Raw genomic sequence first — 57,671 nt, 5'->3', positions numbered from 1 at the left:
TCAATATACCGTTAATGATTACATTTATAGTATTGCTTTGCATCATTGTTTATAAGACGAGAAAACAGAGCAAGACGCCGTCGCAATAGCCTAGAGCAATACATATAAATTTGCAGACATATGAAAAAATAAAGGGTTGCCCTGCTTACGCCTATTATCAGGCATGAGCAGGGCAACCCTTTTTGAAATTATAAATATTTTTTTAACTATCGGTAGTTAAATTATTGACGGACCGACTTCCTATCGCCTATAATCATTTTCAGCAGAGTGAAATAAGGAGTTGAGCAGGTTGAAGAAAAAAGAGCTTACAACGAATCAAATTATTGAGGCGGCATTTGAGCTTTTTGCCGAGCATGGGATCGAACGAACGAGCCTGAGCATGATTGCAGGCAAAGTCGGCATTACGAAGCCGTCGATTTATTATCATTTTTCGACGAAGGAAGAGCTGGTCAGCCGGACGTATGAATATATTTTTCAAAATCATCATTTCAGTAAATATTTTCAAGAGGAGCCCGTTACGAGCGCAAGCTTTCGGGAAACGTTGTATCAGGGCGGACTACAGATGCTTCCGGATGGCAGCAAGGAGCATTTAGCCTCGCTCAGGGTGTTGAGTGAATTTATGATGCTTGCAGAGCGAGATGAGCTGTACCGAGCGCGCCTGACTGATATGCAGCAGGAGTTTTTGAACGGATTTCATGATCTGCTATTGAAAGGCGTGGAATTAGGGACGGTAGCTTCGCGGAATGTAGCGTACAAAGCCCATATGCTCGCCTTGGTCATCGATAATTTATCCCGCTGCATGATGATGAAGGTGGTCATGGACTATCAGGGAGTCTGGGGAGAAACAGTCGATAGCGTCCTGCTGGAAGCGGCGAAAGAGGAGCATTAGAAAAGCGAAATGGGGAGGAAATGCCAAATGAAAATCTTTTTTATTACAGGCACGTCTAGAGGGATTGGGGAAGCATTGGCGGAGCAATTGATGGCAGAGGAGCATCATTTATTTTGCCTATCGCGGGCGGAAAATGAACAGCTGATTGAGCGATCAATTCGCAGCAAGACGAGTATGACTTATTATCCTTTTGATTTGAATCAGCTGCTGCAAATTGAACCTATGTTCACGGCGTTATTCAGCATGATTCCGCAGGACACAGAAATAACAGGCTTCTATTTAATTAATAATGCAGGGATGCTGGCTCCAGTGGCACCAATCGAACAGAACCCAGCTCAAAGCATGATTGAAAATGTGAACATTAATTTGCTCGCTCCAATGATTATTACTGCGAATTTCCTCAAGCGTACAAAAGACTATAAAGGGGATAAGCGGATTATGAATATATCCTCCGGTTCTGCCCGCTATTTACTGCCTTCGCAAAGCTGTTACAGCACTTCGAAAGCGGGTTTGGACTCTTTTTCCAAAAGCGTGAGCTTGGAGCAGTCGAACCAACCGTATCCGGCCAAGGTGGTATCCGTCTATCCGGGGATGATTGATACCCAGCTGCAAGCAGAGATCCGTTCGGCATCTAAAGCGGACTTCCCCTACGTTGATCAATTCATTCAAATCGCGGAAGAGGGCAAGCTGCAGACCCCTGAATATACGGCGGCAAAATTAATTGAGCTGCTGTTTAGCGAAGATTTTGGCAGCAACGTCGTGGTTGAAAACTTATAATCTATGAGAGAGAATCATTATCATTTATAATAGAGGGAGTTGTTGCGACAGTTATCTCATAGAGCGATCCAGCATACGGGAAACTGAGGAGAGGAATTGAAACGGTGCGATGAGTATAGAAGATCATATATTGTTATGGAACCACGCGTTCGTTCGGATGATGGATGTTCGCCATATCATGATGGAATTTAATGAGAAGCTGCCGGCTTATGACTTGCCCGCAAGTGCATACTTGTTGACAGCGCGAGGCAGTGCAAAGGTTTCGTTGGATGGCAATGTGAGCATGGTTCGGCGGTTGCATGTGCTGCATGGCGGCAAAGGAACCCGGCTGGAGATCGAAGCAGAGGATGTATTCGAATTTTATTTAATTTTGTATAAAGCGTCACTCGTTCCACCTTTCCGGCGCGAGCTGCAGCTTCTTATGGAACGGGAAAATCCGTTTCAACAGCAATATGATTTTACACCGCAATATCCGGTTGAATTGCTGGAGAAGGTGAAGCGGATGCATCATGAATGGAGCAGGCTGAATACGCTGGAAAAGCTGCATGCCAAATCGCTGTTCTATCAATTTGTTTATGAATTGCTGTGGCAAATACAACAGCAGGGCTTTGAGACGGACAGTCCAGATTTATCGGAGCAAGCCATTCGTTATATGACGGAAAACTATCAGCACAATATTACGATTGAATCGCTGGCGCAGCTGCTAAATTATAGTCCGCAATATATATCCAGAAAGTTTAAGGAGCAGACGGGAAACAGTCCAATCAACTTTCTTATTATGCTAAGAATGGATAAGGCGCAGGAACTGCTGCTGACGTCGGATGCTACCTTGCAGGAGGTTGCCGCTTCCGTAGGCTATCCTGATATGTTTTATTTCAATCGTATGTTTAAAAAGCATGTGGGCGTAGCTCCCGGCCAGTACAAAAAACGCAAGCTTGTCGGCGGCAAGCTACAATATTCTGCAAAAAAATCGTTAACATCCTCCATTGTGAAACGGGTCGCTCAACGATATATTGGTGATGAAGATGAAAATCATTATCAGTATAAATCAGAGGGGGATTTTACGTTGTACAGAGGTACGAAAACATCGATGACAGCAACCTTATTGCTTTGTCTCATGCTGCTGCTAAGCGCTTGCGGCACAGGAGGCACGAATACGACGACGGCGACAGCAAACGGGGGAAGCCCGTCTGCGAACGTACAGCCAGCAGATGCTGCTCAAGGAGGAGCCGCTACCAGCCAGCAAGACAGCACGAATCCAGCGAGCTCAGCACCAGCTGAAACTACTAAAACGGTATCCACCGTGTTCGGGGATGTTACGATACCAGTAAATCCTAAGCGAATCGTAGCGATAGATTATCTGGGTTCTCTCGTCGCTTTAGGTGCGAATCCGATCGGTTCATCAGAGTGGCTGATGCAAAACCCGTATTTAAAGGATAAGATCGATGGCGTTGAAAATGTGGGTGATTCCATTGAAAAGGTCATGGAAATGGAGCCCGATCTGATTATCACCTTGACAAGTGATCAAGAGAAATATGAATTGCTTAGTAAAATAGCCCCGACAGTGAGTGTTCCCTTTAATAAATTCAAAAATGTTCATGAGGAAATAAACTATTTCGGCGAGCTGCTGGGTGTTCAGGAAAAAGCAGCCGCATGGCTGACCGATTATGATGCTCGCATAGCTGCTGCTAAAGCGAAGGTGAAGCAGGCGCTTCCTGAGGATGCGACGGTCAGCGTGCTTGAAGATCAGGATAAATCGATTTACGTCTTCGGTATTATCTCCGGCCGGGGCGGACGTGCAATCTATGAGGCACTGGGTCTCAATCCGCCAGTAGGACTTACTGAAGAAATTATGAAGGAGAAATATTACCCGATTTCGCTGGAAAAGCTGGGCGATTTCGCGGGTGATTATGTTGTCCTGACAAGCCCGAAAGCAATGGAAGAATACAAAGCTAATCCGTTATGGAGCCAATTGGATGCGATAAAAAATGATCGTGTGTTTCTCTGGACGGAGGATCAATCCTGGTTCCAAGATCCGATTGCGATGCTGTCTCAGGTTGAAGAGCTGGCAAATTGGCTGATCGAGAAATCGAAGTCCTAGATTGGAGGAAGCAGAGTGAAACAATCCAAAGAGTTATACGATGTAACGATAATCGGTGGGGGCCCGGCGGGCATGTACGCGGCCTTCTATAGCGGTATGCGAGATATGAAGACGAAGCTGATTGAAGCCAAGGAAGAGCTTGGTGGAACGATGCTGATTTATCCGGAAAAAATGATTTGGGATGTTGGCGGCGTGACGCCAATCCTATGTAGGCAATTGATTGCGCAGCTTTCACAGCAAGCGCGAACTTTTGACCCGACCCTTGTATTTGGACAGCAGATTGTCGGTCTGGATCACTTGGAGGACGGCACCTTACTTCTTACAGCAGAATCGGGAGAGACGCATTGGACGAAAACGGTCATTCTGACGATCGGCTACGGCGTTCTGACAACGTCGAAGCTCGATATTGAAGGTGCTGATCGGTATGAGGTGAGCAATCTCCACTACACGGTGCAGGAGCTTGAACCGTTTCACGGCAAGCATGTTCTAATATCCGGCGGCGGGGATTCAGCGGTAGACTGGGCTAACGAGCTGGAGCCGTTGGCGGCCAGCGTTACGATTGTACATCGCCGCGAACAATTTGGCGGACATGAGAAAAATGTTGTACGGATGAGACAGTCCACGGTTAATGTTAAAACGCCATATGCGGTTACTCAGCTGCATAGCAAGGATGGTAAAGCAATCAATCAGGTGACGATCAGTCAGGTGGAGAGCGGAGAGACAGAAACGCTGGAGGTAGATGCCGTAATCGTAAATCATGGCTTGAAGAGCGATTGTGGAGCTATTCGTGAATGGGGCTTGGATATTGGCGTTCGTAGAGTAAAGGTAAGCAGCAAGCTGGCTACGAATATACCAGGTGTTTTTGCTGCCGGAGATTTTGTAGATTACGAATCAAAGCTTTATTTAATTGCCGGAGCGTTTACCGATGCGGCCTTTGCCGTGAACAGCGCCAAGCTGTATATGGAGCCAAAAGCCGACGAGGTTGCTTATGTATCCTCGCATAACAGCAAGTTCAGAGAAAAAAATCTGGCGCTTGGTGTTCGGGAAGAAGACGCATAAGAAGTGGGAGCTAACCTTTTAGGGTTAGCTTTCTTTTTTTCTTATTCTATTCATGTGATTTAGGAAGGGAGAGTGCTCGGTTGGGTACAGTGAGTGGGCAGAAGCCGAAGCTGAAGCATCGGCTTTGCCTACACAAATGGCCGAGGCTACTGCTTTGCTACCATCGCCTTGAGCTCAGACAACAACTGGTCCAGCTGACCGTACTCCTGCACCATCGTATGTATCTTCACATCCTGCGTCTCCATGCTAGCATGAACCTCTTCAACGGAAGCCATGTTCTGTTCAGTCGTAGCAGCAATATTGACCATCTCATCGGCCATGCTTGCATAACGCTCATGCAGATCACCCGCAGAACTGCCTACTGTATCAGAGTGCTGCCTCACGAGCTCCATATTTTCGCTGATGCGATCAATAAGCTGCTGTAACTGAAGTGAAACATCCCTGCTGGTTGTCACTGCTGCTTGTCCACTTGTTACCTGCACGTGAACAGCGCTGATTTGCGAACGAATACCAGCTAAAATCGTAGTAATTTCGTGTGCTGCAGCTCTTGAGTTATCGGCAAGCTTACGTACCTCATCGGATACGACTGCAAAGCCTTTGCCATGCTCGCCTGCTCGTGCTGCTTCAATAGCAGCATTAAGCGACAGCAGATTCGTTTGCTCTGCAATCTCGCTGATCGTTCCGACAATCGAGCTTACACGATCATTTTGCTCATTAAGCTGGTTCATCATTTCGACTGTATGCATGATGATCGCTCTAACGCGCTCAATCTCGTCTGATAATGCAGCCATTTGATCCCGATTCTCCACGGTCAACGCGGCATTGTCCGCTGAATATTGTTGCAGCAGTTCCGTTCCATTAAGCAAGCGCTTGACAGCTGTGTCTATTATCTGGGTCGTATCGCTAATATTCATAATGGTTCCCGTCTGTGTCTCAATGGCAGCCGACATGGCCGAGAAGGTCATCGTCACCTCTTTGGAGATTTCTCCTGTTGAACGGACAGTTGCTTGTTGGCTGCTGCTGAACTCGGTAAGCACAAGAATCGAGGATTTCAGCTTGGTAAGCAGCTCCTCCGCCATATCCTTGGAGGCTTCTGCCTCGCGCTGCTTGTCTGTGACCTGCTTCTGCAGCCGCTGGGTGAAGTTGGCCGAGAAAGCCAGCGCCCCTGTTGCAAACATTAAATACAAATACAAATAGACGAGTGATTCTCCTGGGAATAGCTTAGGCTGAAGCACGGGGTTCATAAATAAATAAGTGCTCAGTGCAGTTCCCAGTATGCCTGTGAAAATAATAGGCCGATAATCAGCGTACAGGGTGATGATTGCGAGATTAACATAAACTAAAAAATAGGTGCTTACGATGGGGTTCGGATCGGAAATGATAAGAAAGGAGACAATTATCGTTAAAATGCATGGAACCATATACTTAATATAGTCTGTAAGGATACCCCTATAAGTCATAAAAGTGACTATAGCACTCGTTCCGCCTCCAACGAAGGCGAGAAAAAGAATCATATTTTTATCCAGACCGATGACAATATCTGTGGCTATTCCTAGAGCGAGCACGCCCCAAAGTATTTTTATTAACAATCGGTTCCGCTTATCAAGCTCCGTTAGTACTCTCTTCATCCTCAAATCCACCTTTTTATAATTTATACAGCTAAGCCGATTCAGTTCTAGACTCCTGCGTTGCTAGCGTGTGCAGTGAAAACGGCCTGCTGCGAATAGGAAAGCCAAGCATATTTTTGTTTATTTGAATACATTTGCTCCACATTAATTACCATTGGAACCACATAATCGCCTTTATAAAATACCTTCTCGCCAAGCTTCTCCAACGGTACCTTGAAGGTAACCCGCAATGCCCTAAAAAATACAGGCTCAAGCAACGAAACAAAATATTTGATCTGCCGTTCCTCCGCCGTATAGATAAGGGAGGAAAGCAGCTCAGATATGTATTGCTGCCCTCGATACGGCTTTAATAAGGCTATTTTGTCAATTTCCGCAATTTCTCCCTGTGCGCGCATCAGCTCCGGGTGCTCCTGAAACAATCCGGCTTCGTTGATCGTGCTTGCAGCACTATACGGCTTAAGCTCAGCCGTGCCTACATAATGGCCCTCCGCCGTGACAATCATAAGTCGCTCCAGTGCTTGAGCGGAAAACTCAAGATCAAATCCTTTTTCCCTCCAGACGGTTGTCCAAACACCATTAAACATCGCTAGCTCCAGCTCATTCTCCACCCGCTTAAACATACGTATGCTCTCCTTTGGTTTTTCTCTTTCTCCCAAGTGAATGATCTATATAGTATATTTATCGGGATAATTCACTTAATAATGTACATGCATCAAATAAATATTTACTTTACGTTTAGTTGTAAAATTTATCAGCTTTATATCTATCATTTCTTTACAAACCGATGGTTTCAATATGGAGCAGTCTGCTAAATTCTCAAATCAAATGAAGCATCGAATCCATATTAAGTTATTGAAAAACCGATCGGCAAAAAGAAAAGCAATAGGACTGACGTACTTGCTGCTTGGAGGTTATCCTTTATAATAAAGGAAGCAGGTTCAGCATTCATTTTCGTTTCGAGGTGTTTTTATGGAATGGCAGAATACGATCCAATTATGGAACCAAAGGCCTGTTCAAGTGCTGGATATTCGCCATCTTACGATGAATCCGGGAGAGGAGCGGTTAGCCTATCGTCTTCCTGCAAACGCTTTTGTATATGCCAATCAAGGCAGTGCCAGGCTGGAAATGGAGGAGCTGGAAGCTCCTTGCGATAATGGTTATTTGCTGCATAGTGGAAAAGGAGCTAACCTGAGCATATGGTGCGGGGATGAGCCGTTTGACTATTATTTAGTTTTGTATAAACCGCTGGTCATGATAGGCAATCAAGTAAGGCATGGTGATTTAGAGCAGCAGGATGTGTTCGGGAGGCGCTATGCCTTTGAGGTGATGCATGCTTTGTCTCTGCTGTCGCTGCTGGAGCAGATGTCCCAGCTGTGGGAAAGCAGCGAGGAGCTGGATCGTCTGCAGGTAACGGGATTTTTCTATCAATTCGTGGTTGAACAGTTTCGCCAACTGCAAATGGTGAAGGCCGAAGCAGCGGTACCAGATTTACCAGAGCAAATCGCTGAGTACATTCACGAGTATTTTCAAAAAACGGTAACGATGGAAACGATGGCTGCGAAGTTTCATTACAGCACGCATTATTTGGCAAGGGTGTTTAAGCGCAAATTCGGCTGCAGCCCCATGGAATATTTGTTGCAAGCTCGGATTAATCGAGCCAAATATTTGCTTACGGAGACGGATACGCCTATTCGCAGCCTTGCTGAAAAGGTGGGCTATACCGATATTTATTATTTCAGCCGTCTGTTCAAGAAGCTGACAGGAGTCACTCCTACACAGTTTAAAAAGCTTAATCTCAGCTCAATAGGTTCAATTCGTCCAAAAATGATGCCCGAATCGTTCATTGCTCCGCAGGCTGGACAAGGCTATATTGATAATAACGAGAATCATTATCAACATAACGCTTGGAGAGTGAATGAAATGAAGTGGGGTTTTAAGCCATCTTTTGCCGTAACGTTATTATTTAGCTTGTCGCTGCTGCTTGCTGCATGTGGCGGTACAGCTGCAGAGCCGCAGCAGAGCGCTCAAGGGAGCAATGCTCAGCCAAATGCAACCGCCACGGCTGATGCAGCGTCGGAGTCACCAGAAGCAACGACAAGAATGTATAAGGATGCACTCGGACGTGAGGTGGAAATTCCATCGAACCCTAGCAAAGTGGTTGTTATCACTTATGGCGGTTATTTGCTGCCTTTGGGCTTGCAGCCGGTTGGCGTGGATCAGGCGGTGCTTGATCATTATCCGGAGGAGCTGGCAGGCGTTGCTAGCATTGGTGAAGGGCTTGGCAATGTCGAGGCTGTTTCTGCGCTCGAGCCGGATTTGATTATTTTGCCAGAATACCATGATGCATCGGCCTACACCCAGTTTGAAAAGATCGCGCCAACCGTTGCTGTCTCATGGGGCGGCGATCCCGATGTCATCAATACGCTGCGGGACATGGGCGATATTATGAACCGCAAGCAAGAGGCGGAAGCGTGGATTACTAAATTTGAAGCGAAGCTTCAAAGCGTCCGCGACCAGCTTGAAGTAAAAGTGACGCCGGGCGAAACGGCTATCACCTTTATTCTTTACCAAGGAGAGCTGTTTCTTGGAGGCGAAGGCGGCACGCTTGGCAAATTGATTTATGAGGATTTCGGCTACCAAATGCCGGAGCAGTTCAAGCAATATGCGGATGGCGGAGCCGCACTATCCATGGAATCGCTAGCCGATCGCCCAGCCGACTATTTTTTCACGCAAATGACCGACGAGGAATTAGTGGAAATGAATAAGCTGTTCCAAGAGCCGCTGTACCAATCGATCCCTGCGATCAAAAATAATCGGATTATCAACGTAACCCGCGATAAATGGAACTACGGTCCTTATTTAGCGGAGCAAGCGGTTGATGAGATGATTGAGAAGGTAGCGAATGCTCAAAAATAAGCAGGTGTCTGTCAGGGGCCCTATGCTTGAAAAAAAGACTGAAAGTTCGGGAGCTTGTCTCCCGGACTTTTTTTTGAAATATAGGAAAAGATATGATTTTCCCATCCTTTCTCTATATTTCTACGCGAAACAGCAGCTTTGCCGCCAGAGGACGGCGACAGCCGTTTACGCTTGCATCCTTCCGCTTGTATGGGGCACAGCTATAGCCACGTCAATGCCACAGCCGCCCTGCGGCCTTTCTGCTAAAATAGAAGATAACCGTGGTTAAAGGACATCATCATCTAAAATACGCATACAAGGTGAAGCATATGGAACAGGGCAGGGAAATGACGCTGGCACTCATTGCGGCAAATGTACGAATCAAGCACATTCATTACGAACGCTTGGAAGGGGATGAGCATATTCAGCTGAGTCATAGAGCTGGAGGGAGACTTCTGCTCGTTGCAAGCGGTGAAGGTGTATTGGATTACGGGGACCGAGAAGCTAAACGAACGATACGACGGGGCAGCTTTTGCATCAGCATACAGGGAATAGATATTGCTGTTCATGCAGCTGATGAAGAACCAATTGGTTTTTATGAGCTTATTTTTCAGCATGATTTGCTGCAGGGCAATTCAGCTGCCTTTTGTTATTATGCAGAATTGTCCAAGCGTGCTGCTGGGCAGCTTATTGACCGCATGAAGGAGCTGTATGTGAATCGCCTTGATCAAGGCGAGCTGGAGCGATTCCGTCTGCACATTGATTTTCAGGAGCTGCTGTATCGAATGTTAAAGGATGTGGAGGAGAAGCGGGAGCTGAGCCAACGGGAATCGCTGCTGCTGACTGCCAGATACATGGAGCGAAACTTTCATGAACCGTTATCGCGGGATAAAATGGCGGAAATGGCTGGCATGAGCGCCCCGTATTATTCTCGTGCCTTCAAGAAGGCGCTGGGCAAAACGCCTCAGGAATATTGGACAGGAGTCCGGCTCAATCATGCGAAAAAAGCGCTCATTCAAGGCAGCGACAAAATGAGCGAGATTGCCGAATTTACCGGCTTTGGAGAGCCTTATTATTTTAGCCGTGTATTCAAAAATGTGCTCGGCATTTCGCCGACAGTCTATCAGAAGCAGCCACGCCAGCGTGTCGTCTGTCTTTATCCGCCGTTTATCGACTGCATGCTGGCGCTGGGCGTGATGCCATCCGCAGTCATGATCGATTCGGCCCATCCGCTGAGCGGACGGCTGGAGAGGTCGCTTCACTTAGGAAGCGCGGAGGCGGCGTTCGGAGAACGTGAGGCGAGCCTGCTGGAGGAGCAGCAGCCGGAATTGATTTTGTGCAGCGACTATATTCATCCTGATCAGGAGCAGCAGCTAAGTCGTATTGCACCAACGGTACCTGTTACTTGGAGAAGAGACCGGCGAACCGATTTGCTGGAAATTGCAAGGCTGCTGGGAAGGCGCGAGACAGCCGTGTTGCTGCTTGAAAGCTTCGATAAACAGCTGGAGCATGCCCGTGAGCAATTAAGCCGAAGGATAGGGCGCGCCAGTGTCGCGATGCTGCGATTTCATGCACAGCAAATGCGCCTATATGGCGGCCCTAAGCATGGCTTCGTCGGTCCTATACTCTATCGCGATTTGAATTTGCAGCCGCCAAGGCTTGTTCAGCAACTGACATGGGATAAATGGTGGGCTGCACTGACGCCTTCTCAGCTGCCTTTGCTGGATGCCGAGCATTTGCTAATCGTTATAGATCCTGGTATGGAGCAAGAAGCGGAGCGTATTATGGCAGGAGAGCTGTGGGCCAAGCTTGCTTCTGTCCGAAAGGGACAAGTCTATATGGCCGACTATTTTACGTGGATGAGCAGCGGCATGGAGTTGGATAAGCTAAAAATAGCAGAAGCGCTGCAATTGTTTGCTACTCAACCTCAGGACACAAAAATCCTATGAAAAAGTTCGATTTGTCCTTGGGAAACTAATGAAAAAGGAATATAGTGATAACGATTATCATTATATTCGTGGGAGTGGTTGGAAAGATGTTTAAGGCAGGCTTATTGCCCAGCATGATGCTGGTGCTGATTATTTTGATTACGGGATGTGGGGCATCAGAAATTGGCTCCGGCTCCGCAGAGGCTGTAACGGAAAGTGCGCCCATATCAACGGAAACGAGCACGGCAGCAGAACGCGTTGTTACAGATGAGCTTGGGCATGAAATTACGATTCCGGCTGAGCCGAGCAAAATTATCGGCATTTATTTAGAGGATGAATTAACGGCACTGGGCGTTACGCCGATCCGCAAATCAAGAATTGGCACATGGAGCGGACAAGACTATTTGGGGCTTACGGTAGAGGACATTGATATTGAAGGCGATGTCGAGGCTTTTGTGAAGGCGGAGCCGGATTTGATTTTGACGAATGTGTACGAGGAAAAGCAATATGGACATTTATCCAAGGTTGCTCCGATGTACGCTTTTACGGATGCACGCGCGGACTGGCGTTCCACGATTCGGACTCTAGGGGACTTGCTTGGCAAGAAGGATAAGGCGGAAGAGGTTATTGCTTCGTATGATAAAAAAGCGGAGGAAGCCGCAGCTGTCCTTAAAGCTTCCATTGGTGAGGAGACGGTCGCGATACTGCGTGTGCATGCCAAGTCGCTTAGACTTTACGGAGGACCGGGTTATGCAGGACCTGTCGTGTACAACGAGTTGAAGCTGAAGCCAAGCAAGCTGGTGCAGGAGCTCGTGCTCGACAAGGAGGAGAAGGTGGTCAACTTGTCAATGGAGATGATTCCGCAATTGGATGCTGATCATATTTTTCTGACGGTAGATACGGGTGCGGAGGAACAAGCGAAGGAACTGCTCGAAAGCTCGCTGTGGAAAAACCTTCCTGCTGTTAAGAATGCCAACGTCCATGAAGTAAATTTCGAGACGTGGATGAAGAGCGGCCCAATTGCTGACAGCAGCAAAATCGATGATGTGCTCGCGGTATTGGCACCATAATTTCCATATTTTTAAAATGAAGCTGCTTTCGGCATTGTGCTGGAGGCAGCTTCTTTTATTATGCGGTTATTGTTGAACTCTCTAATAAGCACTGTTTCATGCCGATAATTACAATAGTATACGGATATACGGAGGGATAAACAGATGGAGAGAAAGCAAGCAGCTAAAGGCAGCTTATTACTGCTACTAGCTTTAGTATTAATTATGATGTCTATATCATCAGTATCGGCAGCAGCTGTCCCAGTCGAGAAGCCGATAAAATTTTATGTACAGGGTAAAGAAATTAAGCCCGTTAACGCCCCCATTATTCGTGGAGGACGGGTGTATGTTGAGTTTCGCAGCGCCGTGAAGGCTTTAGGCTTTACTTTTAACTATGATAAGTCGAGGAAGATCATTACGGCCAGATCAGAGGATGCCTTTTTTAAAATTGATTTGAATAGTGGAACGGCTTATGTTAACGGAAGAATGTTCAGGTATGATTGGGCGACGCCTGCCATTATTGATTCTGGGGCAAATACATTAGTACTGGGGCATTTATTTCATGCTACTGATTATTTATATGCAGATTATTATTCAGACAAAAATATCGCGGAGGTATACGAAAGTGCGTGGGGAAAGCCAAAGAAAGCCGATCTAAGAATGATTCGCTCCATCCTTGAAACGCATTATTATACCGTTTTTGAGGCTGCTGAGCTAAGAAGTTTTGAGTTGAAATCATGGGGAAGTTTCGTGACCATACACGTAGATGTGTTTATACCTAAGATCGGGGACGAGCTGCTGGATCGAATGCTTCATGCGGATATTGAAATGAAACGTGTAGATGACATGGGATGGGCAATACATAAAATTATGCCAAATATTGAGTTTTTAGATTACGAGTCGCTTCCAGAAAGGGAAGTGGAGGTGCTGCCTGACGATAAGACTGAAATTTATGCCTTAGTAGAAGCTTACATAAAGGCATTGAATGACAAAGATGCCGCAGCTCTAATTGCGCTGCTACCTCCTGACTACTGGCTGGAGGAGAAGAGTCTAAGCAAGGAGCAGTTAGAGGAGTATTATAGTCGTAATCTATTTAGCTATAATTTCGAGTATAAGTTAAATCAAGCTGCGATAGTATCTTATGAGGCTAATAAAGCTAAAGTATATATTTTCTCAACAACGATAGATAAAGATAATCCGCTGGAGGAATATCCAAGCCATTACCTACAGGATGTGGTCCAAGCTTCTGACGGCAAATGGTATATGAACTTCCATAAATTCGTGCTATTAAACTCAGAAATATGGGAATAAGTCAAAACAAGCAGTGATAGGCGCTTACGCCCGTCGCTGCTTGTTTTTTATGGAGCTAATCATTGACCTCATTAATCTATTTCATTAGCTCCATTAATTTATCATTTCGTACTCACAAGCCAGTCAGCCAGCTCTTCCGTTTGGGTCAGGATGGCGATCGGGTCCCAGTACCAGGAACGTTCTTTGCCCCAAATAAATACCCGGTCGTTTTTGACAGCGTCGAGCGTGGACCAGATCGGGTCTGCTTTGAGATCGTCAATGGACAGCCTATCGGTCGTGAGTACAATATAATCCCCGGCGTATTGAGGCAATACCTCATTCGAAAGGGTTGCCCAGCCTGGATCGCTTATCTCAGCAGCTACTGCAGCAGGAGGCTTAAAGCCAAATACATTGTAAATGGGCTGCCCGCCTTTGCCATAGTTGGCGCCAACCGCCGAAACGTCTTTACCAATCCATTCCAAGACGGAAAACGTGCTGTCTGCGGGAATGACCTCAAGTACTTTTTCTTTTGCAGTTGCTATGCGCTTATCGTAGTCGGCAAGCCATGCAGTTGCTTCCTGCTCCTTGCCCAGCAGCTCGCCAAAATAGGAAACTTCCTCATGTACCGATTTAAGTGAAGCATAAGGAATAATAATAGTTGGTGCGATTTTGCTGAGCTGATCATTCATTTCAGTGTACATGTCATCCATAATGATCAGGTCAGGCTCCATGGAAACAATTTTCTCTAGACTGCCGTTTCCGTCTCCTAAATCCTCTACATCCTTTAAAGCTTCGCTTAAATAAGGATTGGAAAGATGGTGGGTGGAAGTTCCAACCGGAATCACACCGAGTGCCAGCAGGCTGCCTAAATATTCTCCAGCCACTACGCGTTTTGGATGCAGCGGAACCTCAACATCGCCCATAATAGTTGATACGGTTTTAGTTCCCTCTTGCTCAGGCGCGACGGTTGCTGTTGCTTGCGGTGAACTGCTTGGTTCGGTAGAGCTTGCTGCACCGGTCCCAGCATTATTGCTGGACGCTTGCGTTCCGCAGGCGCTGAGAAGAAGCATAAAGCTGAGTAATAATACCGCCGCCATGGACGGTTTTGATTCACTAAACATGTCAGACTCTCCCTCTTCGCTACGTTGATAATCGTTATCAGCTACATCAGTATAGCGGAGCGTTTTTGGAGGGGCAATGGAGAATCTCATGATTGTAGCAGGACAATCTTCTAAGCTTTGTTTAGTGGAATGCTCCGCTCTGAATAGAGAGGGAGAGACGCCTTTATATTTTTTGAACAGTCTGCCTAAATAATAAGGGTCACGGTAGCCAACACCTGTCGCTATTTCGCTTAACGTGGCATCCGTTTCAAGCAGCAGAGCCGCGGCCCTGTCAATACGGACCTTGATTAAATAATCAATAGGGCTAACGCCCGTCCGGCTTTTAAAATAGGAGGATAAGTGAGGAACGCTGTAATTTAGGCTTTCCGATAAGGATTCAAGTGTGATGGGTTCGGCATACTGCTTATGAATGATCGCAATGATTTGCGCCGCCAAATCACGCTTTTCTGCACGAGTGCCCTGCAGCTTCAGTTGATTTAATAGTTCGTGGACGAACTGGGAAAGCAGGTTTTTGGCGCGCAGCTGTCCAAGTGCCTCCGCCTTGTTCCATTCCTTGTGCATGTCCGTCAAGCAGCGGAATAAAACGACGGGGTGGGCAGGCGCAAATTCATATAGTGTGTGAAAAGGGCGCAGCCGTTCAGCAAGCTGAATAATGGGCTGCGGCGCAGGCTCCGGAATTGTCGCTTTATAATAGACGCTATAATATTCAAAGCCGTCCTCGCCAGCTTGGAAATCAAGCGAGGCTCCTTTACCCGTATGCAAAATCTTAAAACGGCTTAAAGGATGCCATTCTCCGTTAACCTGCACCTGTGCACTTCCACGTATACACATAATAAACAGGCTGGCAGGTGCTCTATATGGACGAGTGGATTCACCCGGTTTCAAACTAACACGGCGAACATCCAGCAGCCGGCAATAGGTGTAATTCCATATCGCGATATGATCATGTATGTCCATCCTCTGAAACCTGCTTTCTCAATAAATGCCGGGCTGCTTCGTGCTTATACGACCTATTATAATGGACAGCTCTTATGATCAACAACCAGCGGCGCCGCCAACTGTGGCTGTTGTTTTTTTATGATGAAGAGGGTGTGCTGAAAAATAGAAAGGGGCTGCCCCTCAGCCATATTAGATGACTTGGAGGGCAACCCCTTTGCTATTTGTCTAATTTTAATTATTGAATCAGGCTCGATTGTTGCAGCAGTCTTTGCATAATGGCAGCGACCTCGGCTCTTGTGATAAAAGCTTTAGGAGCCAGCTCGGTGCTGGTTCTTCCTGATACGATGCCTGCAAGCACGCTGTCAGCAATGCCATTTTTCGCCCATTCAGCAGCATCCGCTGCATCTTTATAAGGAAGCAGAGTTTGCTCTGCCGCCTCATTGGCTAGTTGAGCTTTCAAATTCGTAAGCGTCATCGCCTTGGCGATAATGAGCATGGCTTGCTCCCGTGTTATTTTATCGTTAGGACGGAACGAACCATCTTCAAACCCATTGATTAGTTCATAGGCATGAGCGGTATGAATAGCGGAGCTATACCAGTCCGAGACGGATACATCTGAAAAGGAGGCAACACCGTTTTCCAGTCGCAAGCCTAGTCCACGGACGATTACAGCCGCAAACTCTGCGCGTGTAATATCGCGATTGGGATTAAAGAGACCTTGTGTATCGCCCTCAATAATCATACGGGAGCCCATATCGTTGACTGCATTTTTCGACCAATGCGAAGCGACATCGCTAAACTCAAAGGGATGCCAGACAATCGCATACGTACTGTTGGTTAAGCTATTTATTTGCGCAAAATAGTCTCCATCTTCCTGGACGATCTTTGTCGGAACATGACGTACAGTTCCATCCGGTTCAACGACGATTCCCGTTGTAATCTTGCTTGGATCTATGCCAGTTGGAATGGCAATTGAGCGCTGCACATAACGGTTGAATTTCGTGATTTCAAAGGTTTTATCGCCGTAGACACCTTTGACAGTAAAATCAATGGCAGGAACGACAAGTGTGAGACCTTCTTTTGCTACAGCATTATTCACCAAATTTTTCACATCAGCAGTTGGTGTGGCTATTGTAATTTGGATTTTAATGTCCTGCAAAGCTAACGCAGTGCCAAGCTGGGCGGAAATAACGCTGCTATTGATTAGCAAAGCGGGAATTCTGTAAGTCGCACGATCTGTTTTGATCTCTAGAATTGCTTGATAATCTTCCATCGTTTTCAGCATTTGCCCATTTATTTCACCAATAATGACATCAGATTGGCTGCTTACCGGAATTGTGACGACGGCAAACTTGCCTTCATCCGCAAGCCTTTGCTCCAGCATTTTTTGATCCACCATAATGGTTGTTGTGGAACGGTTGTTGCTGACCGTGGTGATAGAAGTGCCGATATTTTCAACCTTTCCGTTGATCCATACTTCAACACCATTACGGGTAGTTGTCGAGTCTGCCGGCTGGACAGCAGGCGAAGAAGATCCACCTCCACCACTGTTGTTGGTTGCCGTAACTGGTGTAACAGCATTAGAGACAGTGGAAGCCTCGCTCTCGCCTACGGCATTAATGGCCTTGACCGTAAAGGTATAGCTCGTACCATTTGTTAAGCCTGTAATAGTGATCGGGCTTGTTGCTCCAGAGACCGTTGCATTTCCTGGAGAAACGGTTATTTGATACCCCGTTACTAAGCTTCCGCCGTTGTCTGCTGGGGCAGTGAAAGAAACGGTTGCCTGCCCATCACCAGCTACTGCGGTAATGTTCGTTGGAGCTGTGGCAACGGTAGCCGGAGTTGTGCTGGCTTCATTGGAATCGGGGCTCAAGCCGCCTGCGCCGCCTGCTTTTACAATGAAGTAATAAGCTGTGCCGTTGTTTAGATTTTGTACAATTGTGCTAGTGTCTGTGACTGTTGCGTCAGGTGTATCACTGTACTGCCCAGAAGCATCCGCTATAAAAATATCGTAATAGGTAGCTCCAACTGAAGAGCTCCAATTCAGGGTGACTTGTCGATTACCACCAAGGGCAACAAGGTTTTGTGGTTGATCAGGTGCGATTAGTGCATTAACGGTTACGGTTGTAACATCGCTGGTGCTCGTAGCGGTCTGATTGCCGGTTGCGGCGCTGTCTGTGTTAGTGATGACAACGTAGTAGTAAGTCGTGCCTGCACTGGATGTAGGAGCTGAATAGGAAGCGCTAGTTGCGCCGCCGATAGGCGTGCCGCCAACTGTGCTATTCGTTGAATTACTATACCATTGGTAGCTCAGCGTAGCATCGCCGCTAGCTGCAACACTCAGATTAGCACTATCGCCCACGTTCACGGTTTTATCCGTTGGCTCTGTATCGATAGTCGGCGTAGAAGCGTTGGTCAAAGCATTCACGGTTACAGTAACCGCGTTGCTAGTAGCCGTAGCAGTCTGGTTTCCTGTAGCACTGCTGTCTGTATTGGTTACGACAACGTAGTAATAGGCCGTGCCCGCACTGGAAGTAGGGGCTGAATACGAAGCATTAGTCGCACCGCCGATAAGCGACCCGCCCACATTACTATTCGTCGAATTGCTATACCATTGGTAGCTCAGCGTAGCGTCTCCGCTAGCTGCAACACTCAGGTTCGCACTTCCACCTACGTTCACGGTTTTATCCGTTGGCTCTGTATTGATAGAAGGACTAGATGCGTTGGTCAACGTATTCACAGTTACAGTAACCGCGTTGCTAGTAGCCGTAGCAGTCTGGTTTCCTGTAGCACTGCTGTCTGTATTGGTTACGACAACGTAGTAGTAGGCCGTGCCCGCACTGGAAGTAGGGGCTGAATACGAAGCATTAGTAGCCCCGCCGATAAGCGCCCCGCCCACATTGCTATTCGTCGAATTGCTATACCATTGGTAGCTCAGCGTAGCATCGCCGCTAGCTGCAACACTCAGGTTAGCGCTATCGCCGACGTTCACGGTTTTATCCGTTGGCTCTGTATTGATAGAGGGGCTAGATGCGTTGGTCAAAGCATTCACGGTTACAGTAACTGCGTTGCTAGTAGCCGTAGCAGTCTGGTTTCCTGTAGCACTGCTGTCTGTATTGGTTACGACAACGTAGTAGTAAGCCGTACCTGCACTGGAAGTAGGTGCTGAATACGAAGCATTAGTCGCGCCGCCAATAAGCGCCCCGCCCACATTGCTATTCGTCGAATTGCTATACCATTGATAGCTCAGCGTCGCGCTACCGCTAGCCGCGACACTCAGGCTAGCACTACCGCCTACGTTCACGGTTTTATCCGTTGGCTCTGTATTGATAGAGGGGCTAGATGCGTTGGTCAAAGCATTTACGGTTACAGTAACCGCGTTGCTAGTAGCCGTTGCAGTCTGATTACCTGTAGCACTGCTGTCTGTATTGGTTACGACAACGTAGTAGTAAGCCGTACCCGCACTGGAAGTAGGTGCTGAATACGAAGCATTAGTCGCGCCGCCAATAAGCGAACCGCCCACATTGCTATTCGTCGAATTGCTATACCATTGATAGCTCAGCGTAGCACTGCCGCTAGCCGCTACACTCAGGCTAGTACTACTGCCCACGTTCACGGTTTTGTCCGTTGGCTGAGTGCCAATAGTTGGAGCAGCTGCATGAGTCAGAGCATTCACGGTTACACTAGCTGCATTACTAGTAGCCGTAGCAGTTTGATTTCCTGAAGCACTGCTGTCTGTATTAGTCACGACTGCGTAATAGTACGTCGTGCCTGCACTGGAGGTCGGAGCTGCATATGAAGCGCTAGTCGCACCGCCGATAAGCGACCCGCCCACATTGCTATTCGTCGAATTGCTATACCATTGATAGCTCAGCGTAGCGCTACCGCTAGCCGCGACGCTCAGGCTAGCACTACCGCCTACGTTCACGGTTTTATCCGTTGGCTGAGTGCCAATAGTTGGCGCAGTAGCATGAGTAATGATTGGTTCATTGATTTGAATATCATTGATACCATGCCAGCTTGGACCTGCCGAATATAGAAGCACCTTATCAACATTGTAGAAAGCTGATCCTAATATGACCGTTTTCGAATCGTAATTATTCACTAATACATCTGTAGTAAATGAAGTGCTTCCTACTTCATTTCCGTCGCGATAGCCTTTTACAGTAATGGAAGTAGATTCTCCCCAGTTAGTATAAAAAAATTCCTTCAACCGAAACTCGGCTCCGTCAGAGGATTGTATGCCCATGCCTTTCCAACCGCTAGCTATATTAGAAGCGTAACTAGTCAAAGCATGGAAAGAGTCACCTTGTTGAGTATCACCATGTATCAGCTTCTCTGTAATAATCGTGCCATTGGTATCGCTGATATTGTAAAACTGCATATTAATACCTGGGATTTTGGAAGAACCTCCCTCGCCATCTACGGCAATGCCGTCATTCCAAGCAGTTGCTTCATTCGTGGTAAATGTAACAGTTGTGGGGGTGATGGCAGCGGCAGCGACGTCTATAAATCGATTCATAGAAAAACTGCTAGAAAGAACGACCGTTAAGCTTAATAAAATCATAAAAGCCTTCTTGAGATGTTTAACCGAGCGTATAATATGGATCACTCCCTCAGATGTAGGTGCTCTTAATAAAATGGTTTACAACGATGTGCGACTTCAATATATTTCTAATAGCTTACGAATCAAAGCTCTCATGCAAGCTGCTGCTAGTGCTCCCCCAATCCCACAGTTATCTGAAAATAGTAGTAGATAATATAACAGACATTATTCGACAAATAGCATCCATTACCTTTGCTATTCGACAGTATTCGTTTTAATATTTATTTCGTGAAAAGCACGTCAAAAAGCCGCCAAAAGTCTGGCGGCTCAAAAGTATTTTTGATCAATTGTCTATGAGTATTAGCCGCGATCCGAAGTCAGATCCAGCCAATTCCGCTCTTCCGCTGTCAATGTAACGAGCGAGCCCTCGTCGCAGGAGCGCAGCTCCTCCAATGATTGTGCGCCGATTAAGGCGCAGGTTGGAAACGGCTGATTCAGCACGTAAGCAAGTGCGATTTGAATGGCTGTGACGCCTTTGCGGGCTGCAAGCTGCTTGGCACGCTCAAGCCTTTCCCAGTTGCCGTCGCTGTAGAAGACGCGGACCAGATCGGCATTTGACCGATCCTCGGGTGTGAAGCGTTCCGTAAAGAAGCCTCTTGCTTGGGACGACCATGAAAATAACGGCATTTGCGTTGCTTCATGCCACGCGGATGTCTCCTCATCGGCGGAAACGCAGCCTGCCCAGAACGGTTCGTTTGCTTTTGCCAGGCTGAAGTTGGGGCTGTTGAAGGAAAAGCCGACCAAGCCTTTGGCTGCTGCATAATCATTGGCTTCCTTAATACGCTGCCATGCCCAGTTGGACACGCCAATCGTCCGGACGGCGCCTGAGGCGATATGCTCGTTCAAAATTTCAATGACCTCACCAGCGGGAACGGCTGGATCATCACGGTGCAGCGCATACATATCAATGTAGTCGGTTTGCAAACGCTCGATGCTCTTGTTTAAATCGCTGCGAATGGCTTCGCTGCTTACGCGTGGTCCATTCTGATCATGGTGCGCACCTTTGGTCAAAATAACCCACTGCTCGCGATTTCCTCTTTCTTTCAAATAACGGCCGATGACTTCTTCACTTTGCCCGCCGCAGTAAATATGAGCCGAATCGATAGAATTGCCGCCGATGGCGAAAAACGCATCCAAATTTGCCGCAGCTTTATCGTAGCGCTCATGGGTAAAATAATCGGAGCCTTTCATTAACCGGGATACCGGTTTGTCCAAGCCTTGCACCTTTAAATATTCCATTGTTGTCGAGGCCTCCTCAATAGGCTAATGTGCTTGACGTTAACTGGTTTATAAAATAACCCTTTGACGCTCGTGCGCAGACAGCAGGCAGGCATCAATCACTTTCATATTGCGAATGCCATCCGCAGCACCGAAGGTTAAAGCTTTGCCTTCTGTAATGGCTCGTGCCATATGGTCGGCTTGCGCGGTATAGGCATTGACATAAGGGACTTCAACTTCCTTGCGCTCGCCGCCAGACGTGACGAATATCGTGCCGCTTTCTGGTGTAGGCGTAATAAAAGCAGAAGGAACCTCAATTATTCCATCGCTGCCTAATATCTCAAGCGGATTGCGGAAAGCGGACCACATGCCGCAATCGAAGGTGAGCGATACATTGCCCTCGAATTCGACTAATCCGGACGCCATCATATCCACATCGTCATGCTCAGGTGAAAATTGGGCGTTCACCGTTACCGCTTCGGGTTCCTTGCCGAGCAATAGGCGGGCTGCATTAATCGGGTAGCAGCCTACGTCATAGAGGGAGCCGCCGCCCCAAGCTTTGCGATAGCGGACGTTTGCTGTATCGCCTGCATTATTGAACGTAAAAGCACTGCGAATGCCGCGTACTTCACCGATAGCACCGTTTGCAATTAAGTCTTTAATCGTTTCGTAACGGGGATGGTAGCGATACATAAATGCCTCGGAAAGCAGGACGCCAGCTTGATCAGCGGCTTCAGCCATTTCTGCTGCTTCGCGAGCCGTAAGGGCAAGCGGTTTTTCGCATAAAATATGCTTGCCCGCAGCAGCAGCCTTGATCGCCCATTCCTTATGCAGATGGTTAGGCAGCGGTATATAAATGACGTCGATGGAGCTGTCCGCCAAAAGGGCTTCGTAGCTGTCGTATGCAGTCGGAATTTGGAGTTGTTCGGCGGTTTGCTTTGCCTTCTCTCCGTCGCGGCTGGCGATGGCTGCCACTTCATTTAATTCGGATAAATGCAGTCCCGGGATAACAGCGCGTTTCGCAATTCCAGCGCAGCCTACAATGCCCCATTTCAACTTTTTGCTCATGATTCAACCTCGCTTTGTATGTTGATTTATGATGATATTGCGATTATAGAGGATGTGAATTAAAATTAAAATGATAATATTTTGCATCCTATTAAAACAATATTGTCATTGAGGTGTTGAATTTGCATCGTCAAAGCCATTTGCTTACCCTGCCAAATATGCCTTACTTTTGTTTTCCGGAATCGATTGGAAATTACAGTGAACAGCCCGAGCATAGCGTGTATCGGGAAGCAGGCGCCTTGAACAATTTTAATATCCATTTTGTTGCCGCAGGCAGAGGATTTGTCGAATTGGACGGTGTCGTCCATGAGCTGCGCGCGGGGGAGGCGGTGCTTTATTTTCCGCTGCAAAAGCAGTGTTATTACAGCAGCGAGGATGAGCCGTGGGATATCCGCTGGGTTCACTTTTATGGCGGCAGTGGGCTCCGTGATTATTTAATTGAGCAGGGCTTGCATAAAAGCCCCTTATGGAGGCTTCGTCAGCCTGCCATTTGGCAGAAGGCTCATGAGGAGCTGCTGAGTGAAGCGGAGACTTATCGCATGCTGCATCCGGCTCATCTCTCTATGCTTACTTATGCTTTGCTTACGATATTCGTCGAGCAGGCAGTAGCGCTGAATCGGGGCAAGGCGGAAACGTCCGCCGACCGTATTATGGAGCTGCTTCCGCTGATGCAGCAGGAGGCGGTGAAGCCGTTTATTTTGGATGAATGGGCGGAGAGGCTCAAGGTAACGCCTTATTATTTCTGTAAGCTGTTTCGGGCGGCGACGAGGATGACGCCGATGGATTTTATTACGCGCTGTCGTCTGCAGGCGGCTAAGCAATGGCTGTTGGAGCGCAAAGACGACAACATTGGGCAAATTGCCGAAGAGGCGGGCTATCCAAGCGTCAGCTATTTCAATAAGCGTTTTATGCAGCATGAAGGGATGACGCCGACTGCTTACCGCCGACTTTATGGGATACATGGGAAGGAGTAGGATGGATTTGTAGAAAAATAAAGCCGGGTATCCCCTTAAGAGGAGAACCCGGCTTTTTTGCATAATTCGTTACTCCCAGTGAGCCTAGAAATGTGTGCTTAAGAGGAATGTTTTTTTAACTCGGCTTTTTTGCCTGTAAGTTGTCGAGTTGCATCAGCTTGTTTTTTCGTATTTTCGGCGATTTCCTCGTTTAATTTATTGATGCGTGTCAGCTTGTTACTTAAATCGCTCGGCAAGCTGCTTTTTTTGCTGTCTTTTTGCAACTGCTTGAGTTTAGCCTGCGCTTTGGCAATTTTATTTTTTGCGAGTAGGCTCTGAGCTTCTAATTCTGTAATTTCTCTATTAAGCCGGCTTATAATCGATGAAGTAAAACTTATGGACATAAAGGCACCTCTTCACTATATCGTGGAACATGTATCTATTCTACTATAAACGACGTGTTTATAAATAAGAAAATATGATTAAGCCTCTATTTCTTGGTTAGCATTACCGTTGCCTTCAGTATTTGTGATGCCAAAGGGGACATGGACTGAGGGTACTATTCTTGCAACACCTTCAATATGTCGAACCTGATCATCAAAGAAAATATGTGGTTTGAAAATTTTCAAAACTCTTTCCTTATCAATTCCACCTAAAAAGAAGGCTTCATCTACCCTAATGTCTAAATTTCTCAAAGTTGTAATAACTCTTTCATGGGCGGGGGCATTTCTAGCTGTAACAATTGCTACCCTAATATTGGATTTATAATCTGAATCAGTATGCTGTCTTTCTAAAATACTCTTTTGTAATTTTGATATTTCTTTGAAAAATCTTGATAAGGGACCGGCAGGTAGCGGTTCATCTGCCTTTAATTTTTCATGATCATGAAATGAGGACAGCTTCCCTTCTTGCTGGAAGATAGTCTCAGCAGAATCATCTGCAATAATACCATCGAAATCAAAGGCTATTCTAAGTTCTTGGTCTAGTTCATCATCAATGTAATCGGTTGGATAAATGCATCCAGCAGGAAATCCCTGTTCTACTGCTTCCTTTACATCAGCGGGATTTCCAGATAAGAAGATAGATGCATTAAAGGCTGTCATATATTGAACAGGGTTATTTCCTGCTATAAATACAGCACGGCTTATAGGTAATTTATATTTTTCTATTGATTTAAACACCCGTAATCCCGTATCGGGATCGTTTCTTGAAAGTAACACGACTTCTACTGGCTGCTCTTCTTCTAGCGGACCATTAATACTCAGTAGTCTTTTTATTAGTGGGTATGCAACCCCTGTTTCTAAAACATTGTTTTCATTTTCTCGCTGATATAGCCTATACTCATTCTCACCCTTTTCTTTAAATACTCCGTCTGATTCACTTAAATCAAATAATGCGCTTGAAGCAACGGCAACTACAAACTTATTCTCTATATTGTAAGTCATTGTCTTGAACCACCTTTCAATTTGAGGAGTAGGTATGGAGATTTTAATTTATTTGATTTATTGAATATTTCGAGCGCTAAATTTAATAGCATAAAAGACACACACCATAATCTATTAACTCTCATACAATAATATCAACTCTATGACGAAGGAGATGGTATTTTTGTCGAGAAAAGGAGGAAGCAGCGGTGGGAGCTGTGGCATTAAGAGTTTCGGCAGTCGCAGCTATGGAAGCAAAAGTTATAGAAGCAATAGGCCCAGCATGATAAGCTTCGGAAATACAAGCTACGGAATTAAAAACAACGGAAATAAAAATAACGATAATAAAAACAACGATCATAAAAGCTATGACAATAATAGCAAAGGCGAGCGAAGCCACCGCAACCAAAGCGGATGCAATAAAAGGGAGGACAGCAACAGCTGCATTCGGAATATTCTTATGCGCATTGGTTTGGGTACACCTAATATTCGCATTCATTTTGACGGTACCTCCCATGTCGGCGTGTTTTTGGGAGCTTCCGACGGCTGCGCCATTCTTAACGTGAGGGGTGTTGTTACTTATATTAAAATCACTTCCATAGCCGCGGTCGAAATTGGGGTTAAAGCGAGGCCTCGCCGGCATAAAAAATGGAAATGCAAAAAAGGCTAGCATATTTCTATGAGGATAGGTCAGCTTTATTTTCTTCGCTGGATATGCAGCCGATATTGATGCGGCGTATGTCCCATCTGCTGACGAAACACCTTGCAGAAATAAGAGGGATTGCCCATGCCGACACGGGTGGCGATTTCAGGTACAGTCAGCGTCGTTTGGATTAAATAGAGGCAGGCATGACGGACGCGCGTCGCTTTGGTGTAGTCCATAATGGTCGAGCCCGTGGCCTGCTTGAACAAATGGACGACATGATAGCGGGACAGATGGAGCGCTTCGGCCATTTGCTCCAGTCGAAACGGCTCCTGATAGTGCTGCTCGATCCACTCCATCATTTCCTCTGCGCGGTGGCTCGGCCTTCTTGTTCGCAAGGCGGACTGGCTGCCGGGCTTTTGGCGAATGGCTTTTAATTGCCGCAGCAGCTCCAGCAGCAGAAAATGGTCGTCCTCCTCTTCTGCTGGTTCATCAGCGGCGAGCTGCTCCCTTGTTTCCTTAAATTGCTTCAACAGCAGCGCAAGCGGCGATGTCTCAGCAATATCGTACCAGGGCTCGCCGCTCGATTGGAGCAGCAGTTCCTCGAAGAAGGCTTTCAGAAGCGGGAAGGCGCTCCAGTATTTTTTGAGCGGCGACGGCTCAAACATGAGCACGGTGCGAATGAACGGCTGCTCCGCCGATATATCCATCTGTACCCGGTGAAGCTGAAAGGGATGAAAAACCATTAAAGTATTGGGCTCAACCCGGTAGCGCTTGCCTTCGACAATGAGATCCCCATGTCCGGCATGGACATAGGAAAATTCCATTTGGGAATGGGCATGAAACACCTCCCAGAAGCTGCTATCGGATGAGATGCGATAATTGAACGAAAACTGCTCCTCCATTTTGTGCACGGCTGCCCAGCCTCCTTATCTCGCAAATAACTGCAAACGCTTCAAAAACCGCAATATAGTTGTATTTTATCACAATTCCCAATCATAAATGATGCAGATTTTCCTTTAAAATAAAGAGGAAAACATCAACTCATTCGCGGACGGGGGAGTTCGTTTTATGCTGAAAGTAGCGGTTATTGGAGCAGGAGCCATTAGCTCCGCGCATTTGGAAGCGTATAAAACATTCGGAGAGCGCTGCAAGGTTGTAGCGATTTGCGATTCTTACATGGATAAGGCACAGGCGAGACTGGAGCAGTTTCAATTTGATGGTGTTAAAATTGTAGCAGACTATAAGGAACTGCTGGGAGAGGATATCGATTTGGTATCCATATGTACGCCGCCGTATACCCATGCGCCTATTGCGGTTGATCTTCTGAACGCTGGCAAGCATGTACTCGTGGAGAAGCCGATGGCCTCTTCTTTGCAGGAATGCGACCTAATGAATGAAGCGGCCCGCCGCAGCGGGAAAATCCTTTCCGTTGTGGCGCAAAACCGCTTTAAAACGCCGATGATGAAGCTGAAATCGGTAGTAGATAGCGGTTTAATGGGTCCTATCGTCCATGCCCAGGTTGATTCCTTCTGGTGGCGGGGGCATTGCTATTACGATTTGTGGTGGCGCGGCACATGGGAAAAGGAAGGCGGCGGCTGTACGCTGAACCATGCGGTGCACCATATTGATGCGCTGCTGTGGATGATGGGCCAGCCCAGCGAGCTGCAAGCATTTATGACGAATACATCGCATGATAATGCGGAGGTTGAGGACCTGTCGATGGCAATGCTGCGCTTCCCGCAAGGGGCGCTCGGCATGGTGACCAGCTCGGTCGTGCATCATGGCGAGGAGCAGCAGCTGATTTTTCAAGGCAAGCAGGCCCGTGTATCCGTTCCATGGAAAATGAAGGCTTCTATCTCGCAGCCGAATGGCTTCCCGATAGCCAATGAAGAGCTGGAGCAGCAGCTGCAGAAGCTGTATGACGGCCTTCCGGAGGTGGCGTATACGGGCCATTTTGGACAAATCGATAACGTTCTGACCGCGATTGAGACGGAAGCGCCGGTTCTCATTGACGGCATCAGCGGCCGCAGCACGCTTGAATTTATTACGGGCATTTACAAGTCGGCAAGCACAGGTGAAAAGGTCACGTTTCCACTAGCGGAAAGCGACCCTTTCTATACGCGTGAAGGCCTAATGGCGAATACGCCCCGTTTTTACGAGAAGAGCGCCTCGGTTGAAAATTTCCAGGAAGCCGCCATTACGACAGGCAGCAGCCTGGAAAATAAAGCGTAGCCCTGCAAATGAACGACAGCCTAGCCCAAGCATTCGGATGCTTGGGCTAGGCTGTTATTATTTTTGATCATCCGGTATGAATGGGTGAAAGGTAAGCTTCCTCTGTAACATATGATTGATTTGGATATAGCTTTTTTTCCATTTGCGGTTGATAATACAAGCATGGGATAGGAATTATCTAGGAGAAAGTAGAGGGGGAGCATCATGGAGCTTCAAATCATCAATGAATCAAATTCAGCCGATAAGAAAGCTGTGCTAAATAAGCTAATCGCCTTTAATAGGAAGCACTTTCCGAAAGAATTAAGCGACAGATATCAAGAGATTAATCTGATTTTAAAAAAGGACGATGGCGTCGTGTATGGCGGGCTGCTGGGCGAAGTGTGCTGGAACTGGCTGGAGGTGCACATTTTGTATGTAGATGAGGAGCTGCGGAAATTAGGCTATGGGTCGAAGTTACTGGAAGAGGCGGAGAGGCTTGCCAAAGAGAAAAAATGCGATTTTATTAAGCTGGATACGTTAAGCTTCCAAGCGTTGGATTTTTACAAGAAGCATGGCTATGAGGTGTATGGAACGATAGACAACGCCGGTGGCCATCAGCATTATTATTTGAAAAAGGATCTTTAATACTCCATAAGTAAAGGCGGATCGAAAATGGCGGATTTATACGAAATGCTGGAGCAGCGAATTGTAAGCTGGGCTGGTGAAAATGAAGAAATACAGGCGATGTATGTCATGGGCTCGCGGGCAAGAACGGAAAAGCCGTTCGATGAATTTTCCGATCTGGATATTGTCATTTATTCGACCAATCCGGACTACTATTTTCAAAATAATGATTGGCTGCTGGACATTGGGGAAGTATGGACGAGCTTCATGTACCGGACGGCAGGAGGAGATCCTGAGAAATTAGTGCTTTTCGAAGAGGGGCTGCAGGTGGATTTCTTGTTTTGTCCTATTGCTGAACTGGAACGTTTGGCTGCTATTGGACAAGTGCCGCAGGGCTTTAGGCGTGGGGTGAAGCTGCTGCTGGACAAGACGGGCAAAGGGGACAAATTGATTCCTAAAACAGCTGTCCCTGATATGCCGCCACCGATTACGGAAGCTGCCTTCCAGCAGGTCGTTAACCAATATGGGTTTGCCTGCTTGTATGTGGCTAAGCAAATTTTGCGCGGTGAATTGTGGGTCGCTGGCGAAAGGGATCATGATTGCAAGCAGCTGCTGCTGCAAATGATGGAGTGGCATGCCAAGGCGATTCATGGACAAAATTATGACACCTGGCATGCAGGCAAATTTATTGCAGACTGGGCAGATGCTGCGGTTATAGCGGACTTAAAGCAATCATTTGGAGGTTTTGATCAGCTTGCTAGCTGGAAAGCCTTGATCGTTTCCTTTGACTTATTCAGCCGTCTGTCTTTGGAGACAGCGCAGGTTTATCATTATGATTACCCGCACAGCTTGTATAGCCATATTAAAGCTTGGCTGCAAGCGAGACAGATGGTGAAAAACAAGAAGCCTTAAAGTTTTACTGCTTCATGCTAGGAAAAGTAACGGTAGTATACAAAAGGCGCCCCCTTTCTCATATAAAAGAGAGGGAGCGCCTTTAAATATTCTAATCATTTAATCCAAATAGCTGTAATACTCTAGAATGTCAGCAATTGTTTGTTTTTGTTCTTTAGTCAACGTATAATCGGTTGATTTATTGGAAATGTCCTCAAACCTAACGATAACTTCTTCGGTACAAATTAAAAAAATCCCCCCTACGAAGTAGGAGGAGAGCAAGTTTAATGGTACAAGGAAACCCTTGCCCCATTTGCCTTCGCGAATGCCGAGAGGCTATCTCATTTACTAGGGTGATCTAGTATATCAGGCTCTTTATCGACCTTTATATACTTCCCTTCAATTTGTTGTATATTTTTAAATAGTTTTCTTTTAGTCCTTATTAGGTTATTTGATAGTATAGGATTTGTAATAAGTGTTCCATTTAGAAAAGAAAGAAATTCGGAGACAGGAAGAATACCTTCGATTCCTGCTATTTTTCCTAACTCAAGTAACCTATCATTTAACTGTTGGCTAGAGTATTTGACTCCCAAACTCATCAAGATTTCCACGCCGTCACTTATTGAGACATAGGGAACATAAATTTCGTTTTCATTAAATTTTCCAGTTTCACTCATACTGTTTATACATTGATATTCATGTGTTTGTTGCCATTCATAAATGATTTTGTCCACATCGTCGTATTGTTTTAAAAGTTCTTTTAATTTTTGATGGGCATGCCATAATAAAGGTGATTGATCGTATTCTTTTTGATCTATACCATTAATAAAATGTATGATTTCTTCTTTTGTATGCTGTTTCATTTGCTCTCCTTATTATGAAGAGGAGAAACCCAGAAGGTTTTCTCCTCTTTGATTTAGACTTAATACCAAGTATGTGGGTCTCGATAAACTAGCCATACACAATGATGATAATGCGGTCTATTGTTAGGTTGATAAAATGTGTTATGAGGAGGATCCCAACGAGGAGCACAGCCATTTGAAGCACCTTTAGATACAGCATATGCTCTTCCACGATTAACAGCATATACGTTGCAACTATCTGAATTATAGCAAGATTCAATACGTGCTTTTGCAGCTAATTCGGTTATTGGAGGCCCGATTGTAATTCCACCACCGTTTCCGGTAAAGCGCCAAGCTGGGAAAAATTCATAGCCCTGGTTTCGCCAATTTATTGCTGTAGCACTTGATAGAATCACACTTTGTGCTCTTGACGAAAATGTGGTACCTTCATTAATTTGAATATTTGTTATAACTGCATTAGACTTTGCATTCAACTGATTAACAATTGTAATTGTTAGTATAGTAGCTCCTGTTACTAGTGCAATAAAATCTGCTACTGGTAATGGACCATCCAATAAGGCTATAGTGCCTAAAGTCGCCAAACGAGCAGCCAATTGGGTATTTGTTCGTTGGATGCCGATTGTAGCCAAAACCGCAACACCTTGGTCAATACCTGCTGTTGGTGTGAATCTCTCAGGATTGTCTGGGTTATTAGGGTCATTAGCAATTGCGGTAATTGAATTTTCCTCTGGGTACACACCGTAGGTTTTAAAATAATTATAATAGTCTTGAGCCAATTGATCTATTTCTTGTGCAAATTCTTTAAACTCTTGAGTCTGAAGCATTTCAGTCGCATATGCTTCGGGGCTATACTTTGCTTGCCATATTTTATATTCTGTAGTTTCATTAAAAAGTTTTGCAACATCAGCAAGGCTTGCTTCTTTATTTGAATATGCAATTTCTATCAATTTTTTGTGTGCAGGTTTTGCTTCGGGAAATTCGATATAAAAATCTTCAGGCAGAGCATCAATAAATAAAATTAAGTCCTCTACATTCTTGGGATTCTCCAAATCTCGTCCTACTTCATTATTTGCATAAACTGGGTTATTATCATAAACTGGGCATAAGGTAATTAGCATTACAATACACAAAAATGCTGCTAAATAATTTTTCATTGAAATACCCCTTTTTAGAATTTTAAAATAACTTTTTCGAAGCTCCTTCCCTCATTTAGTTAACACTGAAAGTGCGAGATTCTTAGACAATCCCGACAACACGCATTTTATCATTTATTCCATTTTTAGTAAATAAAGGATTTGATGTTTTTTTGTTGGAGTTTATTGAGTTCTCAAAACTCTTGACTATCTTCAACCTGAATTACCAAAGTATGACCTCATAAAAACATAAAAAAGTGCCCTGATCTTTGGTAGAATGGTGTTTGCGAAGACAACATCACCCAAAGAGAGGAGCACCCAGAAGGTGAAGTTTACCACAAAAATCACGTCGTTGAAAACGGAATTTTCTATGAGTAATACAAGGGGCTGTAGCTTGCTATTGTATTTGGCGTTCCTTTCGCAAACCTTACAGGATAAGCAGGGCTGGGGATTTCATATACCCCTGTCAGCGGCTGCCTATAGGCAGCCGTTGTTCGTTATGGGGAAGTGCAGCATCTCGGATGAATGCCTAATGTCTTCTTATCCTCCAATAATGAATGGGGGAATTATATATGACTTCTACAATAGCTTCAATGAAAAATAAAATTGCCATCGTGACAGGCGCAAGCCGCTCCACGGGCATTGGAACAGCGATCTGCCGCGCGCTCGCGGGCAGCGGAATCGATATCTTTTTTACCCATTGGCGAGCGTTTGATGAGGTGGAGGGTAACGGCCTAGATCAGGGTTGGCCGGAGCAATTGCACGTTGAATTGGAACGTTTAGGTGTAAGGGCAAGCCATATGGAAGCTGATTTTTCTAATCCGGATATGCCCTCTCTCATTATGAATGAGGTAGAGCGGACGCTGGGCAGTCCCTCGATATTAATTAATAATGCGGCTTATTGTGTGCCGACTAATTTTCGGACGCTGGATCTGGCACTGCTTGAGCAGCATTATGTGGTGAACAACCGTACAACGATGCTGCTTAGTACCGAGTTCGCAAAGCGTTTCGAGCAAAACCAACCAGCAGGAACGAACGGAAGAATCATATTTATGGTGTCTAAAGGGCCAGATGCGGACAATCTCGCCTATACGGCTACGAAAGGCGCTTTAATCGCTTTCATCGAGCCGCTTGCAGTAGGGCTTGCTCCCCTGCAAATAACGGTCAATGGCTTCGATCCGGGGCCGACTGATTCGGGCTGGATGGATGATGGGATGAAAGCCCACTTCCTGCCGCTGTTCCCAATGGGGAGAATTGGCCTGCCGGAGGATGCGGCGAAGACGATCCGTTTCCTAGCCAGCGACGACGCACAGTGGATTACAGGGCAGGTTATTAGATCCGAAGGCGGATTTTTAGGTAAGTAAATGAATGCTTCAGATTGGTTTGATTCACCAAGCTATTTAAATATTTTATTGGAAGCGGCTGCTATAATGCGGCCGCTTTTATTTTTTTTAGGCGTATGCCACAATAAATGGGCGATGGATATTGCTGGGAGGGACGGCATATGGCGTTATTGTTTATTCCCGGCCGCGGGAAGGACAAATGTCTGGAGGAGTTTGCGCTGCCGGATTTTAGGTTCAGCTTCCAGCTTTATGGTACACACTGGCGCAGTGCGGAGCAGGGCTGGTCTTACCCGGAGCATGACCACCCGCTGCTGGAAATTAATTTGGTCGTTGAGGGGTTTCAGAAAATGATCATTAATGGCATTCCTTATGAGCAATTCCCTGGTGATTTGGTCATTATTCCTCCCGGCTATACGCATGAGAGCCAGACGAATGACAAGGAGGGAGTCACCTACTTCTGCCTGCACCTAGATATAGAGGACCGCTCGCTGGCTTACTCAATTTTTCATGATCCGCAGCTGTTTTATGCAGCTGCCTCTAGGGTGGTGGAGCGGCTGCGACCGATTCTTGACCAATTAATCGAAGCCTCTCGCCATTCGGCTGCAATGAGCCAACTGGAACGAATGAAGCTGCGGACTTATGTGCTGCAATTGCTTATTGTGATGATTGAGCACAGGTTGGAGGGAAGAGAAAGCCTTGTGCTTGAGGCAGGCCTAAGGGATGAGAGTCGAGGACCCTCGCTCGAAATTATTAAGCTGCGCGAGCAAAATGCGCTGGAATCGCGTGTGCAGGATTTATTTTATGAACAGCCGCCGCCGGGGCTGCCGCTTGACCATTCGCTGTTCCCACCGCACCGCTGGATTGGACTGTTCACACTTACGAGCCCCGACCGTGAGTTTTGGGCGAAGCCAGAGCGCTTCTGGGCAAAAAGCTTGCTGGAGGACGTTTTAGCCAACTATGGTATCTGCGTCATTATTATGGAAGGCTCGCGTATGACGGCGGTTTTATTCTCAACAGATATCGCTGTTCCTGCTTTGGAGCTGTACATAGAGGAGGCCAGATTATGTCTGGAGCAAAAGCTGGCTGTGCAATTAGCAGTCGGACTTGGTGGCGTAACTGCGGATTTGGCTTCGATTCGTGCGATGTATGAGCAGAGTATGAGAACGTTTCAAGAAGGCCTGCATGATTCAACGATCAATCGAACAATGAATGAATTTGTTCATCGTATTATTCGGAATGCGATGTCGCACATTCAATATGAATATGCCAATCGCGAGCTTTCCCTCAGCATGCTGGCGAATCGGCTCGATGTAACACCCAATTACTTGAGCGCCCTATTCACTTCCGAGACGGGCCTATCCTTCACCCGACATTTGACACAAATTCGGATGGAACGGGCGAAGACGCTATTGCGCGAGACGAACTTGAAAATTTATCAAATATGCCATAACATCGGCTACTCCGATCAAGCTTATTTCAGCCGCTTGTTTAAATCGCTGGAAGGGGTGAGCCCCTATGATTACCGCATCCGTGCAAGTTCTATCTGAAAAGTGCCCCGATTGTAGAATAGTTCAAAAAATCGTATATCCCCCTTATTCTCCGGCCTAGCCTGCAAGTGGTATAACTGAATTGTAAAGGCTTACATTACGATGCAGGAGGATATAAAGATGGAAATAAAGCGACCTTTTACCATGCTGCTGGCCGCCGGCTTATTGGCAGGCTCCTTGGCTGCTTGCAGCTCCTCGAATGACCCATCTTCAAGTGAAACTTCACAAAATGCCAACACGCCAATCAAGCTTACTTACTGGAACACGAACGGCCCTGGACTGGATGGACTGATTAAACAGTATCAGGAAGAACATAAGAACATTACGCTGGATGTGCAAATTGACGAAGCCAACCATAAGCAAAATCTATTAACTGCACTTTCCGCGGGCAGCGGGGCGCCGGATATTGTTATTTTGACGGTGGATGATATTCCGCAGTTTAAGAAAGAAGATTATTTCTATAATCTAAAAGACTTTGGCGCAGATGAGCTGCAAAAGGATTATTTGGAATCCCGCTGGAAGCAGGGCACGAGCGCGGATGGCAGCTTTATTTTTGGCATACCGACCGATTCCGGCCCTATGGCGATGATGTATCGTATTGAGCTATTCGAGCAAGCGGGGCTGCCTACTGACCGCGAAGAGGTATCCAAGCTCGCCGCTACGTGGGATGGCTATTTCGAGCTGGGAGAGACGATTAAGGAAAAGACGGGCAAGCCGCTGACAACCGACGCTTTCTTTGGCGCTTTTCTGCCTAAAATCCAGCAGGGCGGGGAGTTCACCTTTTTTGACAAGGATGGCAATTTAACGATGGATACGAATCCGGCCGTTAAGGAGGCGTGGGATTTTTCGGTGAAGCTCGCTCAGGCCGGTCTGACCGCGCAGCAGCCTGATTTTTCGAATGACTGGAAGGTCGGGCTGGACACGGGGGATTTTGCGACAATGTTCGCCCCTCCCTGGATGCTTGGCCTCGTGAAGCAAAATGCTCCGAATGCCAAAGGGAAGTGGGATGTGGCAATGATGCCGGGCGGCTCGGCGAACTGGGGCGGCTCCTTCCTGCTTATTCCCAAGCAAAGCAAGCACGCGAAGGAAGCTTATGCGTTTATTAAATGGGTTTTGGCGCCGGAGCAGCAGCTAGCGGTTTATGAATCCAATGGCAATTTTCCTTCGACGCCGGGTGTATACAAGGATGAAGCATTCACCTCGAAGAAGGATGATTTTTTCAATGGCGCACCGGTGGGAGAAATTTACCCGAAAGCTGCGGAACAGGTAACGTTGATGGATTCCATAAATAATTGGACAACGATTACGAGTGAAATTGAGCAGCAGCTCCCAAATGTGGAGAAGGGCGCTGATCCGGAGAAAACGTGGGTCGAGCTGGTCAGCAAGGTGAAATCGACGCTGGCCCGCTAGGTAAACGACGAGAGGATTAAAAGGTAGAGCGCGGCCTACCGGCTGCGCTCTACCTTTGCTATTCAAGGCTGTGTGTGCGAAATGCTGCTAGAGAGGAGGCTGGAAGGTGGAGAGGAAAATGAGGACAGGGCGAGGAACTCGCAGGGTTAATCAACGAATGAGCGACCATATTTCCGGTTATTTGTACACGCTGCCGTTTTTTGCAATCTTTATGGTATTTGGCTTCTATCCGATGCTGTATACCATTTATATTTCCTTGTTCAAATGGGATATGCTCGGGGATCGGGCGTTTGTCGGGCTGCGGAATTATCGGCTGCTGTTGATGGAGGACCCCTTGTTTTGGAAATCAATTGGCAACACCTTTTTAATTTGGTTTGAATCGGTGCCCTTTCAAATTTTGTTCGCCATATTGCTGGCGGTGCTGCTGAATCAGGCGTTTATAAAAGGAAAAGGCATGTTCCGCTTTTTTATCTTTTTGCCTAATATTACTTCGCTTGTGGCAGTGAGCCTGATTTTTGCCAATGTGTTTGGCGTGAAATATGGCCTGTTCAACTATTTGCTTACGGTGCTCGGCCTCGATCGAATCGATTGGGCGGGGGCGCCGTGGGCTACGCAGCTCGCTGTTGCGGCACTCGTGTTCTGGCGGTACCTCGGCTTCCATATGGTCATTCAGCTGGCGGGCCTGCAAAGCATTCCGGGGGATTTATATGAAGCAGCGACCATTGATGGAGCAAGCAAAGCGCAGCAGTTTTTCCGCATTACGATTCCGATGCTGACACCGACGATCATTTTCTCGACGCTCATTGCTACGACAGGAGGTCTCCAGCTGTTCACGGAGCCGTTCACCTTCATGTCTGATTTGGCAGGCACCAATGCGGCGGTCAATGGCGGTACGAACAATCAGGTGCTGACCGTTGTCATGTATTTGTACAAAACAGCGTTTACCGACCATGCCTTCGGCTATTCTTCGGCGATTGCCAATTTGCTGCTGATCATTATCTTGTTGTTTGCTTTATTTAATTCTCTGCTTGTAGGAAAGCTAAGGAGGTAGGAGGCGGCCATGCGAAATCAGACGGGGCGTTCCATCGTTTATGTATTGCTGCTGCTGTTTGTCCTCTTCTCGGTCTTTCCTTTTTATTGGATGAGCGTCATTTCTACCCGTACGGCTGGCGAAATTTCGGCGATACCGCCGAAGGTGTTTTATGGCAATCGAATGGCGGAAAACTTCGATAAAATTTTCAATAATGAAAATGTCAATTTTCTGCGGACGATGGGCAATACGGCGATTATTGCGATCAGTATCACGGTATCGATGCTGCTGCTCAGCTCGCTGGCCGGCTTTGCTTTTGCCCGGCTGAATTTTACGGGAAAAGGCTTTATGCTGCTGTTCGTACTCGGGACGCTGATGATTCCGGCACAGCTTGGCATTATTCCGCAATATTTAATTATTACGAAGCTGCAGTGGCTGAATGATTACCGCGCCGTTATTGTACCGGGCATGGTCAGTGCCTTTGGCGTGTTTTTCATGCGGCAGTATATCGAAGCTTCCGTTCCGAGCGAGCTGGTGGAGGCGGGGCGAATCGATGGCTGCCGAAACCTGCAGCTTTATGCCTTAATAGCTGTGCCGGCGATTGCTCCCGCTTATGCGACCCTTGGCATTTTAACCTTTATGGGGGCATGGAATGACTATTTATGGCCGTCGATCGTCATGAAATCCAATGAGATGCTGACGGTGCAGGTGGCACTGCTGCGCCTGGACACGTCGTCCTATTTTCAGGATAAATCGCTTGTTATGGCGGCCTCGGTTATGGCTACGCTGCCGTTGTTTCTAATCTTTCTGTTTTTCAACCGCCAATTTATAGCTGGCGTGACGGATGGAGCGGTGAAGGGCTGATTTCGTGTGGGCAGCGATAGCTGGAGATAGTCAGTAGGCTTGGGAAAATCAGTTGATCGCATAGCTTTCATTTCTAAAAACCGCGCTGCCGGCATGGGCTATGCTCCTGCTGTCGGCGCGGTTTATGTTAGGTATGCTGACTTATTTCCAGCTCTCATGGACAATATGTACAATGGACTTTTGTGATTATGTAACACTCTGTCTAATGTAATTAAATCTGAGTGTTATATAATATTACACAAAGATAGTATTGCTTGAAGTTTGAATGGCGCACGGTCAAGGACAATATGGAGCTGCCAAAGAAAATAATGGGACTTAAAAAGTCTGAATATTCTGAATTAAATACAGAGGCCTCTTAGGCTCGTGCATAAATGGCGGTTGCGGGGCATAGACAACATAAACGGCAGATCAAGCACATAGACGGCAGTCGGCGGAAAGGGTGAAGAAGCTGATGGATAATCACGAAGCAATGGATGAAGAAGCCAAGCATGCAGCCGCACAGGCAAGCGAGCTTAAGGAAGCGCTGCTGGAAAAGGATCGAGTGTACCTGTGGCATCATATTACTCCCCATAATGATCATCCGATGATTGTAGCGTCAGGGGAGGGCAGCTGGATCAAGGATGTGGACGGCAATCGCTATTTGGACGGCATGTCGGGGCTATGGTGCGTCAATGTGGGACATGGGCGGAAGGAGATTGCCGAGGCTGCTGCTGCGCAAATGACGACACTTGCTTATTCGCCGCTCATTCAATCCCATGTACCGGGCATTGAGCTGGCGGCGAAGCTGAGCGACTGGCTGGAGGGGGAATACCGGATTTTCTTCTCCAACTCCGGATCTGATGCAAACGAGGTTGCTTTCAAAATCGCCCGCCAAGTTTTTCATCAACGTGGAAAAGCGACCAAGCACAAGTTCATTTCGCGCCACCGCGCTTATCACGGCAACTCGATGGGGGCGCTAGGCGCAACGGGGCAGGCGCAGAGGAAGCTGAAATACGAGCCGCTAGGGGTTGGCTTCTCCCATGTGCCGCCGCCTTATTGCTACCGCTGCCCTTTCGGCCAAACTAGCGGAGCCTGCGAGCTGCAATGCGCCAAAGCCTATGAGGACGCAATCATCTGGGAGGGGCCGGATTCCGTCGCCGGCATTATCGTGGAGCCCGTCATTACCGGGGGCGGCATGCTCGTGCCGCCGGACAGCTACCTGCCGAAGCTGCGCGAGATTTGTGACAAGCATGATGTGCTGCTCATCGTCGATGAGGTCATCTGCGGCTTCGGCCGTTCGGGGCGGAAATTCGGCCATCATAATTTTGGGGTAAGGCCTGATATCGTCACGATGGCGAAGGGGCTGACGAGCGCCTACTCGCCATTGTCGGCAACGGCGGTGTCCGCCGAGCTGTATGAAAGCTTCAAGGAAGCAGGGCCGGATAGCCACTTCCGCCATGTAAATACGTTTGGCGGCAACCCGGTGTCCTGTGCCGTTGCGCTGAAAAATCTCGAGATTATTGAGCGCGAAGGTTTAATTGAGCGCTCTGCTCTCATTGGCAGGCGGATGCGCAGCTGCATGAAGCCGCTGCTCCGACATCCGAATGTCGGAGAAATTCGGAGCTTTGGCTCCGCCGTCGGCATCGAACTGGTCGAGGATAAGGAGATGAAGACGCCTGCCGCTGCTGCATTTGTTGCTGGCGTGATCGCCGATTGCAAGGCACGAGGCCTGCTCATTGGCAAAAACGGAGATACCGTCCCGGGCTTTATGAATATTTTGACGCTTAGTCCGCCGCTTTCTTCGACGGATGAAGATATCGCTTTTATTATTGATACGCTGCTGGCCGTTTTCGGAGCCGCAGGCGATACGTCAGAGGAGGGGATGCGGCATGAAGCCGCTTCAGGCTAAGGAGAACAGGCATCATATTCAGGCGGAGCGGCTTCATCAGCGAATTATGGCACTTGCGGAAATAGGGAAGATCGGCACGACAGGCGTCTGCCGTCTCGCATTATCCCCGGAGGACCGCGCAGGAGTGGAGCTCGTAAAGGGCTGGATGGAGGAGGCGGGCATGTCGGCGCGAATCGATCCTTTTGGCAACTTGATCGGAGTATATAAGGGAAAAGATGAGCAGGCACCAGTACTTATGCTGGGCTCGCATATTGATTCACAGCCTTATGGGGGCCGTTTTGACGGCGTTATTGGCGTCCTCGGCGCGATTGAAGCGGTGCAGACGATGGCGGAGCACGGCACTCGGCCAGAGATGAATATAGAGGTCGTCGCCTTTTGCGATGAAGAGGGCTGCCGCTTCAATAAAGGGCTGTTCGGGGCAAGGGGAATGACCGGAAAGCTGGAGGAGGGGGAGCTTGAGCGAGCTGATAAAAACGGCGTAACCCGCAGGGAAGCGCTGCTGCAGTTCGGCTGTGATCCAGCCCAATATGACAGCTATTCCTTTGAGCAGGGAAGAATCGGAGCTTTTCTGGAGCTTCATATCGAGCAGGGACCGGTGCTGGAGGCGAAAAAGGAGCCGATCGGCATCGTCAGCGGCATATCCGGCCCCGTCTGGTGGACGGTCGAAATGACCGGCTTCGCCGGGCATGCCGGCTCCGTGCCGATGGCGATGCGCCGCGATGCGATGGTCGGCTGCGCCAAGGTTGTCGTCGCGCTGGATGAGCTGGCGCGTCGCGAGCCGGGTGCGCCGACGGTCGGCACCGTCGGCTCGGTCGCTGTTTTCCCGGATTCCCGCAACATTATACCGGAGAAGGTCAGCTTTACCGTGGATTTCCGAGACATCGAGCTGGAGCGGAGAAACGAGCTGGAGCGGGAGCTGCGAGGCATTATCGAGCAGGTCAGCCTGGAGCATGGGCTCGCGTATGCGATCCGCGAGGATACGAACAGCGAGCCGAGATATTGCGCGGACTGGCTGAAAACGATTTTGCACCGCGAGGCCGTTAGTCTGGGGCTTGCGCCGCCGGAGCTGATGAGCGGGCCGTTTCATGATTCGCTCACGATGTCTTACGTGTGCGATTACAGCATGATTTTTGTCCGCTGCGAGGAAGGGATTAGCCATAATCCGCGGGAGTATGCCGCGCCGGAGGATATTGCGCTTGGAGTGGAGCTGCTGTACCGCGCGGCTGTGCAGATTGCTGAGGGGAAGGAGTGAGGCAGGGTAAACGGATCATTTTCATCACAACCAGACGCTTGAAAAATAGGAGGGAAAGCAGCTATGGGCATCGCTTTTATATCGGAGCAATCGCTCCGGCGCAATTTTGCCGAGGTGAAGGCAGGCATGAAGCGGAAGGAAGCGGTCGATGAATCGAATCGCTGTCTGTATTGCTATGACGCGCCGTGCATTACGGCCTGCCCAACCGGTATCAATATCCCTTCTTTTATTAAAAAGATCGCTTCCGGCAATTTGAAAGGCTCCGCCAAAGCGATTATGGATGCGAATCCGGTCGGCGCGACCTGCTCGCGCGTATGTCCAACCGAGGAGCTGTGCGAGGGCGCATGCGTGCTGAATCATTCCTCCACGCCGATTCGGATTGGCGATTTGCAGCGCTATGCTACGGATTGGGCCATTCACAATGAGCAGCAGCTGTTCACGGCCGGGAAGAGCAATGGCAAGCGGGTCGCGATTATTGGCGGCGGGCCGGCAGGGCTGTCTGCGGCAAGAGAGCTGGCGCGATTCGGCTTTGCCGTGACTTTGTTTGAGGCAAAGGAGCAGGCGGGCGGTCTGGATACGTACGGCATCGTTTCCTTCCGGCTTCCGCAGGAAATTTCGCTCTGGGAGGTTGAGCAAGTGCGGCGGCTAGGCGTAGACATTCGGACGAATACGCTAATCGGAGTAGATGTGGGCATTGAGGAGCTGCGCCGCGAATATGATGCTATCGTGATGGCGATTGGCATGTCGAAGGTGCCGTCGCTCGGCATTGAAGGCGAGACGCTGGACGGCGTATTTGATGCCATTGATTTTGTGGAGTCGACGAAAACGGCTGTGCGCACCGACATGGCGGGCAAGCGCGTGGCTGTAATCGGCGCGGGCAACACGGCAATCGATGCGGCCACCTGCTCGGTGCGTCTCGGCGCGATGAATGTGAAAATCGTCTATCGCCGCAGCGCCGCCGAAATGACGGCTTATGCGTTCGAATATGATTTCGCCAAGCAGGATGGCGTCGAATTTCAATGGCTGACGGCTCCAGCTCGCATTATTGGCAATGCCAAGGGGCATGTGACGGCGCTGGAATGCCTCATGATGGAGCTGGAGGAAACAGAGGAAGGGCGTGCTCGCCCGGTGCCGATTCCCGGCTCGGCGTTCAAGCTGGAAGTGGACGCTGTTATTTTGGCTATTGGACAAACGCGCCATCTTCCGCTGATTGAGCAGCTTGGCATCGCGCATAAGCGCGGCATTGTGACGGTGGACGAAAGCAGCTATCAAACGTCCGATCCGCAAATTTTTGCTGCTGGGGACGTTATTTTTGGCGAGGGCCAAGGAGAGGCGATGGTCGTCTCGGCCGCCCAGCAGGGCAAGAAGGCAGCTTATGCCATTTATAAGCAGCTGATCAAGCGGCAGGAGGAGCCGGCATGATTAGACGGCTTTGCAATTAGAATGGCGTATTTATACAACTGCGAAACGATACTGATTGCTCTAGGAGGGGAACGACAATGGCAGATTTGCGCATCAATCTAGCGGGCATAACATCTCCGAATCCGTTCTGGCTGGCATCTGCGCCGCCTACCAATACAGGCTATCAGGTGCAGCGCGCATTCGAGGCGGGCTGGGGCGGCGCCGTGTGGAAGACGCTGGGCGATCCCATTATCAATACGTCCTCGCGCTTTGCCGCCGTTCATTTTAACGGGCAGCGGGTTGCGGGCTTCAACAATATTGAGCTCATTACGGATCGTCCGCTGGAGGTCAACCTAAAGGAAATCTATGAGACGAAAAAAAGATTCTCGAATCATGCGGTCATCGCTTCGCTGATGGTCGAGCCAAGCCGCGAGAAATGGCATGAAATCGTCAAAAAGGTCGAGGCGGTCGGCGTAGATGGCCTTGAGCTGAACTTCGGCTGTCCGCATGGCATGGCGGAGCGCGGTATGGGCGCAGCCTCCGGGCAGCAGCCGGATCTGGTCGAAGCGCAGACGATGTGGGCGAAGGAGGCGGCGCAGACGCCGGTTGTCGTGAAGCTGACGCCAAATATTACCGACATTACGGCGACGGCAAAGGCGGCGACGCGGGGCGGCGCGGATGCGATTTCCCTAATTAACACGATTAACTCGCTCGCTGGCGTTGATCTGGATTCTTGGCTCACGATTCCGCATGTGGGCGGCAAAGGTGCGCATGGGGGCTATTGCGGCCCTGCCGTGAAGCCGATTGCGCTGAACATGGTCGCGGAATGTGCTCGTAATTCGCAGGTGAACATCCCAATTTCGGGAATCGGCGGCATTTCCAATTGGCGCGATGCGGTCGAATTTATGCTGATGGGCGCAACGGGGGTTCAAGTGTGCACGGCAGCGATGCATCATGGCTTCAGCATTGTCGAGGATATGATTGACGGCTTGAACAATTACCTGGACGACAAGGGACTATTGTCGGCGATGGAGCTGATCGGCAAATCGGTGTCCCGTTATTCGGACTGGGGCGATCTCGATTTGAATTACCAAGTCGTTGCCCGCATTCATGAGGAAGAATGTATCGTATGCAACAAATGCCATATCGCCTGCGAGGACACCTCGCATCAATGCATTGAGCGGCATACGGACGAAGGCGGGCGCGCTTACTTGAAAGTAAGGGAAGAGGACTGTGTCGGCTGCAATTTGTGCTCAATCGTTTGCCCGGTCGAAGGTGCGATCTCGATGATAGAGGTGCCGTCTTCCGCAATGCCGATGTCCTGGAACGAGCGTCAGGAAGCGATTGCGGGCTTGGGCGGCGGCGAAGGAAAAGCCAAATCAAGCGCGAGAGAGGCGGTGTAGCCTATGGCAAAGCTGATTCGAAATGGGATGATCGTAACCGCTGCGGATACGTATCAGGCGGATGTGCTGATTGAAGGAGACACGATTAAGGCTATCGGGACGGGGCTTGAAGCTGCTGGCATGACTATCGGCGCGGAAATCATCGATGCTTCTGGGAAATATCTATTTCCCGGCGGCATTGATCCGCATACGCATCTGGATATGCCGTTCGGCGGAACTGTGACGGCGGATGATTTTGAGACGGGGACGATGGCTGCCGCATTTGGCGGAACGACGACGATTATTGATTTTTGCCTGACGGATAAAGGCAAGCCGCTGGCCGATTCGATTCAGAAGTGGCATGCCAAATCAGCCGGCAAGTCGGCAATCGACTACGGCTTTCATCTGATGATTGGCGAAATCAACGATGCGGTACTAGCCGAGCTGCCGGATATCGTCCATTCGGAGGGCATTACGTCGTTCAAGGTGTTTATGGCTTACAAAAATGTGTTCCAAGCCGACGACGGCACGCTCTACCGTACGATGCTGACCGCAAGCGAGCTGGGAGCGATGGTTATGGTCCACGCCGAGAACGGTGATGTCATCGACTATCTCATTGCCAAGGCATTGGCGGAGGGACATACGGAGCCGATCTATCATGCACTGACCCGCCCATCGATGCTGGAGGGAGAGGCGACGGGAAGAGCTGCGAAGCTTGCGGGCTTGACCGGAGCGAGGCTGTACGTCGTGCATGTCACCTGCGAGGAGGCGGTAAAAGCCATTGCTGAGGCTAGGGAGCAGGGCTTTGACGTCTGGGGAGAGACCTGTCCGCAATATTTGCTGCTCGATCAATCGTATTTGGCGCTGCCGGAGTTTGAGGGAGCCAAGTACGTATGGTCGCCGCCGCTGCGCGAGGCTCGGCATCAGGATGTCTTATGGAATGCGCTGCGCACAGGCGGGCTGCAAACGATTGGCTCGGACCAATGCTCCTTTAATTTCAGCGGGCAAAAAGAGCTCGGACGCGATGATTTCAGCAAAATCCCGAATGGCGGACCGGTCATCGAAGACCGCTTCTCGCTGCTTTATTCCGAAGGCGTGGCGAAAGGGCGATTAACGCTGAACCAGTTTGTCGATCTGGTTTCGACGCGCAGCGCGAAGCTGTTCGGGCTGTTTCCACGCAAGGGAACGATTGCGGTAGGGAGCGATGCCGACATCGTGATTTTCGATCCGACGATCCAGAGGGTCATTTCGGAAGCGACGCATCATATGAATGTGGACTATAATCCGTTTGAAGGAATGGCTGTAACCGGAGCTCCGATCAGCGTGCTGTCGCGCGGCGAGTTTGTCATTCGCGATCTGGCCTTTGTCGGAAGAGCAGGCGCCGGGCAATATGTGAAGCGCGCGCCTTACAAACAGCCTGTGCAGGGGGAGCTGCCTGCTTCACCTGATATAGCAGTCAGCACAAGCAGCAAATAGACGGTTCAACGATAGCGAGGAGGGATCGAAATGTCGGACTATCAGCAGGTTTTGGAGGAGAAGGGGAAGCTGGATGGCTATATGGCCAGGCAGTTTAAATTTATCCACATTGAGGAAAATTTGAGCGGAGCGACGGTAACGCTCCAGCATCCGGGAGGAGAAGCCGCGACGGTGCAGCTGCTTACTGCCGATGCGCGCAAACATTTAACCAATTTGCTGATCAAGCAGCTGGCACAGGCTAGGGCATCGACTACTGCATCCTCCTCCAGCTCAAGCGCCGCGCCATCTGCGTAATCCTCGCCATCCGCTTGCCCCCTTTTAACGGATGGCTCCACGCGTATATTCATAGGCGTTCACAGCCAGCTCAATGGCGAGCCGCTTATCGGCGTTCATAAAGTCTTCGCCCAGCAGCGCAGTGATTTTATCCAAGCGATGATAAAGCGTCTGCCGGGCGATGAACAGCTCGCGGGCTGTATCCTGCTTCGAGCCGGAACGAATTAAATAGGTTTTCAGCGTGAGCAGCAGCTGGCCGTGTTTTTCCTTGTCATAGGAGGCAAGCGGTTCAATGTAATCACGGATCAGCTCCTCCAGCATCCCGCTTTTTTTCAGCGCGGAAATGATTTTGTATGTGTGCAGCTCGTCGAAAAAGGGGGCTGGCAGCGGCCCGGCATCCAGCTGAATGGCTATCGTCTCCTTCGCGGTTGCATAGCTTTCCGCTGCTTGGTCAGGCTGCATCATCGACTTTCCGATGCCCCAAAGGCCCGAGAACAATGTGGGCCCCTGCTTCATGTCCATCCGGCGCAGCCGCTCAACGACTCGCAGCACCCGTTCCTTCCAATTAAGCTGCTCCAGCTGATCGAGTAAAATAAACACCATTTGCCCTTGGAGCAGCAACGGGAACAAATGAAAGCCTTCCCCCTCAAAAATCGCACGCGCCACCATATTGCGCTGGAGCAGCAGCGCTTCAAAATCCTTCGTTTCCATTTGCGCGGCTTCCAATTGAAACACGCATACCGCTACGCTGCCGAGCTTGGCAGACGGTTTAATATAGCGAATATAATAGCTGATTTCGGTTAAGCCGTGTTTTCCGGAAAGCCAGTCAGCAAGCCATAGGTCATTTTGATAACGGCGTTTTTCCTCGATATATTGGGTCCTCAGCTGTCCGAGCTGCTTAGATAATGCTTCCAGCTCGGACACCGTTTTATGATGCTGATTAATGAAGTGGGCATGCAGATCCTGGGTGATGTCAATGTAGCGAACTTGCTCGTGGAAGAGGAGAATGGGGAAATGCTCGTTTTTTGCCAGCTCCAGCATACGTTCCGGTGGTCTGGCTGTATAAGTGACCAGCTCAATACAAAGCCCAGAAGCGCCTGAATTAAGCAATTGCTGTAGAAAAATCAGACTGTGTTCCTCATCCTCCTGCCAGCCGATGCCTGTCGTCAATATAAGCTCGCCGCCGCTTAAAAGCTGGCCAGCTTGAATGACCTCCATCATGTGGACCCATCTGACGGTACGGTTCAAGGCTTCTTCACTTGCGAGCACCTCGGCTTTTTGGAACAGGGGCCGTCGTAAAATATCGCGGATTGTTAGCTGCAGCAGCGTTTGTACGATAGCGTCCACCTCCTCATGTGAAGATAGTTGACACTATTATACAGGATAGAGCCTTGAAAATAGAAGCGGGCTATGAAAAAAGGTGAGGATTCCCAGCTAGTGCGAGCGTTCCGGCGGCTTTGTTTTGCGAACGAAACCGATCAGGAACGCGATAAACAGTATAGCCATTTGGACGGGAGTCACATATTTTACCGTGTATTTTAATCCAATCCATAGATGGACCGTGTTGTTGGCTTCAAGGAAGGAGGCTCCATAAATAAGAGCTGCTACTATGACGGCACATTTGCGGTATGGAATGCGCAGAAGTGAGCTTAATGCCAGCACAGCGGCCATAAAGAGCAGTGAAAGCTTGACGAATAATCCGATAATCAGCAAAACCGTCACCACCACATCCAGTCGTTCGAGGAAATCGGCAATCCGAATGAGCTGGACAACCTCCAGAAAGGGCATCATGCTGTAGCCTGATAATGCGGGGCCAAGCACGGACATAATGAGCATGTTCATAAAAATCAGGAAGAGCGCCACAATCGTATACGCGCTGTAAGTTGTTTTTAATCTCGCCGCAACCGGCTTCACATATTTCCAGAACATCAACAGCGTCAGCATCTGTGCGAACGGGAACGCAACGATATCCGGCACAGCGGCTTTGAAAATCGGTCCAATGCCATTGCCCATAATGGGCAGCAGACGGTGGAAGTCCGGCAGCCCGGACTGAATAAGCAGAGCAATCAGCAAAATATAACTGAAAAATACGATCGGAAACAAAAGCTCCGCCAGCCGGAAAAACACTTCGACACCTTTCCATATGGCGTATAAGGAGAGCAAAATAATGAGCAGCATAATGCTCCATTGCGGCGTTTTATTCAAAATCGTCATCACCGTCAGCTCGCCAAAATCGCGAACGTTGCGCATCGATTCGTAGGCGAAAATGAGCGCCTGCGGAACGGCAAGCGTTACGCCCAGCCATTTGCCGAACAGCTGCTTGTAAAGCTCGGGCATATCGGCGTCCGGCGACCGCACCTGAATGCGAAGCAGCATCCAAAGAAAAGCACCGCCTATCGCTGCTGCGACGGTCATTGCGAGCCAGGAATCCTGCTTGGCGCCTACGCCCAGCTCGAAGAGCGGAGTGCTGCCGATTTCGAATAATAAAATCATGACAGCAAGCTGCATTTTGCCGATTTTGGGCGTCTTCGTCATCGCCTTGCTCCTCCTCTCCAAGCCTACTTTGCTTCTACTTCCTCGTATTCGACTGCGCCTCTTTGAACGTATGGTTGCTGAAGCCAATGCGGGCGAGCTTGAACTTGACGTCAATATTCAGCACCGTTTCGGGGAATTCTTCATTCCAATTCTTCTGCATTTGCTTCCATTGCTTCGGGTATTTGCTGCTGATCGCTTTCCCGAAGCCGACTATGTCCGTTCGCAGACGGCTCACCGCTTTCCAACTCGTTTCCATCCCATTTTTGATTTCCTCGGCGATTTTCTGCTCCTCCTGCTTGAGCAGCTCCGGCTTCTGAAGGTCGTTTGGGCATGTATATTCAAGCAGCGTTCCATTCGCTTTAACGCTTATATTCATAATCCAGCGCCCGTCAGAGCGCTGCTCCGGCTTTAGCGAGGTTTTAGCACCGCCGATAATAATAGAGGAATCCTTCGGTCCGCCCTTATTTGTACAATCAAATTCCAGCGTCGTGCGCTTCACTTTATCGGATAGCCACATGACGCCTGCCGCCTCATCGGGCGTAAGCCAGCCCTTGAGCTTGTCTCCGGAAATAACGCCGAGCTCTCCCAGCTTGATTTTGGCCCGCGTGTACGTCTCCTTTAAGTTGTCGACGGAGCTGAGCGGCTGCTTGGCGCCGGAAATCATCAGCTCGGGAATGCCGGTTGCCTGCGTAGGACCGAGCAGATCGAGCAAAATGCGATACATCGTCATATCCGGATAGATGGAGCTGCTGGCTGCTTCATTTTCAACCAGACGCTGTACAGCTGTTCCTGGGATTTTCTCGACAGGCAGCAGCTGCTCAATGAGCTTGCGAGCTTTGCCCTTGGCTATAAACATGGATACCGTTTCGCGGGCGTCGGTGTTGCGCATATAAATTTCCAATAGCGGCGAAATGCCCTTCTTCGCCACGGTGTCGCTAATGACAATGATTTGATTGTGGGCAAAATAAAGCTTGCGCGACATTTCGCGGCTGGCATCACCGATCGCTTTGCGGATGCTCTCCGCTTCCGTTGAAAATACATTCACCGGCGCATCGCCCGTTGCCGAGCTGTTCCCTTGAGAGGAAATGGCCTGCGGGATGACCAATTGGTACGATACGACCCATTTTCCTTTTTCCCAATCTACAGCTGTGGCTGAAATAATGCCGATTTCATTCATCTCGACGCGATTCCAGCAGCCGCCAAGCAGCATGAGGATGAGAAACGAACAGATGGTGCGCGTCAGCAGCCGGTACATGGCGTGTCCTCCTTTCAGTGCTTGCCGTCTGGACCTGTCGTTTATTCCAGCTTGCTGGAGCGGTTAATTTTATTGGTAGCTTCACGCTTCAGCAGCACCTTATGCGGCGCGCGGATGAATGTGTCCTTCATACTCGGCCAGTTGAAGGGAGCGAGCGGCGACATATAGGGCACGCCAAACGATTCGAGCCCTGCTAAATGAATAAGCATCGCAAGAAAACCGGCAACAATGCCCATAAAGCCGAATACGCCGGCCAGCAGCATAAACGTAAAACGGATGAGACGGGCAGAAATTGCAATATTAAACTGCGGGATGACAAAGCTTGAGATGGCGGTAAAGGATACGACCATGACCATACCCGCTGATACAATTCCCGCATCCACAGCCGCTTGTCCTAAAACGAGTGCGCCGACAATGGAGATGGCTGGTCCAATAGCCCGTGGCATTCGTACGCCCGCTTCACGCAGTACCTCGAAGGTGAGCTCCATGATCATCGCCTCGACTAGTCCGGGGAAAGGAATGCCTTCCCGCTGGGCTGCAAGTGTAATGAGCAGCGTGGTCGGCAGCATTTCCTGGTGAAACGTCGTCACCGCGATATATAAAGCTGGCAGCAGCATGGAAATCAGAAAAGCGACGAAGCGAATCAACCGCAGAAAGGTGGCGATATCAAAGCGATGATAATAATCCTCTGGCGTTTGAAAAAATTGAAACAGCGTCACTGGAGCGAGCAGTACGAAGGGCGTTCCATCGACCAAAACCGCTATTTGTCCCTCCAATAGGCCTCCCGCTACCGCATCGGGGCGTTCCGAATTCATGAGGGTGGGGAAGGGCGTATATACTTTATCTTGAATAAGCGCTTCGATATAGCCGCTTTCGAGTATGCTGCCGACCTCAATAGCGGCAAGCCGATCATAAATCGTCTTGACGGCATCCTCCGAGGCGATTCCATGCAAATAGACCATTGCAATTTGTGTGCGTGTCTGGGTGCCGATGATCATGGATTCAATATGCAAATCAGGCGACTTTATAATTTGGCGAATCAGATTAATATTGGTGCTCAAGCTTTCATTAAAGCTTTGCTGCGGCCCGCGCAGAACGGTTTGGGTCGTCGGCTCGCTGACGGTTCGGCCTTCTTTGCTGCCCACATTGATCATGAGCCCGGTGGTCGACTCCTGGATGAGCATGAGGCAGTACCCATTAAGAAGCATATCGATCGCTTCTTCGATGGAATCGGTCGAATAGGTCGAGCCAACTTGGATGATTTGCTCCTTTATTAAACGAATCAGATCATCGCTGCGCTCCTCGGCCTGAGCTTTTACGACCATCAGAGGGCGGAGGATAAAGTCATTCAACGTCTGCTCATTCACCATTTCGCTCAAATAAATGAGAGACATCGTAATATCGGGAGCCAAGTCACTAACAAAGGACTTGATTTCCAGATCAGAGCTATGGCCTAGCCTACGGGAAAAGGTATCGATGTTATTTTTGAGCGACGGGCTGAAGGGAGCTTCCTTTTCTTCCTTTCGGGACGAGCCGCCCTTCGGCTGTTTTGTGCCACTAGAATTTGTATGGTTGAAAAACATGCCAGCGCCAACCTCCTTAACCGAACTCCAAAGTGCTCCAAGTCATAATTTGGCTAAGCAGCCACCTTTTTATGTAAGCGGGGAAGCGAGTGACGCAATTGTATAGTTAAAAAAGCAAAAAAACAGCATGACCGATTCAGCGGTCATGCTGTTTTTGTTGGTTGCCCAGCGGTTGCCTGAAGTATAAGGCGATTCCGCTGCGTTATTTTTTTACAGCCTATTAAGGTGCAGTTTGTGGATCAGGCTGTTGTTCTGGTTGCTGCTCAGGCTGTGGCTCTTGCTCTTGCTCTGGTTGTTGTTCCTGCTCTTCTTCTTGCTCTGGTTCTTCAGAAGGTCTTTGATTGTTATCTACAATGTTCAGACCCCATACAGGATTTGTATTCGAGAATGCATTAACATCCGTGAATGTAACTTGACCATCCGTGATGGTCATCGTGAATACAGTCCAATAAATCTCGTTGCCTCTATCGGTTGGTACTTCGTACACTTTAATTGGTGTAGGGGAAGAACCGCGGTACACTTCAATTTTCGCACCGGAAGCCGAAATCGTGCTTGCTCCGGAGAAGTGATGTACATAGAAGGTATACGTGCCGTTTGTATCTTGACGGATCGTTGTTGTTTCAGGTCCATAGGACGAGGTGTCATCTAGATCCAGATCGACAATTTTGGAATTGTTATAATAATAAGCTTTACCACCATACCAAGTGTGGAAGATACCACCTTGTGCAGCTGGTCCAATTAGATGCGAATCCAGATCGGCAGGGTCCTTGCCCCATGTCAATACGATACGCGTTTCATTTTCGGACGGGATGCCGATTGCTGTCTGGTTTACATTCTGGTTATTTACATTGACAGCCGATACTGCGGTCATATAGGTCGTTACATATGGCGTGCCTACGCCGCCGAGCTCACCTGTGTAAATGCCAGGAGCTAAATAAATGTAATATTTTCCGTTAGCATCGGTTACAGCTGTTCCAACAACGGGACCACTTGTAGCGCCGAGTCCTTTACGGAACTCAATCGTCAGGTTAGCTACAGGATTGCGGGAAACATCAATAATTTTACCGCCAAAGCCTGTCAGTTTAACCGCGTCGCTCTGGCTGCCTGCGAACTTGGATTTTGCTTCATTCGCTTCAACATGTACATACAGTGTGGAGCCATAGCTTTCAACCGGACTAAAGGTGATTTTGCCATCCGCATATTGCAAGCCGCTCAGCTCATAAGCTGCTCCGTTCACCGTTGCGGAAATCGCGAAATCAGATAGATTCACATCATCTACCAGCTGATCAAAAGAAACATCAACTGCGCCGTTCGTTACTTGTACCGCTGAAATCGTCGGGTACCCTTGCTCATAAACGGCTACCGTTACAGGAACCTGTACATTGTACAAGCCATAGGTTGCTGTAATGAAGGTCGTACCTTCGCCGACCGCTTTAACCTTGCCGTATACGACTTCGGCTACAGATGCATCTGAACTGGTCCAGTTGGATTGAGTCGTAATATCTCTAGCGTTAGCTGTGTATTTGACGCCTGTCGCTACGATTTGACGAGTTGCTCCAATAGCTGAAAGCTCAAAGCCTATTGCAGGTTCTGCAATGATGCTGGAAACCGCAGGATCGGCTTGGAGGTTTGGCTGGCTTGGCAGCGATCTGAAGTCCACGCCGTCTGCATTGACCACTGCATCAGTAATCGAACCTTGTCCAAGGAAGGAAACGATCGAATCAAGTACGGCATTTGCAACGTTAGAGCCTTGTTCCAGGTGGAAAACGGTATTCAGTGCGCTTGCGAATACATCCAGTTGACCGATAGAGCCGTTCTCGCCTAGCGTGATGGCTGCTTGTTCAGCATAGACGGAAACCGAATTAAATACGCCGTTTAACGAAACCTGCGCATTATGTGGAACGTTGCTTGAGATGTTGAGGTTTCCAACTTGTCCAACCCCTGGCTGTGTTTCGATAATAGCGCCAGAGCGAATGGTAACCTGCTGGACATCCGTTCCGTTTTCCAATACGAGACGAATGCTTCCGTCTTGCTTGTCTACAATGACGGTTGCCAGAGTGGAGTTTTGTACGTGAATACTGTTAGGGCCGCCGCCATTAATGGTCGTCGATCCGCTAACGGTAACGTTTTGGAGCGTTACATCGCCATTTCCGATGCTCGTTTCCAAGGATAGATTACCCGTAATCGTTGTGTTTTTAAGGGTAACATTAGCAGCAGTGATGCGCACATCGCCAGTCACCGCACCCAGTGTGTGTTCACCTGCGGAAGTAATGGAAGTGCTCGTCGATCCGCCATTATTCCCACCATTGTTCCCGCCACTGTTTCCACCACCGCTGCTGCTGTCTGATGACTTCGGCGGGTTTGTTGGAGTCGGTGTAGCAGATGGCGCTGGTGTAGCAGTTGCACCAAGCGAAGCTGCAGCCAGCTCATAGGTTGTCTTATTGAAGACGAATTCGTAGGCTAGACGCGCTAACGCTTGACGATCAGCTACGCCCGACGGATTGAAGCGAGTCGTACCGTCTGCATTGGCTACGCCTTTAATGAAGCCGATTTGATAGGCGAAGGAAACGTAGCTTTTCGCCCATGTTGACACGGTGGAGATGTCCGTTAGCTTCTCATCCAGCGGTACTGCTTGAGCAGCTTTGTCTAAGCCGAAGGCACGAATAAAAAATACGGCGAGCTCCTCGCGTGTAACGGTTTTGTTCGGAGCGAACTGGTCGGCGGAAATGCCTTGCGTAATGCCGGATTTCACCAGTGCGCCAACATAGCCGCTATACCAGCTTTTGCTGTCCACATCTTTGAAAGGTGCTGCGCTTGCAGCATCCTGCTCTTTACCTAGAGCAAGCACAAGCACTTTAGCTAGTTCCGCGCGTGTAATGGAGTTCGAAGGCTTAAAGCTGCCATCGCCATAACCGCCGAGTATTCCTTTTTCTACTAGAGCGGTTACCTCATCCTTGGCATAAGATTTCTCGATGTCTGTGAACGACACGGAGGAGGCTGCCTCTGCCCCAAATGCGATGTAGTTCGTTGAAAAAATGGATAAGACCATTGCAAAAACAAGTGCGACAGAAATACGTTTGCTTGCCATGTTGCCAATCATCATAACTCTCTCCCTTATCTATTCTCTGTTTGCCAAACAATTGCATATTGTGCATAGGACCTAAAACATTAAGACTATGTACTCACTCTGGAAGGAAATAAAAATAGGTCTTTTTGCTCAATAGTATAATACTACCATGGAAAATTATGTGGAGGGAAGATGTTTTATTGAATTTATCAAAATATTTTGTTGAATAAAGTTGAAAAAAGCAGAAAAAACGCATGTATACGTAAGGTTTCAAGCGATAAACTAAATTTGGGCAATTGTTGTAAATTTACAAAACGTCAAGGCCATTTTTACATTCCTCAATCAATTCTCTATTAAACTAGTTGTGTTGAAGCCTTATCCAATCCAATCTAGTTAATAGGGGGATGTACATGTTAAAGAGGTTCCATGCTCGTGCAGCTAAGGTGGCACTTGCCGTAGCGACTATTGTGGCAGTAACAACTGTAGGGGGAAACAGCGGAGTGAGCGCAGAGGATGAGCAATCGCCAATTAAAAATGTGATCATTCTCATTCCTGACGGCATGGCAAATGATGCAACGGCGCTCGCCAGATGGTATAAAGGCTCTTCATTAACGCTTGATCAAATGGCGAGCGGCATGGTCCGCACCCACTCGGCAGATGCGCCGATTGCGGATTCTGCACCTGCCGGTACCGCTTTTGCCACTGGACATAAATCGCATACGGGTTTTGTTGGCGTTTTGCCGGACAAGGCGACAATGCCAGGTCAAAAAGCTATTGCACCGGGCGATGAGCGAAAGCCTGTCGCTTCTGTGCTGGAAGCTTCCAAGCTGGCGGGAAAAGCGACTGGCATCATTGCAACCTCGGAAATTATGCATGCGACTCCGGCTGATTTTACCGCCCACTATCCAGACCGTAAAAACTACGATGCCCTAAGCAAGCAGCAGGTATATAATCAGGTCGATGTCGTATTGGGCGGCGGCAGCGATTATTTGGTTCCATCCGGCCGCAGCGATGGCGAAAATTTGGTTACGTCCATTAAAGCGCTCGGTTACGACTATGTGACGACGCCAGCGGCGATGAAAGCTTCCAAGTCGGGTAAGCTGTGGGGGATGTTTGCTCCAGCAGGTATGTCCTATGATATGGACCGCGATCCCGCCAAGCAGCCAAGCCTCGCCGATATGACGCAAAAAGCGATCGACATCCTTTCCCAGGATAAAGACGGCTTTTTCCTCATGGTAGAGGGCAGCAAGGTGGATTGGGCAGCTCATGCCAACGATCCAATCGGTATTATCAGCGATGTGCTGGCGTTTGATAATGCGGTTAAGGTAGCGCTGGATTTTGCGAAAAAGGACAAGCAGACAGCCGTTGTTGCTGTAACCGACCATGGCAATGGCGGACTGACGATTGGCAACGCCGCAACGACAGGCACCTACGATAAAGAGCCATTGTCCACCTTCATTGTCCCGCTGAAGAAAGCGAAGCTGACGGGTGAAGGCTTGGAAGCGAAGCTGGATGCAAAGAGAACGAATATTAAATCCGTGCTTCAGCAATATTATGGCATTTCGGATTTGACGGCGGAGGAAATGGCGGCGATTAAAGCTGCGGAGCCGGGCAGAATGAATTATGCAGTAGGCCCGATGATCAGCAAGCGTGCAGGTATTGGCTGGACGACTGGCGGACATACAGGTGGAGATGTGGTGCTTTACACGTACGCTCCGAATAATGACCGTCCGTTTGGCGTCATCGACAATACCGATGTTGCGAAGTATATGGCCCGCGTGCTGGATCTTGATCTGGATGCGGTCAGCAAGCAGCTATTCGTGCCAGCGAAGCAGGCTTTTACAGCTAAAGGAGCGAAATACGAGCTAAACCTGAAGGATGCGAAAAACCCTACCATCCTCGTGACGAAGGGCAGCCAGAAGCTGGAGCTGCACATTTACAAAAACATCGCCGTCCTGAACGGGAAGAAAACGAGCCTTAAGGGCGTTATCGTGTACAACGGAACCGCTGCATTTGTGCCGCAGGATGCTGTAGATCTGATTAAATAAGCGATTGCTTGTGAAAATAGTGCAAGGAGCAAGAGCCCGCATTGGCTGCGGGCTCTTCTTTTTATGCTGATGTGGACTGTATTGGCTATGGAACGATTAGCCTGTTATGCGGCGGGCCACTTATTTCTCTACGATGCTTGCAGTGGAGACCTCGCCCAGTGCTCGCAGCGTCAACAGAACATGCTCCAGCAGGCTCGGAATATCCTCCATTTGCTCCTCGTTGATTTTGCGCTTGAACGGCAGCTTAATCTCATTCTTATGTGTGGCCGCCCCTTCTGAGTAAACAAAGCTGAGCGTCTGCACAGGGACGGGGTTTTCCGGCCAAATCCGTTGGAATACCGCTTCAATCTGCGGACATTGCTGCTCGAAATCCTTCACCCTCATATGAAAAAGCAAGCTCAGCTCGCAGCCGGGCGCTTCTCCCGGCAGCTCCAATAGCTCGGCGGCCAGCTCCTTCAAGGAGGCTTCGAGCCGCAGCTCGGCAGTTACCGCTTCCTGCCCGGTTAAGTGGAAGGCAAGGCTGGAGGCTCGTCCCATCACGGACATTTCCATCGTATCTTTGCGGCCTGTAATCTGAATCGTTTCGTCCAGCGTATCCAGATCGTACAGCTGATTCTCAAAAGCAACCTTCAAATTATCGAATACGGTTGGATCAAACATCTTTTTTTCCCTCGCAATGGTCGTATTTTCTATGTCTAAGCAAATATTGAAGCGTTTCAATAGAGCTGTATTTATTATACAACGGTTTTCTGGTGGAGGTGGGAAAGAGCGGTTATACTATTTTTAACATTAGAGATTTAAATCGTTGGAGGTGCCGTATGGAGCTGAATTTCAAATCATATGTGGTGAGTGATGATAAGCTGCGTATTCAGGTGCAGGTGGTCGTGGATTATTTAGCAATCAGCTATTGGGCGAATAATCGGCCTGCTGAGAAGATTATTAAATCAATTGAAAATTCCATTTGCTATGGCGTTTATGAGCTAGAGAACGAGCAGGAGCAAATGATTGCTTTTGCCAGAATCATTACGGATGGGGCGACGACTTACTATTTATGCGATGTATTTGTGCTGGAGGCTTACCGCGGTCAGGGCATTTCCAAAAAGCTGATAGAAACGATAACGAATGCCCCGGAATTCCAAGGTATGACAGGGCTGCTCGGTACGAAGGACGCGCACGGTCTGTATGAGCAATATGGCTTCGAACGGGATCAGACGCGGTTCATGCGCAGGCCGGTGCAAAAAAGAATTGATTAAGCAGGGGAAGGTGATATGGTGGAGTATGATTCGAGCAATGCAATAATTGGACTTGATGACAGAAAAACCCACCTTTAGCCTTCATTAGGCTGTTGGTGGGTTTGCTATATAGACGTATGGCTACCTTGATCTGATTAATCCACTGTAATTTTCAGCACAATCGGATACGGACTGCGAACCTCATTCGTCTTCACAACGAGTGCTTCTGCTGTACGCTCCCAGACAGGCTGCTCCTCGAAGCCGAGCACCTCGATCTGCTGAATAATGCCTTGGAAATCGTGGGATTTCTCCTTCAGCGACGTGATTTTCACCTCGCCGTCCTCTGGATAGACGAGCACAGTCGCATACAGGCTGCTTCCCTTCACCGTAAAGCGGATATCCTGCGGTGTGAAGATTTTGCTTTTGCCGTCTGTAAACTGTCCCTCTGCAACCTTCGTCGGTCCTTCCCCATAAGTACGCCAGTAGCTCGTACCATAGATCGCTTCGCCATTCGTCTCAAGCCAGCCACCAATTGCAAGCAAAATGTCCTGATCCTCCTGAGGAATCGTGCCATCGGCTTTCGGTCCAACATTGAGCAGCAGATTGCCGTTTTTGCTGACGATATCGACCAAATCTTGAATGAGCTCCAGCGGCGATTTATAATCATTGTTAGGCGTATAGCTCCATGAGTTGCGGGCTACAGCGGTATCCGTCTGCCAGTAATAAGGCTTCAGCTCAGCGAATTGTCCGCGTTCCACATCGGGAACGGCGC

44 protein-coding genes (1 of these 44 only partly in view) are annotated in these 57,671 nt (G+C 48.5%); 25 read left to right on the top strand and 19 right to left on the bottom strand.

Annotated elements, in window-relative coordinates; translation table 11 throughout:
- Window positions 1–289: 289 nt before the first annotated feature.
- The 4 genes from AC50YG_RS08985 (at window position 290) to AC50YG_RS08970 (ending at window position 4,826) form a co-directional block, all read left to right on the top strand.
- Complete coding sequence (locus AC50YG_RS08985) at window positions 290–889, top strand: TetR/AcrR family transcriptional regulator (protein WP_494826228.1); 600 nt, start codon at window positions 290–292, stop codon at window positions 887–889.
- A 27-nt stretch (window positions 890–916) separates the two neighbouring features.
- Window positions 917–1,666: a (S)-benzoin forming benzil reductase gene (locus tag AC50YG_RS08980; RefSeq protein WP_494826227.1), complete on the top strand. Its 750-nt coding sequence runs from the start codon at window positions 917–919 to the stop codon at window positions 1,664–1,666.
- Window positions 1,667–1,775: 109 nt separating this feature from the next.
- Window positions 1,776–3,767, top strand: coding sequence for an AraC family transcriptional regulator (locus tag AC50YG_RS08975; protein WP_494826225.1), 1,992 nt, complete (start codon window positions 1,776–1,778; stop codon window positions 3,765–3,767).
- Between the two features lie 15 nt (window positions 3,768–3,782).
- Window positions 3,783–4,826 carry an NAD(P)/FAD-dependent oxidoreductase gene (locus AC50YG_RS08970; RefSeq protein ID WP_494826224.1) on the top strand — a complete coding sequence of 348 codons (1,044 nt, stop codon included), beginning with the start codon at window positions 3,783–3,785 and terminating at the stop codon, window positions 4,824–4,826.
- A 146-nt stretch (window positions 4,827–4,972) separates the two neighbouring features.
- On the opposite strand, the gene AC50YG_RS08965 is transcribed toward AC50YG_RS08970, so the two are convergent.
- Window positions 4,973–6,454, bottom strand: a complete 1,482-nt coding sequence (locus AC50YG_RS08965; protein WP_494826223.1) for a methyl-accepting chemotaxis protein — start codon at window positions 6,452–6,454, stop codon at window positions 4,973–4,975.
- Window positions 6,455–6,501: 47 nt separating this feature from the next.
- Window positions 6,502–7,074: a GNAT family N-acetyltransferase gene (locus tag AC50YG_RS08960; RefSeq protein WP_494826222.1), complete on the bottom strand. Its 573-nt coding sequence runs from the start codon at window positions 7,072–7,074 to the stop codon at window positions 6,502–6,504.
- A 349-nt stretch (window positions 7,075–7,423) separates the two neighbouring features.
- On the opposite strand from AC50YG_RS08960, the gene AC50YG_RS08955 reads away from it, so the two are divergent.
- From AC50YG_RS08955 to AC50YG_RS08940, 4 genes are all read left to right on the top strand, one after another.
- Complete coding sequence (locus AC50YG_RS08955) at window positions 7,424–9,370, top strand: helix-turn-helix domain-containing protein (RefSeq protein ID WP_494826221.1); 1,947 nt, start codon at window positions 7,424–7,426, stop codon at window positions 9,368–9,370.
- Between the two features lie 308 nt (window positions 9,371–9,678).
- Complete coding sequence (locus AC50YG_RS08950; protein ID WP_494826220.1) at window positions 9,679–11,298, top strand: helix-turn-helix domain-containing protein; 1,620 nt, start codon at window positions 9,679–9,681, stop codon at window positions 11,296–11,298.
- Between the two features lie 86 nt (window positions 11,299–11,384).
- Entirely contained in the window at window positions 11,385–12,347 is a 963-nt protein-coding gene (locus AC50YG_RS08945) for an ABC transporter substrate-binding protein (RefSeq protein WP_494826219.1), read from the top strand.
- Between the two features lie 144 nt (window positions 12,348–12,491).
- Window positions 12,492–13,637: a stalk domain-containing protein gene (locus AC50YG_RS08940; protein WP_494826218.1), complete on the top strand. Its 1,146-nt coding sequence runs from the start codon at window positions 12,492–12,494 to the stop codon at window positions 13,635–13,637.
- A gap of 101 nt (window positions 13,638–13,738) precedes the next feature.
- On the opposite strand, the gene AC50YG_RS08935 is transcribed toward AC50YG_RS08940, so the two are convergent.
- The 4 genes from AC50YG_RS08935 to AC50YG_RS08920 form a co-directional block, all read right to left on the bottom strand.
- A complete protein-coding gene (locus AC50YG_RS08935) occupies window positions 13,739–15,694 on the bottom strand; it encodes an ABC transporter substrate-binding protein (protein WP_494826216.1) in 1,956 nt (651 codons plus the stop codon).
- Between the two features lie 217 nt (window positions 15,695–15,911).
- On the bottom strand, window positions 15,912–20,198 hold the full coding sequence (locus AC50YG_RS08930; protein ID WP_494826214.1) for an S-layer homology domain-containing protein: 4,287 nt from the start codon (window positions 20,196–20,198) through the stop codon (window positions 15,912–15,914).
- A gap of 384 nt (window positions 20,199–20,582) precedes the next feature.
- Window positions 20,583–21,521 (bottom strand): aldo/keto reductase, encoded by a 939-nt coding sequence (locus AC50YG_RS08925; protein WP_494826212.1) that lies wholly within the window; start codon window positions 21,519–21,521, stop codon window positions 20,583–20,585.
- Between the two features lie 48 nt (window positions 21,522–21,569).
- Window positions 21,570–22,568 carry a Gfo/Idh/MocA family protein gene (locus AC50YG_RS08920; protein ID WP_494826210.1) on the bottom strand — a complete coding sequence of 333 codons (999 nt, stop codon included), beginning with the start codon at window positions 22,566–22,568 and terminating at the stop codon, window positions 21,570–21,572.
- Window positions 22,569–22,690: 122 nt separating this feature from the next.
- On the opposite strand from AC50YG_RS08920, the gene AC50YG_RS08915 reads away from it, so the two are divergent.
- A complete protein-coding gene (locus AC50YG_RS08915; RefSeq protein ID WP_494826208.1) occupies window positions 22,691–23,542 on the top strand; it encodes a helix-turn-helix transcriptional regulator in 852 nt (283 codons plus the stop codon).
- 98 nt (window positions 23,543–23,640) lie between these two features.
- Here AC50YG_RS08915 and AC50YG_RS08910 read toward each other — a convergent pair whose 3' ends face one another.
- The 4 genes from AC50YG_RS08910 to AC50YG_RS08895 all read right to left on the bottom strand — a co-directional run bounded on the left by AC50YG_RS08910 (window position 23,641) and on the right by AC50YG_RS08895 (window position 26,493).
- On the bottom strand, window positions 23,641–23,925 hold the full coding sequence (locus tag AC50YG_RS08910) for a hypothetical protein (protein ID WP_494826206.1): 285 nt from the start codon (window positions 23,923–23,925) through the stop codon (window positions 23,641–23,643).
- Window positions 23,926–24,003: 78 nt separating this feature from the next.
- The gene (locus tag AC50YG_RS08905; protein ID WP_494826205.1) at window positions 24,004–24,966 is read right to left on the bottom strand and encodes a 5'-nucleotidase; all 963 of its coding nucleotides are present in this window, start codon (window positions 24,964–24,966) and stop codon (window positions 24,004–24,006) included.
- A gap of 121 nt (window positions 24,967–25,087) precedes the next feature.
- The gene (locus AC50YG_RS08900) at window positions 25,088–25,444 is read right to left on the bottom strand and encodes a hypothetical protein (RefSeq protein WP_494826203.1); all 357 of its coding nucleotides are present in this window, start codon (window positions 25,442–25,444) and stop codon (window positions 25,088–25,090) included.
- A gap of 197 nt (window positions 25,445–25,641) precedes the next feature.
- Window positions 25,642–26,493 carry an AraC family transcriptional regulator gene (locus tag AC50YG_RS08895; RefSeq protein ID WP_494826379.1) on the bottom strand — a complete coding sequence of 284 codons (852 nt, stop codon included), beginning with the start codon at window positions 26,491–26,493 and terminating at the stop codon, window positions 25,642–25,644.
- A gap of 166 nt (window positions 26,494–26,659) precedes the next feature.
- Here AC50YG_RS08895 and AC50YG_RS08890 point away from each other — a divergent pair, with 166 nt between their 5' ends.
- The 3 genes from AC50YG_RS08890 to AC50YG_RS08880 all read left to right on the top strand — a co-directional run bounded on the left by AC50YG_RS08890 (window position 26,660) and on the right by AC50YG_RS08880 (window position 29,338).
- On the top strand, window positions 26,660–27,823 hold the full coding sequence (locus AC50YG_RS08890; protein ID WP_494826202.1) for a Gfo/Idh/MocA family protein: 1,164 nt from the start codon (window positions 26,660–26,662) through the stop codon (window positions 27,821–27,823).
- Window positions 27,824–28,027: 204 nt separating this feature from the next.
- Window positions 28,028–28,447, top strand: coding sequence for a GNAT family N-acetyltransferase (locus AC50YG_RS08885; protein WP_046233993.1), 420 nt, complete (start codon window positions 28,028–28,030; stop codon window positions 28,445–28,447).
- 27 nt (window positions 28,448–28,474) lie between these two features.
- Window positions 28,475–29,338, top strand: a complete 864-nt coding sequence (locus tag AC50YG_RS08880) for an aminoglycoside 6-adenylyltransferase (RefSeq protein WP_494826201.1) — start codon at window positions 28,475–28,477, stop codon at window positions 29,336–29,338.
- 320 nt (window positions 29,339–29,658) lie between these two features.
- Here the strand turns inward: AC50YG_RS08880 and AC50YG_RS08875 are convergent, their stop codons facing one another.
- Window positions 29,659–30,180, bottom strand: coding sequence for a hypothetical protein (locus AC50YG_RS08875; RefSeq protein ID WP_494826200.1), 522 nt, complete (start codon window positions 30,178–30,180; stop codon window positions 29,659–29,661).
- Window positions 30,181–30,239: 59 nt separating this feature from the next.
- Window positions 30,240–31,334 carry a hypothetical protein gene (locus AC50YG_RS08870; RefSeq protein ID WP_494826199.1) on the bottom strand — a complete coding sequence of 365 codons (1,095 nt, stop codon included), beginning with the start codon at window positions 31,332–31,334 and terminating at the stop codon, window positions 30,240–30,242.
- A 551-nt stretch (window positions 31,335–31,885) separates the two neighbouring features.
- Between AC50YG_RS08870 and AC50YG_RS08865 the strand changes: the two genes are divergently transcribed.
- The 11 genes from AC50YG_RS08865 to AC50YG_RS08815 all read left to right on the top strand — a co-directional run bounded on the left by AC50YG_RS08865 (window position 31,886) and on the right by AC50YG_RS08815 (window position 45,200).
- On the top strand, window positions 31,886–32,677 hold the full coding sequence (locus AC50YG_RS08865; RefSeq protein WP_494826197.1) for an SDR family oxidoreductase: 792 nt from the start codon (window positions 31,886–31,888) through the stop codon (window positions 32,675–32,677).
- 140 nt (window positions 32,678–32,817) lie between these two features.
- Entirely contained in the window at window positions 32,818–34,203 is a 1,386-nt protein-coding gene (locus AC50YG_RS08860; protein WP_494826196.1) for an AraC family transcriptional regulator, read from the top strand.
- A gap of 120 nt (window positions 34,204–34,323) precedes the next feature.
- Window positions 34,324–35,613 carry an ABC transporter substrate-binding protein gene (locus AC50YG_RS08855; protein ID WP_494826194.1) on the top strand — a complete coding sequence of 430 codons (1,290 nt, stop codon included), beginning with the start codon at window positions 34,324–34,326 and terminating at the stop codon, window positions 35,611–35,613.
- A gap of 106 nt (window positions 35,614–35,719) precedes the next feature.
- Entirely contained in the window at window positions 35,720–36,664 is a 945-nt protein-coding gene (locus AC50YG_RS08850) for a carbohydrate ABC transporter permease (protein WP_494826192.1), read from the top strand.
- A 9-nt stretch (window positions 36,665–36,673) separates the two neighbouring features.
- A complete protein-coding gene (locus tag AC50YG_RS08845) occupies window positions 36,674–37,507 on the top strand; it encodes a carbohydrate ABC transporter permease (protein WP_494826191.1) in 834 nt (277 codons plus the stop codon).
- A 469-nt stretch (window positions 37,508–37,976) separates the two neighbouring features.
- Complete coding sequence (locus tag AC50YG_RS08840) at window positions 37,977–39,395, top strand: aspartate aminotransferase family protein (RefSeq protein WP_494826377.1); 1,419 nt, start codon at window positions 37,977–37,979, stop codon at window positions 39,393–39,395.
- On the top strand, window positions 39,376–40,647 hold the full coding sequence (locus AC50YG_RS08835; protein ID WP_494826189.1) for a M20 family metallo-hydrolase: 1,272 nt from the start codon (window positions 39,376–39,378) through the stop codon (window positions 40,645–40,647). The genes AC50YG_RS08840 and AC50YG_RS08835 overlap by 20 nt, the downstream gene beginning before the upstream one ends.
- Window positions 40,648–40,710: 63 nt before the next feature.
- Complete coding sequence (locus AC50YG_RS08830) at window positions 40,711–42,069, top strand: NAD(P)-dependent oxidoreductase (protein WP_494826187.1); 1,359 nt, start codon at window positions 40,711–40,713, stop codon at window positions 42,067–42,069.
- 77 nt (window positions 42,070–42,146) lie between these two features.
- On the top strand, window positions 42,147–43,451 hold the full coding sequence (gene preA / locus AC50YG_RS08825) for an NAD-dependent dihydropyrimidine dehydrogenase subunit PreA (RefSeq protein WP_494826185.1): 1,305 nt from the start codon (window positions 42,147–42,149) through the stop codon (window positions 43,449–43,451).
- Window positions 43,452–43,454: 3 nt separating this feature from the next.
- Window positions 43,455–44,906 (top strand): dihydropyrimidinase, encoded by a 1,452-nt coding sequence (gene hydA / locus AC50YG_RS08820; protein WP_494826183.1) that lies wholly within the window; start codon window positions 43,455–43,457, stop codon window positions 44,904–44,906.
- A gap of 30 nt (window positions 44,907–44,936) precedes the next feature.
- Window positions 44,937–45,200, top strand: coding sequence for a hypothetical protein (locus tag AC50YG_RS08815; RefSeq protein ID WP_494826181.1), 264 nt, complete (start codon window positions 44,937–44,939; stop codon window positions 45,198–45,200).
- 24 nt (window positions 45,201–45,224) lie between these two features.
- Here AC50YG_RS08815 and AC50YG_RS08810 read toward each other — a convergent pair whose 3' ends face one another.
- From AC50YG_RS08810 to AC50YG_RS08790, 5 genes are all read right to left on the bottom strand, one after another.
- Complete coding sequence (locus AC50YG_RS08810) at window positions 45,225–46,526, bottom strand: PucR family transcriptional regulator (protein ID WP_494826179.1); 1,302 nt, start codon at window positions 46,524–46,526, stop codon at window positions 45,225–45,227.
- An 87-nt stretch (window positions 46,527–46,613) separates the two neighbouring features.
- The gene (locus AC50YG_RS08805; protein WP_494826177.1) at window positions 46,614–47,714 is read right to left on the bottom strand and encodes a GerAB/ArcD/ProY family transporter; all 1,101 of its coding nucleotides are present in this window, start codon (window positions 47,712–47,714) and stop codon (window positions 46,614–46,616) included.
- 34 nt (window positions 47,715–47,748) lie between these two features.
- Window positions 47,749–48,969, bottom strand: coding sequence for a Ger(x)C family spore germination protein (locus tag AC50YG_RS08800; protein ID WP_473757340.1), 1,221 nt, complete (start codon window positions 48,967–48,969; stop codon window positions 47,749–47,751).
- 41 nt (window positions 48,970–49,010) lie between these two features.
- On the bottom strand, window positions 49,011–50,552 hold the full coding sequence (locus AC50YG_RS08795) for a spore germination protein (RefSeq protein ID WP_494826175.1): 1,542 nt from the start codon (window positions 50,550–50,552) through the stop codon (window positions 49,011–49,013).
- 220 nt (window positions 50,553–50,772) lie between these two features.
- A complete protein-coding gene (locus tag AC50YG_RS08790; RefSeq protein ID WP_494826173.1) occupies window positions 50,773–53,655 on the bottom strand; it encodes an S-layer homology domain-containing protein in 2,883 nt (960 codons plus the stop codon).
- Between the two features lie 374 nt (window positions 53,656–54,029).
- On the opposite strand from AC50YG_RS08790, the gene AC50YG_RS08785 reads away from it, so the two are divergent.
- Window positions 54,030–55,667 (top strand): alkaline phosphatase, encoded by a 1,638-nt coding sequence (locus AC50YG_RS08785; protein ID WP_494826171.1) that lies wholly within the window; start codon window positions 54,030–54,032, stop codon window positions 55,665–55,667.
- A 120-nt stretch (window positions 55,668–55,787) separates the two neighbouring features.
- Here the strand turns inward: AC50YG_RS08785 and AC50YG_RS08780 are convergent, their stop codons facing one another.
- A complete protein-coding gene (locus AC50YG_RS08780; protein WP_494826169.1) occupies window positions 55,788–56,327 on the bottom strand; it encodes a hypothetical protein in 540 nt (179 codons plus the stop codon).
- A 158-nt stretch (window positions 56,328–56,485) separates the two neighbouring features.
- Between AC50YG_RS08780 and AC50YG_RS08775 the strand changes: the two genes are divergently transcribed.
- Window positions 56,486–56,920 (top strand): GNAT family N-acetyltransferase, encoded by a 435-nt coding sequence (locus AC50YG_RS08775; RefSeq protein WP_494826167.1) that lies wholly within the window; start codon window positions 56,486–56,488, stop codon window positions 56,918–56,920.
- Between the two features lie 134 nt (window positions 56,921–57,054).
- Here AC50YG_RS08775 and AC50YG_RS08770 read toward each other — a convergent pair whose 3' ends face one another.
- Window positions 57,055–57,671, bottom strand: the 3' end of a protein-coding gene (locus tag AC50YG_RS08770; RefSeq protein WP_494826165.1) for an alpha-L-fucosidase. 841 nt of this gene lie beyond the right edge of the window; 617 of the gene's 1,458 nt are visible here — the last part of the coding sequence; the start codon falls outside the window, past its right edge; its stop codon occupies window positions 57,055–57,057.

It is taken from the genome of Paenibacillus sp. J31R34 (genome assembly GCF_059383715.1).
This window is presented reverse-complemented; position numbering and strand designations above follow the sequence as displayed.

Excerpts from the sequence above, each read along its gene's own strand:
- AC50YG_RS08890 (WP_494826202.1), top strand. The coding sequence starts at position 26,660 with ATGCTGAAAGTAGCGGTTATTGGAGCAGGAGCCATTAGCTCCGCGCAT.
- AC50YG_RS08775 (WP_494826167.1), top strand. The coding sequence starts at position 56,486 with ATGGAGCTGAATTTCAAATCATATGTGGTGAGTGATGATAAGCTGCGT.
- AC50YG_RS08845 (WP_494826191.1), top strand. The coding sequence starts at position 36,674 with ATGCGAAATCAGACGGGGCGTTCCATCGTTTATGTATTGCTGCTGCTG.
- AC50YG_RS08885 (WP_046233993.1), top strand. The coding sequence starts at position 28,028 with ATGGAGCTTCAAATCATCAATGAATCAAATTCAGCCGATAAGAAAGCT.
- AC50YG_RS08940 (WP_494826218.1), top strand. The coding sequence starts at position 12,492 with ATGGAGAGAAAGCAAGCAGCTAAAGGCAGCTTATTACTGCTACTAGCT.
- AC50YG_RS08895 (WP_494826379.1), bottom strand. The coding sequence starts at position 26,493 with ATGGAGGAGCAGTTTTCGTTCAATTATCGCATCTCATCCGATAGCAGC.
- AC50YG_RS08835 (WP_494826189.1), top strand. The coding sequence starts at position 39,376 with ATGAAGCCGCTTCAGGCTAAGGAGAACAGGCATCATATTCAGGCGGAG.
- AC50YG_RS08780 (WP_494826169.1), bottom strand. The coding sequence starts at position 56,327 with ATGTTTGATCCAACCGTATTCGATAATTTGAAGGTTGCTTTTGAGAAT.
- AC50YG_RS08805 (WP_494826177.1), bottom strand. The coding sequence starts at position 47,714 with ATGACGAAGACGCCCAAAATCGGCAAAATGCAGCTTGCTGTCATGATT.
- AC50YG_RS08840 (WP_494826377.1), top strand. The coding sequence starts at position 37,977 with ATGGATGAAGAAGCCAAGCATGCAGCCGCACAGGCAAGCGAGCTTAAG.
- AC50YG_RS08980 (WP_494826227.1), top strand. The coding sequence starts at position 917 with ATGAAAATCTTTTTTATTACAGGCACGTCTAGAGGGATTGGGGAAGCA.
- AC50YG_RS08800 (WP_473757340.1), bottom strand. The coding sequence starts at position 48,969 with ATGTACCGGCTGCTGACGCGCACCATCTGTTCGTTTCTCATCCTCATG.
- AC50YG_RS08855 (WP_494826194.1), top strand. The coding sequence starts at position 34,324 with ATGGAAATAAAGCGACCTTTTACCATGCTGCTGGCCGCCGGCTTATTG.
- AC50YG_RS08910 (WP_494826206.1), bottom strand. The coding sequence starts at position 23,925 with ATGTCCATAAGTTTTACTTCATCGATTATAAGCCGGCTTAATAGAGAA.
- AC50YG_RS08875 (WP_494826200.1), bottom strand. The coding sequence starts at position 30,180 with ATGAAACAGCATACAAAAGAAGAAATCATACATTTTATTAATGGTATA.
- AC50YG_RS08935 (WP_494826216.1), bottom strand. The coding sequence starts at position 15,694 with ATGGACATACATGATCATATCGCGATATGGAATTACACCTATTGCCGG.
- AC50YG_RS08965 (WP_494826223.1), bottom strand. The coding sequence starts at position 6,454 with ATGAAGAGAGTACTAACGGAGCTTGATAAGCGGAACCGATTGTTAATA.
- AC50YG_RS08930 (WP_494826214.1), bottom strand. The coding sequence starts at position 20,198 with ATGAATCGATTTATAGACGTCGCTGCCGCTGCCATCACCCCCACAACT.
- AC50YG_RS08975 (WP_494826225.1), top strand. The coding sequence starts at position 1,776 with ATGAGTATAGAAGATCATATATTGTTATGGAACCACGCGTTCGTTCGG.
- AC50YG_RS08795 (WP_494826175.1), bottom strand. The coding sequence starts at position 50,552 with ATGTTTTTCAACCATACAAATTCTAGTGGCACAAAACAGCCGAAGGGC.
- AC50YG_RS08830 (WP_494826187.1), top strand. The coding sequence starts at position 40,711 with ATGGGCATCGCTTTTATATCGGAGCAATCGCTCCGGCGCAATTTTGCC.
- AC50YG_RS08950 (WP_494826220.1), top strand. The coding sequence starts at position 9,679 with ATGGAACAGGGCAGGGAAATGACGCTGGCACTCATTGCGGCAAATGTA.
- AC50YG_RS08955 (WP_494826221.1), top strand. The coding sequence starts at position 7,424 with ATGGAATGGCAGAATACGATCCAATTATGGAACCAAAGGCCTGTTCAA.
- AC50YG_RS08905 (WP_494826205.1), bottom strand. The coding sequence starts at position 24,966 with ATGACTTACAATATAGAGAATAAGTTTGTAGTTGCCGTTGCTTCAAGC.
- AC50YG_RS08870 (WP_494826199.1), bottom strand. The coding sequence starts at position 31,334 with ATGAAAAATTATTTAGCAGCATTTTTGTGTATTGTAATGCTAATTACC.
- AC50YG_RS08790 (WP_494826173.1), bottom strand. The coding sequence starts at position 53,655 with ATGATGATTGGCAACATGGCAAGCAAACGTATTTCTGTCGCACTTGTT.
- AC50YG_RS08865 (WP_494826197.1), top strand. The coding sequence starts at position 31,886 with ATGACTTCTACAATAGCTTCAATGAAAAATAAAATTGCCATCGTGACA.
- AC50YG_RS08960 (WP_494826222.1), bottom strand. The coding sequence starts at position 7,074 with ATGTTTAAGCGGGTGGAGAATGAGCTGGAGCTAGCGATGTTTAATGGT.
- AC50YG_RS08815 (WP_494826181.1), top strand. The coding sequence starts at position 44,937 with ATGTCGGACTATCAGCAGGTTTTGGAGGAGAAGGGGAAGCTGGATGGC.
- AC50YG_RS08920 (WP_494826210.1), bottom strand. The coding sequence starts at position 22,568 with ATGAGCAAAAAGTTGAAATGGGGCATTGTAGGCTGCGCTGGAATTGCG.
- AC50YG_RS08880 (WP_494826201.1), top strand. The coding sequence starts at position 28,475 with ATGGCGGATTTATACGAAATGCTGGAGCAGCGAATTGTAAGCTGGGCT.
- AC50YG_RS08945 (WP_494826219.1), top strand. The coding sequence starts at position 11,385 with ATGTTTAAGGCAGGCTTATTGCCCAGCATGATGCTGGTGCTGATTATT.
- preA (WP_494826185.1), top strand. The coding sequence starts at position 42,147 with ATGGCAGATTTGCGCATCAATCTAGCGGGCATAACATCTCCGAATCCG.
- AC50YG_RS08785 (WP_494826171.1), top strand. The coding sequence starts at position 54,030 with ATGTTAAAGAGGTTCCATGCTCGTGCAGCTAAGGTGGCACTTGCCGTA.
- AC50YG_RS08900 (WP_494826203.1), bottom strand. The coding sequence starts at position 25,444 with ATGAATGCGAATATTAGGTGTACCCAAACCAATGCGCATAAGAATATT.
- AC50YG_RS08925 (WP_494826212.1), bottom strand. The coding sequence starts at position 21,521 with ATGGAATATTTAAAGGTGCAAGGCTTGGACAAACCGGTATCCCGGTTA.
- AC50YG_RS08860 (WP_494826196.1), top strand. The coding sequence starts at position 32,818 with ATGGCGTTATTGTTTATTCCCGGCCGCGGGAAGGACAAATGTCTGGAG.
- hydA (WP_494826183.1), top strand. The coding sequence starts at position 43,455 with ATGGCAAAGCTGATTCGAAATGGGATGATCGTAACCGCTGCGGATACG.